Annotated in this window: 54 protein-coding genes and 3 pseudogenes (1 of these 57 only partly in view); 21 read left to right on the top strand and 36 right to left on the bottom strand. The window is 69.2% G+C overall.

The window, feature by feature from the left end:
* Positions 1–194 precede the first annotated feature (194 nt).
* From AB0436_RS17420 to AB0436_RS17450, 7 genes and pseudogenes are all read right to left on the bottom strand, one after another.
* Positions 195–545, bottom strand: a pseudogene (locus AB0436_RS17420) (acyl-CoA dehydrogenase family protein); the annotation flags it as partial.
* A gap of 115 nt (positions 546–660) precedes the next feature.
* Positions 661–1,245, bottom strand: coding sequence for a hypothetical protein (locus tag AB0436_RS17425; protein WP_366468748.1), 585 nt, complete (start codon positions 1,243–1,245; stop codon positions 661–663).
* Positions 1,242–2,381, bottom strand: coding sequence for an ROK family glucokinase (locus AB0436_RS17430; RefSeq protein ID WP_366468749.1), 1,140 nt, complete (start codon positions 2,379–2,381; stop codon positions 1,242–1,244). Before AB0436_RS17430 ends, AB0436_RS17425 begins: the two co-directional genes overlap by 4 nt.
* Before the next feature lie 25 nt (positions 2,382–2,406).
* Positions 2,407–3,276: an ATP-binding cassette domain-containing protein gene (locus tag AB0436_RS17435; protein WP_366468750.1), complete on the bottom strand. Its 870-nt coding sequence runs from the start codon at positions 3,274–3,276 to the stop codon at positions 2,407–2,409.
* Positions 3,273–4,310 (bottom strand): ABC transporter permease, encoded by a 1,038-nt coding sequence (locus AB0436_RS17440; protein ID WP_366468751.1) that lies wholly within the window; start codon positions 4,308–4,310, stop codon positions 3,273–3,275. Before AB0436_RS17440 ends, AB0436_RS17435 begins: the two co-directional genes overlap by 4 nt.
* Complete coding sequence (locus AB0436_RS17445) at positions 4,307–5,311, bottom strand: sugar ABC transporter substrate-binding protein (RefSeq protein ID WP_366468752.1); 1,005 nt, start codon at positions 5,309–5,311, stop codon at positions 4,307–4,309. The genes AB0436_RS17440 and AB0436_RS17445 overlap by 4 nt, the downstream gene beginning before the upstream one ends.
* 151 nt (positions 5,312–5,462) lie before the next feature.
* The gene (locus tag AB0436_RS17450) at positions 5,463–6,455 is read right to left on the bottom strand and encodes a sugar ABC transporter substrate-binding protein (protein ID WP_366468753.1); all 993 of its coding nucleotides are present in this window, start codon (positions 6,453–6,455) and stop codon (positions 5,463–5,465) included.
* Positions 6,456–6,625: 170 nt separating this feature from the next.
* On the opposite strand from AB0436_RS17450, the gene AB0436_RS17455 reads away from it, so the two are divergent.
* On the top strand, positions 6,626–7,630 hold the full coding sequence (locus AB0436_RS17455) for a Gfo/Idh/MocA family oxidoreductase (RefSeq protein WP_366468754.1): 1,005 nt from the start codon (positions 6,626–6,628) through the stop codon (positions 7,628–7,630).
* A gap of 25 nt (positions 7,631–7,655) precedes the next feature.
* Here the strand turns inward: AB0436_RS17455 and AB0436_RS17460 are convergent, their stop codons facing one another.
* The 5 genes and pseudogenes from AB0436_RS17460 to AB0436_RS17480 form a co-directional block, all read right to left on the bottom strand.
* The gene (locus AB0436_RS17460; protein ID WP_366468755.1) at positions 7,656–8,840 is read right to left on the bottom strand and encodes a cytochrome P450; all 1,185 of its coding nucleotides are present in this window, start codon (positions 8,838–8,840) and stop codon (positions 7,656–7,658) included.
* 4 nt (positions 8,841–8,844) lie between these two features.
* Positions 8,845–9,373, bottom strand: a pseudogene (locus AB0436_RS17465) (response regulator transcription factor).
* Positions 9,370–10,584 (bottom strand): histidine kinase, encoded by a 1,215-nt coding sequence (locus AB0436_RS17470; RefSeq protein WP_366468756.1) that lies wholly within the window; start codon positions 10,582–10,584, stop codon positions 9,370–9,372. Before AB0436_RS17470 ends, AB0436_RS17465 begins: the two are co-directional and overlap by 4 nt.
* A 117-nt stretch (positions 10,585–10,701) precedes the next feature.
* Positions 10,702–11,640, bottom strand: coding sequence for a DMT family transporter (locus AB0436_RS17475; RefSeq protein ID WP_366468757.1), 939 nt, complete (start codon positions 11,638–11,640; stop codon positions 10,702–10,704).
* 135 nt (positions 11,641–11,775) lie between these two features.
* Positions 11,776–12,600: an AIM24 family protein gene (locus AB0436_RS17480; RefSeq protein ID WP_365851060.1), complete on the bottom strand. Its 825-nt coding sequence runs from the start codon at positions 12,598–12,600 to the stop codon at positions 11,776–11,778.
* Positions 12,601–12,714: 114 nt separating this feature from the next.
* Between AB0436_RS17480 and AB0436_RS17485 the strand changes: the two genes are divergently transcribed.
* Positions 12,715–13,497 (top strand): SDR family oxidoreductase, encoded by a 783-nt coding sequence (locus tag AB0436_RS17485; RefSeq protein ID WP_366468758.1) that lies wholly within the window; start codon positions 12,715–12,717, stop codon positions 13,495–13,497.
* 146 nt (positions 13,498–13,643) lie between these two features.
* Here AB0436_RS17485 and allB read toward each other — a convergent pair whose 3' ends face one another.
* The gene (gene allB, locus AB0436_RS17490; RefSeq protein WP_366468759.1) at positions 13,644–14,981 is read right to left on the bottom strand and encodes an allantoinase AllB; all 1,338 of its coding nucleotides are present in this window, start codon (positions 14,979–14,981) and stop codon (positions 13,644–13,646) included.
* 332 nt (positions 14,982–15,313) lie between these two features.
* Between allB and AB0436_RS17495 the strand changes: the two genes are divergently transcribed.
* Positions 15,314–16,117 carry an IclR family transcriptional regulator gene (locus AB0436_RS17495; protein WP_366468760.1) on the top strand — a complete coding sequence of 268 codons (804 nt, stop codon included), beginning with the start codon at positions 15,314–15,316 and terminating at the stop codon, positions 16,115–16,117.
* Positions 16,118–16,159: 42 nt separating this feature from the next.
* Here the strand turns inward: AB0436_RS17495 and AB0436_RS17500 are convergent, their stop codons facing one another.
* A complete protein-coding gene (locus tag AB0436_RS17500) occupies positions 16,160–16,852 on the bottom strand; it encodes an ABC transporter ATP-binding protein (RefSeq protein WP_366468761.1) in 693 nt (230 codons plus the stop codon).
* The gene (locus AB0436_RS17505) at positions 16,849–17,889 is read right to left on the bottom strand and encodes an FtsX-like permease family protein (protein ID WP_366468762.1); all 1,041 of its coding nucleotides are present in this window, start codon (positions 17,887–17,889) and stop codon (positions 16,849–16,851) included. Before AB0436_RS17505 ends, AB0436_RS17500 begins: the two co-directional genes overlap by 4 nt.
* Before the next feature lie 134 nt (positions 17,890–18,023).
* Here AB0436_RS17505 and AB0436_RS17510 point away from each other — a divergent pair, with 134 nt between their 5' ends.
* On the top strand, positions 18,024–19,208 hold the full coding sequence (locus AB0436_RS17510; RefSeq protein ID WP_366468763.1) for a sensor histidine kinase: 1,185 nt from the start codon (positions 18,024–18,026) through the stop codon (positions 19,206–19,208).
* A complete protein-coding gene (locus AB0436_RS17515) occupies positions 19,205–19,849 on the top strand; it encodes a response regulator transcription factor (RefSeq protein WP_366468764.1) in 645 nt (214 codons plus the stop codon). The genes AB0436_RS17510 and AB0436_RS17515 overlap by 4 nt, the downstream gene beginning before the upstream one ends.
* On the opposite strand, the gene AB0436_RS17520 is transcribed toward AB0436_RS17515, so the two are convergent.
* Both AB0436_RS17520 and AB0436_RS17525 read right to left on the bottom strand, forming a co-directional pair.
* Positions 19,818–20,174 (bottom strand): VOC family protein, encoded by a 357-nt coding sequence (locus AB0436_RS17520; RefSeq protein ID WP_366468765.1) that lies wholly within the window; start codon positions 20,172–20,174, stop codon positions 19,818–19,820. The two genes, AB0436_RS17515 and AB0436_RS17520, sit on opposite strands and share 32 nt — an antisense overlap.
* Positions 20,171–20,482, bottom strand: coding sequence for a DUF5955 family protein (locus AB0436_RS17525; RefSeq protein WP_366468766.1), 312 nt, complete (start codon positions 20,480–20,482; stop codon positions 20,171–20,173). Before AB0436_RS17525 ends, AB0436_RS17520 begins: the two co-directional genes overlap by 4 nt.
* 257 nt (positions 20,483–20,739) lie before the next feature.
* Here AB0436_RS17525 and AB0436_RS17530 point away from each other — a divergent pair, with 257 nt between their 5' ends.
* Positions 20,740–21,309, top strand: coding sequence for a nucleotidyltransferase family protein (locus tag AB0436_RS17530; RefSeq protein WP_366469105.1), 570 nt, complete (start codon positions 20,740–20,742; stop codon positions 21,307–21,309).
* Positions 21,310–21,524: 215 nt separating this feature from the next.
* Positions 21,525–23,147: a malate synthase A gene (gene aceB / locus AB0436_RS17535; protein ID WP_366468767.1), complete on the top strand. Its 1,623-nt coding sequence runs from the start codon at positions 21,525–21,527 to the stop codon at positions 23,145–23,147.
* Between the two features lie 47 nt (positions 23,148–23,194).
* Here the strand turns inward: aceB and AB0436_RS17540 are convergent, their stop codons facing one another.
* The 3 genes from AB0436_RS17540 to AB0436_RS17550 form a co-directional block, all read right to left on the bottom strand.
* Complete coding sequence (locus AB0436_RS17540) at positions 23,195–23,986, bottom strand: maleylpyruvate isomerase family mycothiol-dependent enzyme (RefSeq protein ID WP_366468768.1); 792 nt, start codon at positions 23,984–23,986, stop codon at positions 23,195–23,197.
* Between the two features lie 34 nt (positions 23,987–24,020).
* Positions 24,021–24,398, bottom strand: coding sequence for a hypothetical protein (locus tag AB0436_RS17545; RefSeq protein WP_366468769.1), 378 nt, complete (start codon positions 24,396–24,398; stop codon positions 24,021–24,023).
* A 115-nt stretch (positions 24,399–24,513) separates the two neighbouring features.
* Entirely contained in the window at positions 24,514–25,104 is a 591-nt protein-coding gene (locus AB0436_RS17550; protein WP_366468770.1) for a thioredoxin domain-containing protein, read from the bottom strand.
* Between the two features lie 132 nt (positions 25,105–25,236).
* Between AB0436_RS17550 and AB0436_RS17555 the strand changes: the two genes are divergently transcribed.
* Complete coding sequence (locus AB0436_RS17555) at positions 25,237–25,872, top strand: TIGR03086 family metal-binding protein (RefSeq protein ID WP_366468771.1); 636 nt, start codon at positions 25,237–25,239, stop codon at positions 25,870–25,872.
* An 84-nt stretch (positions 25,873–25,956) separates the two neighbouring features.
* Here AB0436_RS17555 and AB0436_RS17560 read toward each other — a convergent pair whose 3' ends face one another.
* The gene (locus tag AB0436_RS17560; protein WP_366468772.1) at positions 25,957–26,640 is read right to left on the bottom strand and encodes an alpha/beta hydrolase; all 684 of its coding nucleotides are present in this window, start codon (positions 26,638–26,640) and stop codon (positions 25,957–25,959) included.
* A gap of 212 nt (positions 26,641–26,852) precedes the next feature.
* Between AB0436_RS17560 and AB0436_RS17565 the strand changes: the two genes are divergently transcribed.
* A complete protein-coding gene (locus tag AB0436_RS17565; protein WP_366468773.1) occupies positions 26,853–27,713 on the top strand; it encodes a chitosanase in 861 nt (286 codons plus the stop codon).
* Between the two features lie 77 nt (positions 27,714–27,790).
* Here the strand turns inward: AB0436_RS17565 and AB0436_RS17570 are convergent, their stop codons facing one another.
* The 7 genes from AB0436_RS17570 to AB0436_RS17600 form a co-directional block, all read right to left on the bottom strand.
* The gene (locus AB0436_RS17570) at positions 27,791–29,254 is read right to left on the bottom strand and encodes a nucleobase:cation symporter-2 family protein (protein ID WP_366468774.1); all 1,464 of its coding nucleotides are present in this window, start codon (positions 29,252–29,254) and stop codon (positions 27,791–27,793) included.
* Between the two features lie 234 nt (positions 29,255–29,488).
* The gene (locus AB0436_RS17575) at positions 29,489–30,874 is read right to left on the bottom strand and encodes an 8-oxoguanine deaminase (RefSeq protein WP_366468775.1); all 1,386 of its coding nucleotides are present in this window, start codon (positions 30,872–30,874) and stop codon (positions 29,489–29,491) included.
* 180 nt (positions 30,875–31,054) lie between these two features.
* Positions 31,055–31,978 carry a factor-independent urate hydroxylase gene (gene pucL / locus AB0436_RS17580; RefSeq protein WP_366468776.1) on the bottom strand — a complete coding sequence of 308 codons (924 nt, stop codon included), beginning with the start codon at positions 31,976–31,978 and terminating at the stop codon, positions 31,055–31,057.
* A gap of 7 nt (positions 31,979–31,985) precedes the next feature.
* Entirely contained in the window at positions 31,986–32,375 is a 390-nt protein-coding gene (gene uraH / locus AB0436_RS17585) for a hydroxyisourate hydrolase (protein WP_366468777.1), read from the bottom strand.
* Positions 32,372–32,902 carry a 2-oxo-4-hydroxy-4-carboxy-5-ureidoimidazoline decarboxylase gene (gene uraD / locus AB0436_RS17590; RefSeq protein ID WP_366468778.1) on the bottom strand — a complete coding sequence of 177 codons (531 nt, stop codon included), beginning with the start codon at positions 32,900–32,902 and terminating at the stop codon, positions 32,372–32,374. The genes uraH and uraD overlap by 4 nt, the downstream gene beginning before the upstream one ends.
* A gap of 156 nt (positions 32,903–33,058) precedes the next feature.
* Positions 33,059–33,436, bottom strand: coding sequence for a helix-turn-helix domain-containing protein (locus AB0436_RS17595; RefSeq protein ID WP_366468779.1), 378 nt, complete (start codon positions 33,434–33,436; stop codon positions 33,059–33,061).
* The gene (locus tag AB0436_RS17600; protein WP_366468780.1) at positions 33,433–33,729 is read right to left on the bottom strand and encodes a hypothetical protein; all 297 of its coding nucleotides are present in this window, start codon (positions 33,727–33,729) and stop codon (positions 33,433–33,435) included. The genes AB0436_RS17595 and AB0436_RS17600 overlap by 4 nt, the downstream gene beginning before the upstream one ends.
* A 122-nt stretch (positions 33,730–33,851) precedes the next feature.
* Between AB0436_RS17600 and AB0436_RS17605 the strand changes: the two genes are divergently transcribed.
* From AB0436_RS17605 to AB0436_RS17620, 4 genes and pseudogenes are all read left to right on the top strand, one after another.
* Positions 33,852–34,673, top strand: a complete 822-nt coding sequence (locus AB0436_RS17605) for a TIM barrel protein (protein ID WP_366468781.1) — start codon at positions 33,852–33,854, stop codon at positions 34,671–34,673.
* Between the two features lie 34 nt (positions 34,674–34,707).
* Positions 34,708–35,598: a 2-hydroxy-3-oxopropionate reductase gene (locus tag AB0436_RS17610; protein ID WP_366468782.1), complete on the top strand. Its 891-nt coding sequence runs from the start codon at positions 34,708–34,710 to the stop codon at positions 35,596–35,598.
* Positions 35,599–35,784: 186 nt separating this feature from the next.
* Positions 35,785–37,242, top strand: a complete 1,458-nt coding sequence (locus AB0436_RS17615; protein WP_366468784.1) for a catalase — start codon at positions 35,785–35,787, stop codon at positions 37,240–37,242.
* Positions 37,243–37,661: 419 nt separating this feature from the next.
* Positions 37,662–38,127 (top strand): annotated as a pseudogene (locus tag AB0436_RS17620) (hypothetical protein).
* A 56-nt stretch (positions 38,128–38,183) separates the two neighbouring features.
* On the opposite strand, the gene gcl reads toward AB0436_RS17620, so the two are convergent.
* The gene (gene gcl, locus AB0436_RS17625) at positions 38,184–39,968 is read right to left on the bottom strand and encodes a glyoxylate carboligase (RefSeq protein WP_366468785.1); all 1,785 of its coding nucleotides are present in this window, start codon (positions 39,966–39,968) and stop codon (positions 38,184–38,186) included.
* A 234-nt stretch (positions 39,969–40,202) separates the two neighbouring features.
* Between gcl and AB0436_RS17630 the strand changes: the two genes are divergently transcribed.
* A complete protein-coding gene (locus AB0436_RS17630) occupies positions 40,203–40,916 on the top strand; it encodes a hypothetical protein (RefSeq protein WP_366468786.1) in 714 nt (237 codons plus the stop codon).
* Positions 40,917–40,948: 32 nt separating this feature from the next.
* Here AB0436_RS17630 and AB0436_RS17635 read toward each other — a convergent pair whose 3' ends face one another.
* The 3 genes from AB0436_RS17635 to AB0436_RS17645 form a co-directional block, all read right to left on the bottom strand.
* Positions 40,949–41,719 carry a polysaccharide deacetylase family protein gene (locus tag AB0436_RS17635; RefSeq protein WP_366468787.1) on the bottom strand — a complete coding sequence of 257 codons (771 nt, stop codon included), beginning with the start codon at positions 41,717–41,719 and terminating at the stop codon, positions 40,949–40,951.
* Positions 41,720–41,784: 65 nt separating this feature from the next.
* Positions 41,785–43,389, bottom strand: coding sequence for an AMP-binding protein (locus tag AB0436_RS17640; protein ID WP_366468788.1), 1,605 nt, complete (start codon positions 43,387–43,389; stop codon positions 41,785–41,787).
* Positions 43,386–45,065 carry an AMP-binding protein gene (locus tag AB0436_RS17645; protein WP_366468789.1) on the bottom strand — a complete coding sequence of 560 codons (1,680 nt, stop codon included), beginning with the start codon at positions 45,063–45,065 and terminating at the stop codon, positions 43,386–43,388. Before AB0436_RS17645 ends, AB0436_RS17640 begins: the two co-directional genes overlap by 4 nt.
* A gap of 135 nt (positions 45,066–45,200) precedes the next feature.
* Between AB0436_RS17645 and AB0436_RS17650 the strand changes: the two genes are divergently transcribed.
* Both AB0436_RS17650 and AB0436_RS17655 read left to right on the top strand, forming a co-directional pair.
* Positions 45,201–46,025, top strand: coding sequence for a LuxR C-terminal-related transcriptional regulator (locus tag AB0436_RS17650; protein ID WP_366468790.1), 825 nt, complete (start codon positions 45,201–45,203; stop codon positions 46,023–46,025).
* A gap of 54 nt (positions 46,026–46,079) precedes the next feature.
* Positions 46,080–46,934, top strand: coding sequence for a GNAT family N-acetyltransferase (locus AB0436_RS17655; protein WP_366468791.1), 855 nt, complete (start codon positions 46,080–46,082; stop codon positions 46,932–46,934).
* 33 nt (positions 46,935–46,967) lie between these two features.
* Here AB0436_RS17655 and AB0436_RS17660 read toward each other — a convergent pair whose 3' ends face one another.
* Positions 46,968–48,062, bottom strand: a complete 1,095-nt coding sequence (locus tag AB0436_RS17660) for a winged helix DNA-binding domain-containing protein (RefSeq protein WP_366468793.1) — start codon at positions 48,060–48,062, stop codon at positions 46,968–46,970.
* 135 nt (positions 48,063–48,197) lie between these two features.
* Here AB0436_RS17660 and AB0436_RS17665 point away from each other — a divergent pair, with 135 nt between their 5' ends.
* The 5 genes from AB0436_RS17665 (at position 48,198) to AB0436_RS17685 (ending at position 54,133) form a co-directional block, all read left to right on the top strand.
* Complete coding sequence (locus tag AB0436_RS17665; RefSeq protein WP_366468794.1) at positions 48,198–49,415, top strand: ROK family transcriptional regulator; 1,218 nt, start codon at positions 48,198–48,200, stop codon at positions 49,413–49,415.
* A 147-nt stretch (positions 49,416–49,562) separates the two neighbouring features.
* Entirely contained in the window at positions 49,563–50,375 is an 813-nt protein-coding gene (locus AB0436_RS17670; RefSeq protein ID WP_366468795.1) for a DeoR/GlpR family DNA-binding transcription regulator, read from the top strand.
* A 490-nt stretch (positions 50,376–50,865) separates the two neighbouring features.
* Positions 50,866–52,212: an extracellular solute-binding protein gene (locus tag AB0436_RS17675; RefSeq protein WP_366468796.1), complete on the top strand. Its 1,347-nt coding sequence runs from the start codon at positions 50,866–50,868 to the stop codon at positions 52,210–52,212.
* Complete coding sequence (locus AB0436_RS17680; RefSeq protein ID WP_366468797.1) at positions 52,212–53,219, top strand: sugar ABC transporter permease; 1,008 nt, start codon at positions 52,212–52,214, stop codon at positions 53,217–53,219. The genes AB0436_RS17675 and AB0436_RS17680 overlap by 1 nt, the downstream gene beginning before the upstream one ends.
* On the top strand, positions 53,216–54,133 hold the full coding sequence (locus AB0436_RS17685; RefSeq protein ID WP_366468798.1) for a carbohydrate ABC transporter permease: 918 nt from the start codon (positions 53,216–53,218) through the stop codon (positions 54,131–54,133). Before AB0436_RS17680 ends, AB0436_RS17685 begins: the two co-directional genes overlap by 4 nt.
* 78 nt (positions 54,134–54,211) lie before the next feature.
* Here AB0436_RS17685 and AB0436_RS17690 read toward each other — a convergent pair whose 3' ends face one another.
* The 3 genes in view from AB0436_RS17690 to AB0436_RS17700 are tightly spaced (at most 47 nt apart) and all read right to left on the bottom strand, a layout consistent with a single transcriptional unit that may run on beyond the window.
* On the bottom strand, positions 54,212–55,027 hold the full coding sequence (locus AB0436_RS17690; protein WP_366468799.1) for an SAM-dependent methyltransferase: 816 nt from the start codon (positions 55,025–55,027) through the stop codon (positions 54,212–54,214).
* 47 nt (positions 55,028–55,074) lie between these two features.
* Positions 55,075–55,374, bottom strand: a complete 300-nt coding sequence (locus tag AB0436_RS17695; protein ID WP_366468800.1) for a DUF397 domain-containing protein — start codon at positions 55,372–55,374, stop codon at positions 55,075–55,077.
* A protein-coding gene (locus tag AB0436_RS17700; RefSeq protein WP_366468801.1) for a helix-turn-helix transcriptional regulator crosses the window boundary here: on the bottom strand, positions 55,371–56,022 show its 3' portion. Its footprint extends 215 nt past the window's final position; only the last 652 of its 867 coding nucleotides appear in the window; its start codon lies beyond the right edge, outside the window; it ends in the stop codon at positions 55,371–55,373. The genes AB0436_RS17695 and AB0436_RS17700 overlap by 4 nt, the downstream gene beginning before the upstream one ends.

Genomic DNA, 56,022 nt, shown 5'->3' on the forward strand with positions numbered 1-56,022 from the left:
CGAGGAGCACGGCCTGCGGGTCGACGTCATGTCGCCCGAGCCGTCCGTGCACCGGCTGGCCGAGGCACTCGCCGAGTTCGGCGCGCATGGGCAGCTCCGCCCCCCACACCGCTGCTCGCGGCCTGTCCCCGGGTGGCGCGGTACGTGTCCGGAAGGGTGCCGTCTCTCTTCACCTGCCGGGCTACCGCCCGCCCCAGGTTGCGTTCGTGCACGGGAGAGGATCCCTCATAGATGCGCAGTGCCCGCACATCCCGCCACATCCGTGGCACAGGGTGGTCGCCGACGATGCCCTCACCACCGAGCAGTTGGACGCAGCGGTCCGCCACCCGGCTCGCCATCTCGGAACAGAACAGCTTGGCCGCGGCGATACGGTGCCGTGGGACGGTGGCCGAGTCGAACGCCCGCGCCGCCTCCATGGCGAGTGCTCGGCCGGCTTCCAGGTCGGCGAAGCACGCGCCGAGGTCCGCCTGGACCGCGCCGAGGTCGGCGAGCGGTGCCCCGAACTGCCGTCGCCGCAGTAGGTGGCCGGTGGTCTCCTCCAGCATCCGGGGTGGTCCTCATAGGGCCGGTGAGCACATCGGCGCGACGCGCCCTGCCTTCGGTACTGCAGCGTCCTGGTCCACACGCCCGCCACGCCGGCCGGGCCGCCGGCACGGGCATTCAGGGGGTGTCGGTGGAGACCACGTAGACCCTGCGGGCATGCGGCCAGGTGCTGTCCACGGTGATGTTCAGGGTGGGCAGCGGGTCCTTCTGCGAGAAGGTGGTGCCCGACCAGTCCCGGGTCGCGGGGAATTTCCAGCCGACGATCCTGGCATCCCGGCCGCCGACCGTGACCTTGCCGTCCTTGAGGGAGGCCGGGTTCACCCCGACCTCGTTGAGGAATCCGTCCACCCCGGCCTGGTCGGTGGTGAACTGCACGTACAGTCGGCTGACCTTCCAGTTGCTGGTCTGGTAGTACCAGACACCCAGCGCCTGCTCGGGGATCGGCACGTCGAAGGTACGGCGCTGCACCTTGGTGGGCCAGCCGTGGGTCAGGCCGGTCGCCAGGGCCTTCTTCTCGTTGTGGCGGCCGCTCTCGCGGCTCTGCTCGGCGGCGATCACCAGGTATCCGGCCGGGATCCCGATCAGCAGCACGATGATGACCGCCGTCAGCCAGCGGCGGCGGATCATGTGCCGGCGGTCCTCCGCCGACGGCTCGGGACCCTCTTCGGCCGGCGGGGACTGCTGCGACACGGCTGTGGTCATTCCGGAGTTCCCTGGGTGGTGCGGTCGGTGCGGGCGTAGCGCTCGTACCGCTCGACGCGGCGGCGATTGGCCCTGCGGAAGCGCCGGGCGATCAGCCTGGCGAGGTCCGCCGCACCGACCATACCCGCCTCGGGGCCGAGCTGGGCCTTGGCGATGCGCGCCTCGGGGCGGTATCCGCGGCCGGTCAGCTGTCGCTTGAAGGCGTCTCGAGCCGGTCCGATGAGCAGGTCGTCGGCGGCGCTGACACCTCCTCCGACGACGAAGCAGGACGGGTCGAGCGCGGCGGCGAGGTTGGCGATGCCGACGCCGAGCCACTGGCCGATGTCCTGGAAGAGTTCGACGCACATCGCGTCGCCCTCGCGGGCGAGTTCGGTGATGAGCGGTCCGGTGATGTCGGGAATGTTGCCCTTGACCCGCTCGATGATGTTGTAGGCGACCGGTGAGTCGGCCGCAGCCAGTTCCTTGGCTTCCCGGACGAGTGCGTTGCCCGAGCTGTACTGCTCCCAGCAGCCGCGGTTTCCGCATGGGCAGCGGTGGCCGCCGGGAACCACCTGCATATGACCGAACTCACCCGCGACGCCGTATTTGCCCCGCTTGACCTGGCCGTCCTGCAGGATCGCGCCGCCGATCCCGGTGCCGAGTGTGATCATCACCAGGTGGTCCTCGCCGCGTCCCGCGCCGAAGCGCCACTCGGCCCAGGCCGCGGTGTTGGCGTCGTTGTCGACCATGACGGGGACGGCGAGACGGCCCTGCAGCGCGTCCCGCAGCGGTTCGTCACGCCAGGCGAGGTGGGGGGCGAAGAGCACCCGGGACCGGTCGGCGTCGACCCAGCCGGCCGCACCGATGCCCACCGCGTGCACGTCGTGGCGGTCGGAGAGATCGAGGACCAGCTCGACGATGGTGTCCTCGACGACCTTGGCGCTCTTCGACTTGTCGGGCGTCTCGGTCTTCATCTTCTCGAGGATGACGCCATCCGCGTCGACGACGCCGGCCATCACCTTCGTACCGCCGATGTCGATGCCGACGGTCGGGACGCGGGGCGCTGTGAGGTGCGAGCGCCGCTCGCGGGTCCCGACGGTCCGCAGGACCGTGGCGCGGGCGGAGCCGCGGTGCGCGAAGTCACGGTACGTACTCATCGGGCAGATTCTGCCACCCGTGCCGTCACGAGGCGTCCCCGGCGGGGGGACCGACCGGATGCGCGGGTGACGGGGCGCGCTGGAGTTCGTGGCTGAGCTCCTCCAGTTCGCTGCCGCCGGCCATCTGCCGGGTGAGCTCGTCCAGCGTGATGTCGTCCTTGGTGTGACTGCCGAACATGGTGCCGCGCTTCAGCAGGACGAAGCGGTCCCCGACCAGGTAGGCGTGGTGCGGGTTGTGCGTGATGAGGACCACGCCGAGGCCCGCGTCACGGGCGGCCGCGACGTATTTCAGGACCACGCCGGACTGCTTGACCCCCAGCGCGGCGGTGGGCTCGTCGAGCACCAGCACCTTCGCGCCAAAGTACACGGCGCGGGCGATCGCCACGCACTGCCGCTCGCCGCCGGACAACGTGCCGATCGGCTGGTCGACGTCGCGCAGGTCGATGCCCATCCGGAGCAGTTCGGCGCGGGTCGTCTCACGCATCGTGCGGACGTCGAGGCGCTTGACGGGGCCGGCCCCCTTCGTCGGCTCGGAGCCGAGGAAGAAGTTGCGCCAGACCGGCATCAGCGGGACCACGGCGAGGTCCTGGTAGACCGTGGCGATGCCCCGGTCCAGGGCTTCCCTCGGTTTGCCGAGGGAGGTCTCCTCGCCCTCGATGAGGAAGCGCCCGGCGTCGTGCCGGTGCAGCCCTGAGATGATCTTGATGAGGGTCGACTTGCCGGCGCCGTTGTCCCCGAGCACGCAGGAGATCTCACCCGCGCGCACGACCAGCGACACGCCTTCGAGTGCCTTGACGTTGCCGTAGAACTTGCTGACGCCGTCGAGCTCGACCAGCGGGGCGGATCGCTGGGCGGCGGCCGCCGGCTTCGTGTCATCGGTGGGCTGCTCGGTCATCGCGATGCCTCCGCTCGCTTGCGTACCCAGGCGTTGAGCAGCGCGGCCAGCAGCAGCATCGCCCCCAGGAAGAACTTGAACCAGTCCGGGTTCCACTCCGCGTACACGATGCCCTTGCTGGTCATGCCGAAGATGAAGGCACCGACCGCGGAGCCGATCGCCGAGCCGTAGCCGCCGGTGATCAGACAGCCGCCGATGACGGCAGCGATGATGTAGATCAGTTCGTTGCCGACCCCCTCGCCCGACTGCACGACGTCGTAGCTGAAGAGCAGATGCTGGCCGGAGATCCAGGCACCGAAGGCCACGCCCATGTAAAGGCCGATCCTGGTCTTCACGACCGGGACACCGACCGCGCGGGCCGCGTCGTCGTTGCCGCCGACCGCGAAGATCCAGTTGCCCGCGCGGGTGCGCAGCAGGATCCAGGTGGCCACCGCGACGAGGACGAGCCACCACAGAATGGTGACCTTCAGGTCGACGTCACCGATGGAGAGCTGCGAGGCGAAGAGCTTCCTGGCCGACGAGAATCCCTCCATGTCGCCGATCGACTTGGTGGAGACGGTGCCGCTGATCAGCTTGGTGAAGCCGAGGTTGAGACCGGTCAGCATCAGGAAGGTGCCCAGCGTGATGATGAAGCTGGGCAGTTTCGTGCGGGTCAGCATGAAGCCGTTGAACGCCCCGATGGCCAGCGTGACCAGCAGCGAGACCAGGACACCGACCCAGACGTTCGCCGTCATCTGGTAGCTGAACATCGAGGACATCAGCGCCGAGCTGGTCACCAGCACACCGGCCGACAGATCGAACTCGCCACCGATCATCAGCAGCGCCACCGGCACCGCCATGATCCCGATGGTCGATGCCGCGTAGAGAACGGTGGAGAGACTGGAGGGGCGCAGGAAACTGCTCGCGACGATCGAGAAGAAGACGAAGACGGCGACTGCGCCGACGACCGAGCCGAGCTCTGGGCGGCCGAGCAGCCTGCGCAGCAGCGAGGGCCGCAGCAGCCGTTCGTCCTGCACTTCCAGGGTCGCGGTCATCGGGTCCCCCGCTGGGTGTAGGCGGCCAGGGCGCTTGCGTCCTGTTTGGTGATGACCTGCGGACCGGTGAGCACCGGCAGCCCGCCACCGAGGACGTTGCGGTTGTACTTGTAGAGCCAGAGCAGGTCGACGGCCTCATAGCCCTGGAGATACGGCTGCTGGTCGACGGCGAAGCCGAGCGTGCCCTTCTGCAGGGCGGCGGCGACCTTGGCGTTGAGGTCGAAGGTGTCGACTTCCGCCTTGCTGCCCGCGGTGTTCTTCGCCTGGACCGCCGCGTCGGCGAAGGGTGCGCCGAGGGTGACCACGGAGTCGATGGAGTGGTCGGCCTGCAGCTTCGCCTCGATGGACGACTGCACGTCGGGCATGTTGGTGCCGTCCACGTAGATGTTCTGCATCGTTCCGTGGAAGGTCTTTTTGGCGCCCGCGCAGCGCTGCTCGTGGCCGACGTTGCCCTGCTCGTGCAGGACACAGAGGGCCTTCTTGCGGCCGCGCTTGTTCAGCTCGTTGCCGACCGCCTCGCCGGCGATGGTCTCGTCCTGGCCGATGTGACTGAGCGCGCCGAATTTCTTGGACTCCGCGGATCCCGAGTTCACCGTGATCACCGGGATGCCGGCCTTCTCGGCCTTCGCCACGACGGCCTTCATGGAGTCGGGCTTGGCGAGGGTGACGATCAGCCCGTCGACCTTCTGGTCGATCGCGGTCTGCACCAGCTGGGCCTGCTGCTGCCCCTCCTCGCTGTGCGAGTAGAGGAATTTGATGTTGTCCTTGGCGGCTGCCTGCTGGGAACCCTTCTGCACGATGTCCCAGAAGGTGTCGCCGTCGCCCGAGTGGGTCACCATGGCGAACTTCCACCGGGGGGTGTTCACGGCCGCCTTGCCGACGGCGGCCGCCCGGGCCGCCCGCTCCTCGGCCCGCTTGCCGCCGGTGCTGCTGCATCCCGCCAGGGACAGCCCGACCACAGCCGCCAGCGCCCCACTGACCCAGCTTCGTACCCTTGCCACGAGGTGGTGCCCTTCTTGCTGAACGTGCACTTCTTGCCGTGCCTGTACTTCTTGCCGTGCGGTACGTCTTCGCGTACCTGCCGGTGCGGCCGGGGGACGTCCCCGTCCGGCCCGGCGGCCCAAGTATGGGTCACGGCTGATCGGCGGCCACTCATCGGGTACCGCGTGCGGTGTACTTCTCCAGGGCGGGCACATCCTTCCCGGTGACGATCGCCGGACCGGTGAGGACCGGCTTTCCGCCGCCCAGGACGTTCAGGTTGGTCTTGTGGAGCCAGAGTTCGTCGATCGCGAGATAGCCCTGGAGATAGGGCTGCTGGTCCACCGCGAATCCGATGTCCTTGGCCTTGAGGCTCTTCACCACTGCGGCGTTGAGGTCGAAGGTGTCGATCTCCGCCGTGCTGTCGGCGTCCTTCTTGGCCTTGACCGCGGCGTCCGCGATGGGCGCACCGAGCGTGACCACCGCGTCGATGTCCTTTCCCGCCTGTAGCTTGGCCTCGATCGACGAGGTGGTCGCGGGGGTGTTGGTGCCGTCGACGTTGAGGTTCTCGACGGCCCCCTTGAAGGTCTTCTTCACGCCCGCACAGCGGTCCTCGAGCGAGACGTTGCCCTGTTCGTGGATGACGCAGACGGCCTTCTTCCTGCCCCGTGCGTTCAGCTCGTCGCCGACCGCTTCGCCGGCCACCGATTCGTCCTGGCCGATGTGCCCGAGGGCGCCGACCTCCTTGCTGTACTGGCCGCCGGAGTTGATGGTGATGACCGGAATGCCCGCCCTGACGGCCTTCTTCACCACCGCCTTCACCGCGTCCGGCTTGGCCAGGGTCACCACGATCCCGTCGACCTTCTGGTCGATGGCGGCCTGCACGAGCTGCGCCTGCTCGTTGCCCTGCTCACTGGCGGAGTACAGGAACTGGACGTTGTCCTTGGCCGCCGCCTGTTTCGCCCCGCTCTGCACGATGTCCCAGAAGGTGTCGCCCTGGCCCGAGTGCGACACCATGGCGATCTTGAGCCGCGGCGTCGTGACGCCCTTGCCGCTGCCCGAGCCGGCCGGTTCGTCCTCCGACTTCTTGCCGCCCGATGTGCTGCAGCCGGCGACGGCGAGTGCGAGTACGGCGAGGAGCGCTGCTGCTGTACGTGTCGTACGCATGGGGGTCCGCCTTCCCTCCCGGCCGCCCGGTTGCGGCAAGGGAGTTCTAACGGCGAGCGCGATGCCCCGTCAAGAGTTTGTCCGAACATTCTTACGAACATCACGGAACTGAGGTTCTTTTGTCAGGACAAAGACTTGACAGCGGGTGGCACGGCGACCACTTTGGGGCCATGCGTATCGGACTGATCGGGACGGGGCGTATCGGCTCCTTCCACGCGGGCGTGCTCAGTGATCACCGTGATGTGGGTGCCCTGGTGGTCGCGGACACCGAGGGCCAACGGGCCACCGAAGTGGCCCAGCGGATCGGCGCCACCGCGGCGCCCTCGGTGGACGAAGTCTTCACCTGGGGGGTGGACGCCGTGGTCATCGCTTCGGCGACGGCCTCGCACGCCGATCTGATCGGCCGGGCCGCGCGCGCCGGACTACCGGTCTTCTGTGAGAAGCCGATCGCCCTGGACCTGCCGCGCACGCTGGCCGCCCTGCGGGAGGTCGAGACGGCCGGCAGCATTCTGCAGCTCGGCTTCATGCGCCGCTTCGACGCGGGGTACACCGCGGCCCGTGAGCTCGTGCGCTCCGGGGCGCTGGGCCGGCTGCACACCCTACGGGCGATCACCTCCGACCCGGCGCCGCCGCCCGCCGCATATCTGCCGCTCTCCGGCGGGCTCTACCGGGACTGCCTGGTGCACGACTTCGACATGGTGCGCTGGGTGACGGGGTGCGAGGTGGTGGAGGTGTACGCGACCGGGTCCGACACCGGGCCCGCGATGTTCCGCGAGGCTGGCGACGTCGACACGGCCGCCGCGGTGCTGACCCTGGACGACGGGACGCTCGCCACCGCCACGGCCACCCGCTGCAACGGCGCGGGCTACGACGTACGGCTGGAACTGGCCGGTGAGCTCGACCAGATCTCGGTCGGCCTCGACGACCGCACCCCCATCACCTCGACCGAGCCGCAGGGCCCGCCGCCCGCCGACGAGCCGTGGCCCGGATTCCTCGAGCGGTTCGCGCCGGCCTACGAGGCCGAGCTGGACGCGTTCCTGCGGGTCGCGCGGGGCGAGCTGGACAATCCGTGTGACGGCTGGGAGGCACTGCAGGCGCTGCGGATCGCCGAGGCCTGCGAGCTGTCGCGGCGCGAGCACCGTCCGGTCGGACTGGACGAACTGCCCGCGGGCTGAGCCGACGCAGGCCGATCGGCTGCCGCTACCAGCGCACCGGCAGCTTGCGCACCCCCCGGATCAGCAGCCCGGGGATCCAGTCGTACCCGCCGCCCTGCCGGTCGAGCGCCAGCTCCGGGCAGCGTTCGAGGAGGGTACGGACAGCTGTGCGGCCCTCTATCCGGGCGAGCGGGGCACCGAGACAGAAGTGGATGCCGTGCCCGAACGCGAGATGTCCCTGCGAGCGGCGGCGGATGTCGAACCGGTCGGCGTCCGGGTAGCGGCCCGGGTCCCGGTCGGCCGATGACAGGGAGACCAGCACGTCCTGCCCGGCCGGGATCTCGGTGCCGCCGATCGTGATCGCCTCCCGGGTATGCCGGTAGGTGGCGGTCTGCACCGGACCTTCGTAGCGCAGCATCTCTTCCACTGCACCGTCGAGCAGACTCATGTCGGCGCGCAGTGCCGCGAGTTGCTCCGGGTGCGAGAGCAGCGCCCGCATGCCGTTGGAGATCAGATTGACCGTGGTCTCGTGCCCGGCGACCAGCAGCAGGAAGGCCATGCCGACGAGTTCACGCGAGGACAACTGATCGCCGTCCTCGTGGCGGGCCCGGATCAGCGCGCTCATCAGGTCGTCGCCGGGCCCGGTGCAGCGTTTGTCCTCGATGAGTTCGACGAGATACTCGCTCATCGCCATGACCGCGGCGCTCTCCTGCTCGGGGCCGGTCGGAGCCACCATTTCGTTCGACCACAGCCGGAATCGCGCCCGGTCCAGGTCGGGCACGCCCAGCAGTTCACAGATGACGGTCATGGGCAGCGGGAAGGCGAGCGAGTCCACCAGATCGGCCCGGCGGTCGGGCGCTTCGAGCATCGCGCTCGCATAGCCGTCGGTGATCTGCTGCACCCGCGGGCGCAGCGCCTCGACGCGGCGTGCGGTGAATTCCCTGGCCACAAGCTTGCGCAGCCTGGTGTGGTGCGGCGGATCGGTGTCCAGCATGTTGGAGAACAGGCCCGGTGACTCGTCCTGCCAGTTGCCCGTGATGCGCGGGTCCTTGCCGAGCCGGTCGTCCGCGAGCGCGGCTCTGGCCTCGTCGTACCCCACGATCAGCCAGACGCCGTCGGCCTCGGGGGTGCGGATGCGGTGCACCGGTCCCGCGGCGCGCATCTTCTCGTAGTACGGATAGGGATGGGAATTGAAGTCCTCGGCATGCTCCCGCAGGTCGATCTCCGTCATCCGGTCAGCCTACGTCGCCGTCCCCGTCGAGGAAGCCCGCGTCGTGCACCAGCAGCGCGATCTGGACACGGTTGTTGAGCCCGAGGCGAGCCAGGATGCGCGAGACATGCGCCTTGACCGTGGGCACGCTCATGTACAGCTCCGCGCCGATCCTCGCGTTGGAGCCGCCGCGTCCGACGGCGATCGCCACTTCCCGTTCCCGCTCGGCCAGTTGAGCCATTGAGTACGAAGCCGGCGGCCCCGGCACGCAGCGCCCGCACCACCTGCTCGTCGGCGTGGAAGGTGGTGAGGACGATGACTTCCGGGGCGCCGGGCACGGCCCTCAGCTGTTCGGTTGCGGTCAGCCCGTCCACGCCGGGCATTCTGATGTCCATCAGCACTACATCGGCGTGCCCGGCCGCCACCGCCGCGGCAACCTCGGAGCCGTCCGTGGCCTCGCCCACGATCTCGATGTCGTCCGCGCCGCCGAGCATCAGGGCGAGTCCGGCACGTACGAGCGGGTCGTCGTCGACGATGAGCAGCCTGATGGTCATGCAGGCCACGGTAGCCAGGCTTCCACCCGGAAACCGCCGTCCCCGCTCGCCCCGTGGTCGAGCCGTCCGCCTGCCAGGGTGGCCCGCTCGGTCAGACCGATCAGTCCCTGGCCGGAACCGGGAACCTTCGGCACGTCTCCCGTCGGGCGGGGGTTGCGCACCGCGATGGTGATGCCCTCCCCCGGGCTCCCGCCCAGCTTGACGGTGACCTCGGCTCCCGGTGCGTGCTTACGTGCGTTGGTCAGCGCCTCCTGAGCGATCCGGTAGGCGGTACGGCCGGTGGCCGCGGGCACCGCTTCCGGATCGGCGACCCGGTTGACCAGAGTGACCTTCATGCCGGCCTGCCGGGACTCGGCAACCAGATCCTCCAGGGTGACGAGGGTGGGCTGCGGGCGGTTCTCCTCGCCCTCGCCCGGTGTCCGGAGCACCCCGATGATCTCGCGCAGATCCTGCAGCGCCTCGTGGGCACTGTCCCGGATGACCCCGGCGGCCCGCGCCACCTCGCGCACCGGTGCGTCGGGACGGAACTCCAGAGCACCGGCGTGGACGCTCAACAGGGTGAGCCGGTGCGCCAGTACGTCGTGCATCTCCCGGGCGATGGCCTCGCGGGCGAGCCGCTGCGCCTGCTCGGCCCGCAGTTCGGCCTCGGCCTCGGCGCGGTGGGCACGCTCCCGCAGCACCACGACGATCTGCCGGCGGGAGCGTACGACCATCCCCCAGGCGATCACCAGCAGCACGAGCACCGTACCGAAGAGCACCGAAGTCATCCAGGAGGTCGACGGATCGGGGCGCAGCCAGGGCTGCACCACCCCACTGCCCACCGCGGCGGCACCGACGACGGCGACCGGTTTGAACGGGCGGTGCACGGCCAGGCTGAACAGCGCCACCAGCAGCGCCCCGGAGGCGAGCGGAGCGAAGGTGCTGAGGACGACGAGGGCCACCGCGAGATCCACCGGCCGGCGCCTGCGGATCCACAGCGCACAGCAGGCGAGACCGCCCGCGGCCACGTCGGCGGCCAGCTCGAGGGAGCTCTCGCGGGACCCGGACGTGAGCGCGTCCAGCGTCAGCACGGCGATGACCACGGCGATCAGAAACGCTGCGACGTCCACGACCCAGTCGCGCAGCGTGCGGCGCGGCCGGTCCCCCTCGGCCGGCAGCTCGGGGTCGGCGAGGGCCGACGGCAGCAGCCAGGGGTAATCGGAACGCGTCATATCGACAAAGTTACGCAGCCCGGCGGTCCGCCGCGGTCGCTGCGGCCGGAGCGGAGACCAAAGTCGGGCAGGCACAGACTTTCGGCCGGCCCGGCCCGCCCCCGCCCGGCCGGGTCCTCAGCTGCTCACCGCAGCCGCCGCCCGGTCCGCCGAGCGGCGGCCCCAGGTGGTCCCCGCCAGCACCAGCAGCCCGCCGCACAGTCCGAGGGCACCGAGGTGCTCGCCACCGATCGCGATACCGACCGCTGCCGCCCAGAGCGGCTCGGTGCCCAGCAGCAGGCTGAGCCGTGACGGCGAGGTCCGGCGGACCGCCCACATCTGCACGAGGAAGGCGAAGAGCGTGCAGAAGACCGACAGGAAGAGCAGTCCCGCCCACGCCCGCACGCCGAAGCCGGCCGCCACGGCCCAGGGGGCCGCACCGGTGCCGGGCACCGCTGCGAGGACGGCGAACACCGCGACGGCAGATCCCAGCTGGACGGTGGTCAGCGACAGCGAGTCGGCCCCGCGGATCGCCCTGATCCGCGACATCGCCAGGACATGCACGGTCCGGGCGAGCGCGGCCAGCAGCATGAGCAGGTCGCCGGCCGAGGGAGCGGTGAATCCGCCGCCCTGGGTCAGCAGCACCACCCCGAGAACGGAGAGCCCGGCGGCCGCCAGGAACCCGCGGCGCGGCACGGTCCTGGTCATCACCGCCTCGGCGAGCGGTGTGAAGATCATGGTGAGGCTGATGATGAGCCCGGCGTTGGTGGCCGAGGTGTGCACGATCCCGTACGTCTCCAGCAGGAAGATCCCGCTGAGCACCACCCCCAGGGTTCCCGCTCCGCGCCACTGGGCCGCGGACAGCCCCCGGAGCCTGCGCTGCCCGGCCGCGGCGAGAACCGGCAGTACGATCGCGAACCGCAGCGCCAGTACGGCCACCACCGTTCCCGGAGTGGTGATGTCCTTGGCCGCGAGATAACTCGCGCCCCACACCCCGGCCACCAGCAGGACCGGCAGATCGGTCAGCCAGGCACGGCGCGGGGCGAGGGCGGGGACGGGCACGGCGATCGACGACAACGGGAGCTCCCCTGTCCGCAGTGGGTGGAGACTCCGTCGGCTCTCACAAGGTTGATCACCGTAACCGCCCGAAGCGACCGGACGCCATGGCCGAAGGCGCTCGGGGGCGCGGTCCCTCCGGTCGGAGGGCCGCGTCTATCCGGCGTTCGTCGAGAACAGTCCGCCGGTCGGCCCCTGCTTGTCGCCGCCCTGGGCCTTCTTCAGTGCGTTGGCCAGGCCCTCGATGGTGAGTGACTGCAGGATCACCCGTCCGTTGCCCTCCAGCGTGGCCAGGGACAGACCCTCGCCGCCGAAGACGGCGTTCATCATGCCCTGGCGGTTCAGGCCGCCGATCCGCTGCACTCCGTACTCGATGCCTTCCTCGAAGGCGACGATGCAGCCGGTGTCGACCTCGATCCGGCCGCCGAAGTCGGCGGGGTTGAGGTCGATGAAGTTGCCCGCACCGCAGATGATCACCGTGCCGTGGCCGGTGAACTTCTCCAGGATGAAACCCTCACCGCCGCTGCGGCCCGTGCGGCCGCCCTGCCAGGCGATTCCGAAGTCGACGGTGGACTCGGCGGCGACGAAGGCGTCCTTCTCGGCGAACCACGCCCGGTTACCGGTCAGCTCCAGCGCCCGCATCTCGCCGGGCAGCACCCCGGCGAAGCCGACCGTGCCCTCACCGCCGGAGCAGGTGAAGTACTGGAAGGCGAGCGACTCACCGGCCAGTGCCCGCTGGCCGACCTGCATGGCGGTGCCCATGGCCTGCCTGAGCAGGCCGCCCATCCCGCCGGCCTGCCCCGGCTGCCCGCCCTGCGGCTGCCCGCCTCCGCCGCCGGGCCCGGAGAGGCGGGTCTCCATGGTCACGTTCGCGGTCTTGAAGAGGAACTTCCCGGCCTCGCAGTAGACGGTCTGGCCGGGCTGAAGGCTGACCACTGCCATCTGCATGGCGTTGCCGACGATCTCTTGCTGCAGGGTCACAGCCGGTTCTCCTGACGATCTCGGGGTCCGTTTCCCGCCGGTGCCGGGCGGCGGCCGCCGCTTTGCTGGGATGCGAACACCGAGGCGCGAACACTACTGATGAAGGGTTACCACATGTCTTCGCTGGACGGCAGCACGGCAGCGGTCGGGACCGCGCGGACCGGGAGGGCGCAGACCGGGACGGCACGGACCAGGGCCGCACTGGTCACCGGGGGCAGCAGGGGGATCGGGGCGGCCATCGCGCTGCGGCTGGCCCGGGAAGGGGCCGACGTCGCGGTCACCTACGCCCGCGACGAGGCCGCGGCCCACAAGGTCGTCGCAGAGATCGAATCGACCGGCCGACGGGCACTGGCCCTGCGGGCGGACGCGGCGACGGCGGTCACCAGGACCGCCGACGCGTTCGGCGGTCTGGACATCCTGGTCAGCAACGCGGGGATCGGTGTGCTCGCCCCGATCGGTGACCTCTCGGCCGACGATCTCGATCGCACGCTCGCGGTCAATGTGCGGGAAGTCTTCCTCGGAGCGCAGTCGGCGGCGGTCACGCTGCGACCCGGCGGCCGGATCATCTCGATCGGTTCCTCGCTGGCCGGGTACGTGGGCGGTCCTGGCGGCACCCTGTATGCGATGAGCAAGTCCGCGCTCACCGGGCTGACCAAGGCGCTGGCCAGGGAGCTGGGCGGCCGCGGCATCACGGTCAACGCGGTGCACCCCGGCCCGATCGACACCGACATGAACCCGGCGGACGGACCGTACGCGGAGCCGCAGCGGGCGGGCACGGCGCTGGGCCGCTTCGGGAGCCGCGATGAAGTCGCCTCGCTGGTGGCGTATCTGGTGAGTGAGGAGGCGGCTTACGTGACCGGGGCAGAGCTGGTGGTGGACGGCGGCCACGCGGCGTAACGGATCCGGATCGCCGGATACGGCCGCCGGCAGCGCGCCGTGAGCGATGGGTGCCGGTGGCCGAGGTGGCCGGCAGGAAGCGCCGGTCCGTGTCCGATCGGAGGCGGGTCCGCGGGAGGGCCCGCCTCCTTCCCGGCAGCCAGGGGTCAGTTCGTTCGTTCGAGCAGGCGGCCCGTGGGGTCGGCGAGCGTGCCGTCCGAGGCGATCCGTACGCCTCGGAGCCAGGTCGACTTGACGACACCGTGCAAGGTCTTCCCGGCGTAGGCGGTGACCTGGTTGCGGTGGTGCAGGGCGGCCGGGTCCACGGTGAAGGTCTCGTCGGGCGCCAGTACCGCGAAGTCCGCGTCGCGGCCCGGCGCGATGGCGCCCTTCTGGGCCAGTCCCACCAGACCGGCCGGGGCGGTGGACATCCAGCGCACCACGTCCTCCAGTGACCGTCCGCGCCGACGCGCCTCGGTCCAGATCGCGGGCAGGCTGAGCTGCAGCGAGGAGATGCCGCCCCAGGCGGTGGCGAAGTCGGCGGTCTTGAGGTCGGCGGTGGACGGCGAGTGGTCCGTGACGATGCAGTCGATGGTGCCGTCCGCCAGCGCCTCCCAGAGCAGATCCTGGTTGGCGGCCTCCCTGATCGGCGGGCAGCACTTGAACTCGCTGGCGCCGTCCGGGACTTCCTCGGCGGTGAGGGTGAGGTAGTGCGGGCAGGTCTCGACGGTCAGCCGGACACCGGCCGCCTTCGCCGCGGCGACCAGCGGCAGCGCGTCGGACGAGGACAGATGCAGGATGTGAACGCGGGCGCCGATCCGTCCGGCGACCGCGATCAGCCCCTCGATCGCGGCGTTCTCGGAGACACGCGGGCGGGTGGCCAGGTAGTCGGCGTACTTGGGACCGCTCAGATGCGGCGCCACTTCCAGCTCGTGCGGGTCCTCGGCGTGCACGATCAGCAGACCGCCGAACCCGGCGATCTCGGTCATCGCTGCGGACAGCTGTTCCCGGTTCAGCTCGGGGAACTCCTCCACGCCCGAGGGCGAGAGGAAGCACTTGAAGCCGAAGACTCCGGCGTCGTGCAGCGGACGCAGATCCTTGACGTTGTCGGGCAGCGCGCCGCCCCAGAAGCCGACGTCGACATGGGCCTTGCTGCGCGCCACTTCCTGCTTGGTGCGCAGACCGGCCACCGTGGTGGTCGGCGGCAGCGAGTTGAGCGGCATGTCCACGAGCGTGGTGATCCCGCCGGCGGCCGCCGCGCGGGTGGCGGTCCAGAACCCCTCCCACTCGGTGCGACCGGGGTCGTTCACATGGACGTGGGTGTCGACGAGGCCGGGGAGCAGCACGTCGTCACCGAAGTCGTGCAGGCTCGCTCCGGCCGGCACCGCCGCGTCGTGGGGCAGTACCGCCGTGATCCTGCCGTCGGTGACGGCGACCGACGCGGCGCGTGTCCCCTCCGGGGTGATGACGCGTGTCGAGCGCAGTACCAGTTCGGTGTCGGACACCCGAGCCCCGCTTCCTCTTCAAATTCCCCTGTGCGAAATTCAACGTTCTGTTGAAGAAGTCTTCACTCCGAGCCGCAGGCCGTCAAGAGGTCCCCGGACTGCGACGGAACTCCGTCCGGACATCTGGAGGTTTCCACAAAGTGGAAGTAGAATTTCGATGCCCGGAACGTATGTTCTGCGCCGTCACCGGCAGCGGAGCGCTTGTGTTCAGGCCGCCTACCCGGACAAAGCATGCCTGACCGGCCAGAACATCGACGTCGCCGCCGGGGTGCCACGGAGTACCTCCCGGTAAGCTGACGCCTCGCCCCGCCCGCCTCGAAAGGACCGCCGCCGTGCCGCAGTCCCACACCAGCGCAGCCGACTCCAAGCCCGCCGCTTCGAGCGGTGGCGTGCAGTCCCTGGAGCGCGCCTTCGACATGCTGGAGCGGATGGCCGACGCGGGGGGCGAGGTCGGCCTGAGTGAGCTCTCATCCAGCAGCGGCCTGCCGTTGCCGACGATCCACCGTCTGATGCGCACCCTGGTCGCCTGCGGTTATGTACGCCAGCAGCCCAACCGTCGGTACGCACTGGGTCCGCGCCTGATCCGGCTCGGCGAGTCGTCCGCCCGCCTGCTCGGCACCTGGGCCCGCCCCTACCTGACCCGCCTGGTCGAGGAGACCGGCGAGACCGCGAACATGGCGCTGCTCGACGGCGACGAGATCGTGTATGTCGCCCAGGTACCCTCCAAGCACTCGATGCGGATGTTCACCGAGGTGGGACGACGGGTGCTCCCGCACTCCACCGGTGTCGGCAAGGCGCTGCTCGCGTACACCCCGCCCGCCGAGGTCAGAGCGCTGCTCGCCCGGACCGGGATGCCGGCCGCCACCGACAAGACGATCACCACACCCGAGGTCTTCCTGGAGGCCCTGGAAGCGGTACGCCGGGCGGGGTACGCGGTCGACGACAACGAGCAGGAGATAGGGGTCCGGTGCCTGGCGGTCTCGGTCCCCAACTCCCCCACCGCAGCGGCGATCTCCATCTCGGGCCCGGCCGGCCGGGTGACCGAGGAGGCCACGGAGAAAATCGTGCCGATCCTTCAGGGCATCGCCCAGGAGCTCTCCGCGACGCTCGCCAGCGCCGGCCCGCAGAACGGCTGAGCGGACAGCCGGGGCCGGCGACGGCACGGCGATGCGGGTGAGTCAGCCGGTCACCTCCTCGGTGACCGGCATGGTGAGCCGCCCGTCGGCCATCGACGCCGTGCGGTCCATCCGGTCCAGAAGCGTACGGTCGTGGGTGACCAGCACCGTCGCGGTGCTCCACTGCCTGGTCAGTGTGACGAGCAGATCGAGCACCCCGGCGCCCCGCTCGTGGTCGAGGGCGCTGGTCGGCTCGTCGACCAGCAGCACCGCCGGCTCGTTCATCAGGGCGCGGGCGATGTTCACCCGCTGGCGCTGTCCCCCGGACAGCTGGTGCGGGCGGCGGTCCGCCTGCTCGGTCAGGCCCACCGCCGCCAGCAGCTCCCGTACCCGGTCGCGGGTCCGGGCCGGCGACCGACCCGACAGGTGCGCCATCACCTGCAACTGCTCCGCCGCCGTCAGCGCGGGCAGCAGGTTGGGCTGCTGGAAGACGATGCCGACGCGCTCGCGCCGCAGCGCCGCTTTCTCGGCCCGGCTCAGCGAAGCCGTATCCACGCCGTCGACGAGCACCTGGCCGTGCTCCGGCGTCACCAGGGTCGCCGCCACCGCCAGCAGACTCGACTTGCCGGACCCCGAAGGCCCGACCACGGCGGTCAGGGATCCGGCCGGTACGTCGAGCCGCACCGAGTCCAGCGCGGTCACCCGCCCCTCGCCGTCGGGGTAGGTCAGCGTCACCTCGTGCAGTGTCAGAGTCATCGGGCGCTCCCGAGCGCGGTGAGGGGGTCGACGGCGGTGATCCGCCGGATGGAGAGGGCCGCGCCGAGCACACCGAGGGCGACTATCACCGCGGCGGGGGTCAGCGTGGTGAGCGGATCGAGTACGAAGGGCACGTCGGCGGGGACGACCGCACCGGCCCCGGCAGCGAGAGCCGTGCCCAGCAGACTCCCGGCCAGCAGCATCAGCACCGCCTGCCCGAGCGCGTCGCGCAGCAGATACGGGGTGGAGGCACCGAGTGCCTTCAGTACCGCGATGTCACCGCTGCGCTGGATCGTCCAGACCGTGAAGAACGCCCCTATCACCAGGGCCGAGATGACGAAGAGGAAACCGCGCATCAGCTGCAGCGAGCCGTTCTCCGCCTGGTAGGAGGGCAGTGCGCTCAGTGAGCCGTCCAGGGTGAGCGTCCGGGTGCCGGCCGCCCGGTCGCCCGCCGCCAGGTCCGCCCCATCGGTGGTGAGCGCCACCACCGTCGCATCGGCGTCCGCCGGGAGCGCGGTCCAGACGACGGGCGTGTGGCTGTACGAGTCGTGCCCGGCGACCGCGGTGACCTTCAGCCGCTTCCCGGCCACCTCGACGGTGTTCCCGGCCGCTGCGCCCAGACTCTTCGCCGCCCCCGCCGACAGCACCACGCTGCCGCTGCTCACCGCCACCGGCGCCAGACCGGAGCCGGGGCGTACCGCGAACTCCGAGACCGCCGCGGTACGGCTGTCCGCCGCCGCGTTCCGGGTGTCGATGGCGACCGGCTGCGCGCTCCGCACCCCCGGCTGAGCCGCCCAGGTCCGGGCGGCACCACTCGGCAGCTGCGACCCGGTGAAGGAAGCCGACTGCCCGGAGGGCGGCGCGGCGAAGGCCAGGTGGTCGGCGGACAGCCCCGTGACGGCGGACGTGTTGTCCCTGGCCAGCCCGGCGGTCAGACCGGACAGCAAACCGACGAGCAGGGTGATGAGCACGATCACGGTGCCCATCAGGGCGAACCTGCCCCGGGCGAATCTCAGATCTCTCCATGCGACGAACATGAGCTCCACCCTGCTGGCCACGGGGCGCGGCGGCATCGCGCCACGGATGGCTTCCGCCGGATCAAAAGACGGAGCCCGCAATCAAACTTTCGATTGAGGGCGAGCCAGGACGATCCGCCTACCCTGGCAGGATCATGGATCCCCGTGCGATGACCCCTGCGCTGCTCGTGCTGCGGCTCTGTCTGCATCTGCTGATGGCCGGTCTGCTGGCGCTCGCCGCGGTGCGGGCCCTCACCGGTGACGCGGCGAACGCCCCGGTGGTGGTCGCGGCAGCGGTGGTGATGGGTGCGATCTACGCGGTGGGCGCGCTGTGGCCTTCCGTACGGACCTCGCGTGGAGCGGCCGCTCTCTGGCTCGGTGTGCTCTGCGCGGCCTGGCTGGTCCTGCTCGCCTTGTCCCCCGACGGCCTCTGGGCCGCCTTCCCGCTGTACTTCCTGCAGTTGCATCTGCTGCCGGTCCGCTGGTCCCTGCCCGCCGTGGCCGCCACCGCCGGCGCGGCGATCCTGTCGTACCTGCACCATGGGGAACCGCTGAACCCCGGTGCCTTCATCGGTCCGCTGCTGGGTGCGGCGGTAGCCGTGGCCACCGTCCTCGGCTACCAGGTGCTCTACCGGGAGAGCGAGGGCCGCCGCCGGCTCATCGACGAACTGATCGCCACCCGCGCCGAGCTGGCCGGCGTGGAGCGTGCCGCGGGCACGCTCGCCGAGCGGGAACGGCTGGCCAGGGAGATCCACGACACGCTCGCGCAGGGGCTTTCGTCCATCCAGCTGCTGCTGCGTGCCGCTCAGCGCACGCTGCCGGCCGGCGCCCCGGCAGCCGCCCATATCGAACAAGCCCGGCAGGCGGCCCAGGACAATCTCGCCGAGGCCCGCCGTTTCGTACGGGAACTGTCGCCGCCCGCGCTGCAGCACGGTTCGCTCGCCGCCGCGCTGGAGCGGCTCTGTTCCGGGGGCCCGGATCCGCGGGTCAGGTTCTCGACCAGCGGTACTCCGGTCGCGCTGCCGACGCCGTACGAGGTGGCACTGTTGCGTATCGCGCAGTCGGCGCTGGCCAACACCCTGCGGCACGCCGAAGCGACCCGGGCCGAGATCACCCTGAGCTTCCTGGGGACCGCGGTCGCGCTGGACGTCGTCGACGACGGTGCCGGCTTCGATCCCGGACACGCCAGGGCCGACGACGACGGTGGTTTCGGTCTGCCGGCGATGCGCTCGCGCGCCGAGTCGCTCGGCGGCACCCTCACCGTGGAGTCCACACCGGGCCAGGGCACCGCCGTAGCGGTCACCCTGCCGCTACCGCTCACTCAGGGGACGTCCGTATGACCATCCGGCTCCTGCTCGCCGACGACCACCCGGTGGTCCGGGCGGGCCTGCGGGCGGTGCTCGACACCGAGCCCGACTTCGAGGTCGTCGCGGAGGCGGCAACCGCCGAGCGCGCGGTGGAGCTGGCCGCGTCGGAGCGCATCGACGTGGTCCTGATGGACCTGCAGTTCGGGCCCGGCATGCACGGCTCCGAGGCCACCGCCGCCATCACCGCGGCCGAGGGCGCTCCCCGGGTGCTCGTCCTCACGACGTACGACACGGACGCGGACATCCTGGCCGCGGTGGAGGCGGGCGCCGGGGGCTACCTGCTGAAGGACGCGCCCCCGGACGAACTGGCCGCAGCGGTGCGGACTGCCGGGGCGGGCCGGTCGGCCCTGGCCCCGGCGGTCGCGCACCGGCTGATGGACCGGATGCGCACCCCCGCGGAGTCCCTCACCCGGCGGGAACTGGAAGTTCTTCAACTCGTCGCGGACGGCCTGTCCAACCAGCAGATCAGCCAAGACCTCTTCCTCAGCCAGGCCACGGTGAAGTCCCATCTGGTGCACATCTACGCCAAGCTGGGCGTCGACTCGCGCACCTCGGCGGTAGCGGTCGCCTCCGCACGCCGTCTCATCCGTCGCGGCGGTGGCTCACCACATTGACCACCTTGCCGTTGGGATCGCGCACGAAGAACCGGCGCACGCCCCACGCCTCGTCCTGCAAGGGATGCACGATCTGCGCGCCACTGGCGAGCACGGCTGCGTGGACCGCGTCGACATCGTCCACCTCGATGGACAGATCGGGCCGCACGTCCGCGCTCTCGTCATGCGTCATGAAGGTGAGCTGAGCGGTGGGGTTGGCGGGCGAGGCCAGGGTCATCACCCAACCCTGGTTCATGACTTCGCGAAGCCCGATGAGGCGGTAGAAGTCCCGGCTCTCCGCCATCGCGTCCGTCGCCAGGTCGGGCACCACGCGGCGTACGGTCATCGGTGCGGCACTCCGAAGAGTTCGACCGCGTTCCGTACCTCCGAGAGGGCTGCCGCCAGGGCGCTCACCGAGCCGATCGCCCCCGCGACCAGCAGCAACGAGCGGCGCAGCCGCAGGATCTCGGGGACCCCGCTCAGCGCCATCGCGTCCAGCGAGGCCAGTTCGTCCTCGGCAACCGCGCGGTCGGAGAACTCGCCCGGGTGGGCGGCCAGTTCACGGCGGAGCCGGGAGACCGATAAGCGCAGCTCCACCACTCGCGGATCCTCGCTGCTGCCGGTCACACGCCTCTGCCCCACGCTTCGCAACAAAGCTCTCCCCCTCGCACAACGCTGTGCTGGTGTCTTTTTCACCGCGGTTCAGCCACTGTCCGGCGCCGGACGGGCACCGCGGGTCGCGGCCAGTTAACGCCACTACGCACCGTTCCCGCCACTCCACAGACGGAATTCATACGGAAGAACCGGTGTCCTTGCGGTATCCAGGCCTGATGAGCGATTCAGCGCGGGAACCGGAACCGGAAGAACCGCTACCCCGTCCGGCACCCCCCGGAGCGCCGACGGTGGCGGGACTGCTGCTCGCCGCAGGGGGCGGACGGCGGCTGGGCGGGCGGCCGAAGGCACTGCTCGAACACCGCGGTCGCCCGCTGGTCGAACACGCGGTACGGGCATTGCGGGAGGGCGGCTGCGGGCCGGTGCATGTGGTGCTGGGCGCCGCCGCGGCGGAGGTTCGGCAGCGGGCGGATCTGGCCGGCTGTCTCCTGACGGAGAACCCGGCGTGGGCCGAGGGCATGGGCTCTTCACTGCGGGCCGGCCTGGCGTCCCTCGCCGAATCCGGAGCGGACGCCGCACTGGTGCTGCTGGTGGATCAGCCGGGCATCGGCGCGCAGGCGGTGGCCCGGGTGCGCGGCGCGTACCGCTCGTCGTCGAGCCTCGCGGCGGCCTCGTACGGCGGCAAGCGGGGGCACCCGGTCCTCCTCGGCTCGGACCGCTGGGCGGACGTCGCGGCGACCGCGATGGGCGACCGCGGGGCGCGCGCCTATCTCCGGGCGCATGAGGAGTCGATCACACTCGTGGAGTGTTCCGACGTCTCACAGGACTACGACATCGACACCGTCGAAGACCTGATCCACCTGGAGTGATCGTGCTGGCACTCAGCGACAGTTTCTGTCGACGCGGAGAATCTCGATGTCAACACACCGTTGAACTTCCACCATGAGGAAACTAGTATCCACAAGTCAGAAGCGCCATGTACCGACATGGCGCCCGCGACCGCATCTCGGCCCCCATGGCACCGCGTGCCATAGGCGACAGCCCGGCGGCCGTCAGGCACCACCCGCTGAAGGAGTGACAGCTCATGTCCGCACCAGCGCCGGCCCCGCTGGCCATCGTCAATGCCGAGCCCCTGCCCCGGCAGGAGGAGGTCCTCACCGATGAGGCCCTCGCCTTTGTGGCCGAGCTGCACCGGCTGTTCACGCCCCGCCGTGACGAGCTGCTCGTCCGCCGCGGTGAGCGCCGCGCCGAGATCGCCCGCACCTCGTCGCTCGGGTTCCTCCCGGAGACCGCGCGCATCCGCGAGGACGACAGCTGGAAGGTCGCACCGGCCCCGGCCGCGCTCAACGACCGCCGCGTGGAGATCACCGGCCCGACCGACCGCAAGATGACCATCAACGCGCTCAATTCGGGCGCCAAGGTCTGGCTCGCCGACTTCGAGGACGCGTCCGCACCGACGTGGGAGAACGTTGTCCTCGGCCAGCTCAATCTCACCGATGCCTACGAGCGCCGGATCGACTTCACCGACCCGAAGTCCGGCAAGTCGTACGCCCTGAACCCGGCGGACGAGCTGGCGACCGTGGTGATGCGCCCGCGCGGCTGGCACCTCGACGAGCGCCACCTCCAGCTGGACGGCCGTCCGGTCCCCGGCGCCCTGGTCGACTTCGGGCTCTACTTCTTCCACAACGCCAAGCGCCTCATCGACCTCGGCAAGGGCCCGTACTTCTACCTCCCGAAGACCGAGTCCCACCTGGAGGCGCGCCTCTGGAACGACATCTTCGTCTTCGCGCAGGACTACGTCGGCATCCCGCAGGGCACCGTCCGCGCGACCGTCCTGATCGAGACGATCACCGCCGCCTACGAGATGGAGGAGATTCTCTACGAGCTGCGCGACCATGCCTCCGGGCTGAACGCGGGCCGCTGGGACTATCTCTTCTCGATCGTCAAGAACTTCCGTGACGGCGGCGCCAAGTTCGTCCTCCCGGACCGCAACCTCGTGACCATGACCGCCCCGTTCATGCGGGCGTACACCGAACTCCTGGTGCGTACGTGCCACAAGCGCGGAGCGCACGCCATCGGCGGCATGGCGGCCTTCATCCCGTCCCGCCGCGACGCCGAGGTCAACAAGGTGGCCTTCGAGAAGGTCAAGGCCGACAAGGACCGCGAGGCCGGCGACGGTTTCGACGGCTCCTGGGTCGCCCACCCCGACCTGGTGCCGATCGCGATGGCCTCGTTCGACGCGGTGCTCGGCGACCGGCCCAACCAGAAGGAACGGCTGCGCGAGGACGTGTCGGTCGCCCCCGGCGACCTGATCGCCATCGACTCGCTGGACGCCAGGCCGACATACGAAGGCCTGGTCAACGCGGTCCAGGTCGGCCTGCGTTACATCGAGGCCTGGCTGCGCGGCATGGGCGCGGTCGCCATCTTCAACCTGATGGAGGACGCCGCCACCGCCGAGATCTCCCGTTCGCAGATCTGGCAGTGGATCAACGCCGACGTGGTCTTCGACAACGGCGAACGCGCCACGGCGGACCTGGCCCGCAAGGTCGCCGCCGACGAACTCACCGCGATCCGCACCGAGGTCGGCGACGAGGTCTTCGCGGCCGGCAAGTGGCAGCAGGCCCACGACCTGCTGCTGCAGGTCTCGCTCGACCAGGACTACGCGGACTTCCTGACGCTGCCGGCGTACGAGCAGTTGCGGGGCTGACACCGCACTCCGCGCCTTCCCCGCGCCCCGGTACGGCACGGAGCGGGTCACCCGAAGCTGACCCGCTCCAGCCAGAAGTCGAGCAGCGGCGCATCGCCCAGGATCTCGACGTCCGCGCTGGTGGCGGGGGACCGCTTGTAGATGAGCAGCAGCAGCTCGGTCAGCGGACCCCGTACCGCGACCGCGGCCTTCTCGTGCGCACGGCGCCAGTCGATGGAGTCGCCGGTGAGGTCGACCACCCACTCCGCTGCCAGCTCGGGTGCGGTGTCGGTGGCGTGCAGATGGAGGGTGCGTCCCGGGCCGGGCAACTCGCGCATCCAGGGGTGGACCTCGAAGTGCATCGGCAGCGAACCGAGCTCCATCCACTCGTCGACGGCGTCCACAGCGACAGCCTCGTCCACGGTGAACTCCGCCCCCAGGGCGAGGGTCGCGTCAGCCCGGTGCATCAGCGTCTCATGCAGGAAGCGGCGCCCGTAGAAGGCGGTCGTCCCCGCCGGCACCGGGGTCCACAGCCGCACATCGGGTCCGGCGCCGCGCAGGGTGTCCGCCAGCTGCGCGGCGCCCTCGCGCAGCCAGGGTCCGATCACGGCGGGGTCCTCGTGGGTGTATGCCGAGAGGTCGCGGAAGTGGTCGTCGGCCTGCGGCTGCGCCGCGCGGGTCCGTACCACCTCTTCGGCCCAGCGCTGGCCGCCGCCCAGGTGCCGCAGCAACTGCCCGACGTTCCAGCCCGGACAGGACGGCACGGGCGCGGTCAGGTCCGCCCCGGAGATGCAGGAACTCAGCAGCTCGGTCTGCACGACGATCTCGGCGCACTGGCGTTCGTAGCTCAGGAGAGACATGGCCGCACGCTACAGCGTGCCGTGCGGAGTCCGCTCACACCTGGTCCTCGAGGCGGATGGCCTTGCGCAGATCTTCCACGGCCTTGCCGCCCTTGCCGTTCCTGCTCTCGTAGTCCTCCAGCAACGCCGCCGCGATCGCGTCGAGTTTACGCTGGATGGCATGCTCGGCGCGCAACTCGGAGTTCTTCAGCAGCGCCAGCAGCAGCAGTGTCAGGCACGTCATGACGCCCGCGGCGAGCAGTTCCAGTTCCACCGATGGTTGCACCACGTGTATGGCCACGAAGTTGCCGACCAGCAGCAAGCACACCACCAGGAACGCCGGTGAACTGGTGAAGTTCGACGCGTTCTCGGCCAGTCTCTCGAAAAGTCCGCGTCGGTCGCCGCCGCGCTGGACGGGATGCTGAATCGTCACCCGCAGCCGGTACCCCCGCGCGGGCGCCGCTATGTGCCCCGACGGCGGGAACCGGTCGAATGGCCCACCACCGGGAGGGACGAACGCCGGTGCGCCGGATCTCAATGGCGGGAGCTCAAGGGCGGGGCGGGTCGGGGAGCTGCGCGAGGAAGGCCTCCGTCGTGATCGGGTAGCCCGCCGGGTTGATGACCGGAATGGGGGTCACGTCGATGAGCACGGTCGGGGTGCCGGGGACGGTGCTGGTCTCGAAGGCGGCGCCGACGCGCTGCGCCCAGGGCAGGTAGGCGCCCTCCCGGACCTTCTTCCGGAAACCCTCGGTGCGCAGCGCCTCGACCTCGCCGGAGAGCGCTAGGAGACGGTCCCGGTCGGCGAACGCGTCGTCGCTCTCATCGGGCTGTTCGGCGTACAGCTCGTGCAGGTAGCGCATGAACGGTTTCTGTCCCTCATCGGCCGCTGCCCCCAGCGCGGCCAGCGCCTCGAGGGAGCCGGTGCCGCCGACTCCGTCGTCGATGAGGGCGGCGAACTGGTACTCGATGGTGAAACGGCCCGCGTCGGCGGCCTGCTCCATGACCACTCCGAGGCCGTTCTCCATGCGCTTGCAGTAGGGACAGCGCAGGTCGGCGTAGACGCTCAGTACGTGCGCGGGGTCCGGGTCCCCGTACCGGACGATCGTGTTGCCGGGGCCCGTGGTGTTCGCCGGAATCATGTTCTCAGGTTGCGGAGCGGGGAAGGATCCCGCAACGGGAGAGCGAGCCGTGCGGTCACCCGGCCGGCCGGGGAATCGGGCCGGGTTCTCCACCGACCGATGAGTTCCCGGCACAGCTCGGGTCTCAACGACATGGACACAGAGAACACGGACACCGAGACCCTGGATACGGAAGCGTCCCCGGACGCCGCCGCCTCACTGCCCGACTTCGAGTCGGCCGCCCGCCATGTCGCCGAGCTGCTCGACGGCATCGGCGACCAGCAGCTCAAGGACCCCACGCCCTGTCCGGACTATGCGGTGCGGGAGCTGATCGCCCACCTCGTGGGCTTGACCGCCGGCTTCCGCGACGCGGCGGGGAAGGTCCCCGGCCCGAACACCGACACGACCCCGGACGCGGCCCGGCCCGAGCTGATCCCCGACTGGCGCACGGTGCTCCCCCGGCAACTGGACGAGCTGGTCGCCGCCTGGCACGCCCCGGAGGCGTGGGAGGGCATCACCCGGGTGGGCGGCGTGACCCTGCCCGGAGGAGTCGCCGGCCGGGTGGGACTCAACGAACTGGTCATTCACGGCTGGGACCTGGCCCGGTCCACCGGGCAGGACTATGCCGCCGATCCGGCGAGTCTGGGGGTGTCGTACGGCCTGCTGGAGCCCGCGGACGCTTTGGGGCGCGGCACCATCTTCGGCCCGCCGGTCGCTGTGCCGGACGACGCGCCGTTCCTTGACCGGGTGATCGGGCTCAGTGGCCGCGACCCGCAGTGGACACCGTAACGATCGGGCGGGGCGTGCTCCCGGTGCGTCCCGCCCGGGAGCAGCAGGGCGGGAGCCCGGCCGGATCACCGGCCCAGGCGTCCGTCAGCTCGTGAAGAACTCGGTGACCACGGCGGAGAACTGACCCGGCTCCAGCGCGTGCACGTTGTGGCCGACCGGAATGGTGGCCATCCGGGAGTCAGGAATCCGCGCGACCATGTCGGGAATTTGGTCCTGCGGCATGGAGCTGTCGGGGCCGCCGGTCACCAGCAGCGTCGGGGCGACGATTTCCCCCAGGCGCTCGGCCCACTCCGGGTCCGGCGCCCATACCTGCTGCTTGATGGCGGGCACCACGTTCCAGTCGTAGTCGATCGGACCGTCGGGAGGCACCAACTCCGCCGGCTCGCGGGGGAACGGCGGCGGGGTCTCCTCCAGGACGAGACGCTCGACGCGCTCCGGATGCTCCTGGGCGAGCAGATAAGCGACGACGCCGCCCATGGAATGCCCCACGATGCCGACCCGGTCCAGGTCGAGCTCGTTGAGAAAGCCGAAGACGTCGTCCCGCATCAGCTCGAACGAGTATTCGTCCGGCCAGTCGCTCTCTCCGTGCCCGCGCAGGTCGATGGCGTGGACCCGCCATTCCTCGCCGAGCGCCTGCCCGGTCTCCTCCCAGGTCGCCGAGGAGCCGCCGAGGCCGTGCAGCAGCACGACCGGTGCTCCGAACGGGTCGCCCCAGGTCCGGTAGGCCAGCCGCACGTCGCCGACATCGACTACAGAGTGATCGTCCATACCGCAGACGCTACCGCGCCCATGGGGCCCGCTCCGCCGACGCGTTCCGCGTCGCTTCCGGTCGCCGACCGCTCCAAGGTCGGTCAGGATCGATCTCCCCAGGACAGAAATCGCTCAACTCCTTTCTCCCCAGGGGTGTACGGCCTCAGGTACAGCTGATAGGAAAGCTTCCTAACAGAACGCCTGAACGAGGAATTCCCCTTGGAGGTCTGGTGAACGTCCCCCACCGCAGCACCACGGCACACCGCAAGAGGATCATCACGCGCACCGTACTCGGGCTAGCCTTGGTGGCCCTGCCCGCCACCGCGTACGCGGCCGACTCCCCGGAGCAGACAACGACTCAGCATCGGATGGCCGCCGAGGCGACCGGTCTCGACAATCCGGCGAAGAAGGAAATAGCCATGGAGCTCGTCTCCAGCGCGGAGAACTCCTCGCTGGACTGGAAGGGGCAGTACAAGTACATCGAGGACATAGGCGACGGCCGCGGCTACACCGCCGGCATCATCGGTTTCTGCTCGGGCACCGGAGACATGCTGGATCTGGTGCAGCGGTACACCGACCGGGTGCCGGACAATACGCTCGCCGGGTACCTTCCCGCGCTGCGCAGGGTGAACGGCACCGACTCGCACTCCGGCCTCGGCTCGGGCTTCGTGAGCGCCTGGAAGTCCGCGGCGAAGGACCCGGCCTTCCAGACCGCGCAGAACGACGAACGCGACCGGGTGTACTTCGACCCGGCGGTGTCACAGGGCAAGAAGGACGGTGTCGGCGTGCTCGGCCAGTTCGCGTACTACGACGCCATCGTCATGCACGGCGACGGCGACGACAACACCAGCTTCGGCGCGATACGCAAGCGGGCCCTGGCGAAGGCGAAGCCGCCGGCCCAGGGCGGTGACGAGGTGAAGTACCTCAACGCCTTCCTGGACGCACGCGTCTGGGCGATGAAGCAGGAGGAGGCGCACAGTGACACCAGCCGGGTGGACACCGAGCAGCGCGTCTTCCTCAACAAGAAGAACCTGAATCTGAGCCCGCCGCTGGACTGGAAGGTCTACGGCGACCCGTACCACATCGGCTGACCCCCGGGCCGACCCACAAACGGTACGGCGCGTACGGCACCAGCGGTGCGGTACGCGCCGTACCTGTCATGCCACGGTCAGTGTGCGGCCGCGGCCTCGGCGAGCGCCTGCTCCTCCAGGGCCTCCGGAGCCGGCTTCCTCCCCAGATGGTTGAAGGCCAGATTGAGCACGATGGCCACCACGCAACCGGTCGAGATACCCGAGTCGAGGACGACCAGCACGTCCTTCGGGAAGGCGTGGTAGAAGTCCGGCGCGGCGATCGGGATCAGCCCGATGCCGAGCGCGGTGGCGACGATCAGCGCGTTCTCACCCTTTTCCATGGCGGCGCTCGCAAGCGTCTGCACGCCGCTCGCGGCCACCGAGCCGAAGAGCACGACCCCGGCCCCACCCAGCACCGGCAGCGGTACCAGCGCGATCACCGATGCGGCCATCGGGCAGAGCCCGAGCACGATCAGAATGCCGCCGCCGACCGCGACCACGAACCGGCTGCGCACCTTGGTCATCGCCACCAGGCCGATGTTCTGCGCGAAGGCACTCGCCATGAAACCGTTGAAGAGCGGGCTGAGCGCGCTGCCGAGAGTGTCGGCCCGCAGTCCGCCCTCGATGGTCCGCTCGTCGGCGGGACGGCCGACGACCTTGCCCAGCGCCAGCATGTCGGCGGTCGACTCGGTCAGGCAGACCAACATGACGATGCACATCGAGATGATGGCGGATATCTCGAACTGCGGTGCGCCGAAGTGGAAGGGCGTCGGGAAGCCGATCGCGTCGGCGCTGGTGACCGCGTCGAAGCTGGTCATTCCCATCGGGATGGCTATGACGGTACCGATCACCAGACCGAGCAGGATCGCGATCTGCTGGAGGAAGCCGCGCAGCAGCTTCCGCAGGGCGAGCACGATGACCAGAGTCAGGGCTGCCAGGCCGATGTTCTTCATCGAGCCGTAGCCCGCCGCTCCTTCGGTGCCCTGCGCCCAGCCGAAGGCGACCGGGAGCAGCGAGACACCGATCAGGGTGATGACGGTGCCGGTCACGACGGGTGGGAAGAAGCGGAGCAACTTGCTGAAATACGGGGCGATGACGAAACCGATCACACTCGCCACGATGATCGCGCCGAAGATGACGGCGATACCGTCATGCCCCCGGCCCTTGCCTATCGCGATCATCGGGGTGACGCCGGCGAAGGAGACACCGTTGACGAACGGCAGCCGGGCGCCGATCCGCCAGACGCCGAGCGTCTGTAGCAGGGTGGCCAGGCCGGCGGTGAAGAGGCTCGCCCCCACCAGGAACGCCGTCTCCTTCGCGCTGAGGCCGACGGCAGGGCCGACGATCATGGGCGGGGCGACAACACCCGCGTACATGGCGGCCACATGCTGCAGGCCGCTGGTGAACATCTTGAAGGGCGGCAGGACCTCGTCGACGGGGTGCTTCGCGCCATCGGTGGGACCGGCGGGGCGTGCGGCATCGAGGGGTGATGCGCTATCGAGGGGCCGTGCGCTGTCGGGGGCTACATCTGCATCATTGCGAAACCTGGGCTGGGCGGCCACGTCGGCTCCTCCGGTCGGTTACGCGTCAGCGGTGACGCGGGTATCAGGGAGGTGGTGCGAACATGCGTTGTGCAGGTGCGGCTGCAGTGGTGGAACGGATCCGGGTACGTCACCGTCCCGGAGGACGTGTGCACTCTGGGCACACGTCCTCCGGTCACGGCTGCCGCACACCCCGCTCGGGTGCACGGCCGCCGGCCGGGGACCGTCCTCCCCGACCGGAGCTTCATGGGCGGCTCAGCCCTGCGCGGCGATGCGGGCGAGACGCTGCGCCTCGTCCCGGGTGGAGCGGGCGATGGCGTCCTCGTCCACCGTGGTCAGGTGGTTGTCCTCGACGACGGTTCTGCCGTTCACCAGGGAGAGGGTCACCGGCGCCGCGGCGCCGAAGACCAGCGCGGTCACCGGGTCGGCGATCGAGGCATGGGCCAGGGTGTCCATCTTCCACAGCACCAGGTCGGCGAGCTTCCCCGGTTCCAGGGAGCCGATCTCTGCCGCACGGCCGAGCACCTGTGCGCCTCCGTACGTACCGAGGCGCAGCGCCTGCCGGGCGTTGAGCGCGGCCTCGCGATGGGCGCCGAGGCGGTTGATGAGCAGCGCGTTGCGCAGCTCGGTGTGCAGCTCGCCGGACTCGTTGGACGCGGTGCCGTCGACGCCGAGACCGACCGGAACGCCGGCTTTCAGCATGTCGGGGACCCTGGCGATACCCGCGGCGAGCCGGGCGTTGGAGGACGGGCAGTGGGCGACGCCGGTGCCCGTGCGGGCGAAAGCGGCGATGTCCGAGTCGTTCATGTGGACGCAGTGCGCCATCCAGACGTCGTCGCCGAGCCAGCCGGTCGACTCGAAGTAGTCGGTCGGGCCCATGCCGAACAGTTCCTTGCAGAACTGTTCCTCCTCGACGGTCTCACTGCCGTGGGTGTGCAGCCTGACACCCTTGCGGCGCGCCAACTCGGCGCCCTGCTTGAGCAGTTCGGTGGAGACGGAGAAAGGCGAACAGGGTGCGGCGGCGATCCGGGTCATCGCATCGAAGGACGCATCGTGGTGCTGGTCGATGGTGGCTTCGGTGGCGGCGAGCGCGTCATCGAGGGTCTCGACGGCGAAGTCGGGGGGCAGGCCGCCGTCCTTCTCGCTGCGGTCCATGGAACCGCGGGCCAGGGTGAAGCGCACGCCCATCTCGGAGGCTGCTCCGATGATCGCGCTCGACAGGTCGCCGGAGCCCTGCGGGAAGACGTAGTGGTGGTCCATGGCGGTGGTGACCCCGCCCCTGGCCATCATCGCGAGGGAGCCCTGCGCGGCCGCGCGCACCATCTGCTCGTCGATGCGTGCCCAGGTCGGATACAGCGTGACCAGCCAGTTGAAGAGGTTGTGGTCGGTGGCGATTCCCCGGGTGATCCACTGGTAGAAGTGGTGATGGGTGTTGACCAGTCCGGGGGTCACCAGATGTCCGGTGCCGTCGATCCGCCGTACCACATCGGTGAGCCCCGCGGGCGCCTTCCCGCCGCCCACCGACTCGATGCGGTTGCCGGCGACGACCACATGGCCCGATGCGTACTCGGTGTCCTGGGCATCGACCGTGGCGATGGCGACGTTCTCGATGACGATCCGCTCGGCTGCCGTTGCTGCCATGGTGCTTCTCCTTTTCTCGCAGTGGCGTGGGCACGGCAGGACCCCGGGAGGATTTGAGTGCCGCAGCCGTGAGGCTCCGGGTGCCGAAGTAGAAGTATCCGGTGAGGGTGGAGTGGTGGTCCGGTCCGGCGCACCACCGCCGGCGGCTGCTTCAGCCGGCGGTGGTGTGCCCGGCCGCTCTCAGAGGTTGGTCAGGTCGACCGGGATCTGAGCCTCGACGCCGTCCCGCAGGATGGTGCCCTCGATGAGCCCGTAGGGGCGGTCCGCTGCGAAGTAGACCTCGTTGTCGTTCTTGAGCCCGAAGGGCTCCATGTCCACCAGGAAGTGGTGGTTGTTCGGCAGCGAGAAGCGGACCTCGTCGATCTCGCTGCGGTGGTTGATGACCCGCGAGCCCATCTGGTACATGGTCTGCTGCAGAGACAGGCTGTAGGTCTCGGCGAAGGCCTGCAGGATGTGCTTCTTGGCCTGCTCGTAGGACTTCTCCCAGTTGGGCATACGGTCCGCGTCGCTGGTCCAGTTGTACCGCCACCGGGCGGACACATCGGTCGCGAGGACGCGGTCGTAGGCCTCCTTGAGCGTCGTGTACTTGTCCTTGGCGTAGCCCCAGAACTCCGAGTTGGTGGAGTTGAGCACCGTCAGGTCCTTGAGACCGGAGATGACCTGCCACTTCTCACCGTCGAAGGTGATCTGCGAGGTGCGCATCTCCTGGCCCTGGCGGACGAAGGAGTGCCTGACCTCGTCGGCCCCGATGAACTGCGAGCTGGCGTCCGAGGTGGCGATCCGGTTCCAGGAGTACTCCTCGATCCGGATCCGGGCGATGTGGATCTGCTCCTGGCTGGTGACGAAGTGCCGGGCCAGGTGGATGCCGAACTGCTCGGCGGACTCGATTCCGTGCTCCTTGGCGAACGCGAACACCGTGTTCTTGGTGGTGTCGGTCGGCAGGACGTTCGCGTTGGAGCCGGAGTAGTGGACCTCCTGCATCTCGCCGGAGAGGGCGACGGAGACGTTGAGGTCCTTGATGTGGTGGGTGTCGCCGTCCCGCGTGATCTTGACTACGCGGTTCTCTGCTTTGCCGTACTGGTTCTGGCCGAGAATCGTGGGCATGTCGGTGCTAGCTCCCTCGGTATACGGAGTAGCCGAACGGGTTGAGCAGCAGCGGTACGTGGAAGTGCTCACCCGGTACGACGGCGAACGTGATCGCCACCTCCGGGAAGAAAGCGCCGCTGTCCCTTACGCGGGGGGCGTCCTGCTGTGCCTCGGCTTGTTTCTTGGTGAAGTACTGCTCGGTTTCGAAGTCGAGCCGTACGTGAGTGGTTCCTTCCGGCAGAGCCGGCAGGTCTTTGCAGCGCCCGTCCGGGTCGGTGGCCGATCCGCCCAGTGCCACCCACTGCGCGTCGGCGCCGGTGCGGGCCGCGAGCGAAATGGTGACTCCGTCGGCGGGGCGGCCGATGCTGGTGTCCAGGATGTGTGTGGACACCGAAGCGGTGCTCTGCGTGCTCAAGACTCTCCCTCTCCTTCTGCTGCGACTTTTTCCACGACGAGGGCCAGCCGGATGCGGTTGATCTTCCCGAGTTCGGTGCGCACATGTCCGCGCTCCTGCTCGGGCGTGTTGCCGATCCGGGCCTTCATGGCGTCGCGCATCTGCTCGCCGGTGGCGCCGGTCGCGCAGATCAGGAAGACATGTCCGAACTTCTCCTGGTAGGCCAGGTTCAGTTCCAGCATCTCGGTCTTGAGTTCCTCGGAGGCTCCGGCCATCCCCCGCTGTTCGCGGGAGGACGTCGGATCTCCGGGCTTCGGGCGGCCGATCGGCGGGTGCCCTGCCATCGCTTCGGCCAGATCCTCCACGGTCAGCTCGGCCGTTGCGGCGTCACTGGCGAGGAAGAGGGCTTCTGCGGTGGCGTACGGGCGCTGGGCCAGCAGTTTGCCGCCCCATGCCGAACTGGCACACACCTCATGGAGCGCGGCTCGCGCCGCGCTGTCCTGCAGGGTGTTGAACCGGGCGAGGCCCGGTGTCGTACTCGAAGTCACGGGGACCTCCGTGGCCGCTTGTGCGGCCTTGTGCTGGACGGGCTGCGGATAGCTAACGCCCTCGGAAACACCACGTCAACACTTTGTTGAAAACTTGGTGCGAAGAAAAGCCGCCGTCCGCTATCCGGACGACGGCTTTCCACGGGGCGCGCTCGCTCACTCGCTCTTGGTCGAGTTGTCCCTGTTCAGGTAGTTGTAGACGGTGAAACGGCTGACCCCGAGGGCCCCCGCCACGGTCTCCACGCCATGTCGCACGGAAAAGGCGCCACGCGCCTCCAGTATCCGTACGACCGACTGCTTCGCCTTCCGGTCCAGCTCCGACAGCGGCATTCCGTGCCGGCGCTCCAGCGCCAGCAGGATGTGGTCGAGGGAGTCGGAGAGCTGCGGCAGCCGTACGGCCAGGACGTCCCGGCCCTCCCAGGCGAGGACCACATCTTCCTCGGTGGCCTGATCCGGCACCAGCATCTCGGCGCCCATGGCATCGACCAGCGGTTTCACCGCGGCGACGAGCGGGTGGTCTCCGGACTCGGTCACTTCTCGCCCTCTCCCTCGGGTCCGTTTCGGTCGCCCTGCGGGTCCGCGGCATCCGACCCGATCACGTTCACCTGGAGCGAGACCCGGGTGGCGCCCGCACCGAGCGCCCGGCGGAGCAGCGCATCGACCGCGGTCAGTACGGCGTCCGACGCACCCTCCGCCGTGTTGCCGAACGGGCCGACGTCCACGGCGTCCAGCTCAGCCGCCTGGATGACCTCCCGGGCCACCACGGCATGCGCGGGCGCCTCGTCCAGGTCGAAGGGCTCGGTCGTGAACTCCACTCTCAATCGCACCTGCTCAACCTACTGCGCCGGTCAGGAAAAACGAGAGGCGTACTTGACAGCCCTCCCGAGGAACAGGCAACCTTCCATCAAGCAGAAAATAACTTCCGCAATACGGAAGGAGCGCACTTTCAATGGCCTTCACGGACCAGCGCTTCGATGTGAACCTCTCGATCCTCTTCACGGAACTCCCGCTTCTGGAGCGTCCCGCGGCCGCCGCCGCGGCCGGTTTCAGCGCGGTCGAGCTGTGGTGGCCCTGGATCGAGACCCCCACCCCGCCGCAGGCCGAGCTCGACGCGCTGAAGAAGGCTCTCGATGATGCCGGTACACAGCTGGTGGGGCTGAACTTCTACGCCGGCCGGCTGCCCGGCCCGGACCGTGGTGCGCTCTCCGTTCCCGGCGAGGAGTCGGATCGCTTCCGCGCGAATATCGACGTCGCGGCCGACTTCGCGGCCTCGGTCGGCTGCAAGGCGCTCAACGCGCTCTACGGCAACCGGGTCGACGGCGTGGACCCGGCCGTCCAGGACTCGCTGGCCCTGGACAACCTCGTACTGGCGGCCCGCGCGGCCGACCGGGTGGGCGCGACCCTGCTCGTCGAGGCTCTCAACAAGCCGGAGTCGCCGCTGTACCCGCTGGTGAGCGCCCCGGCGGCGATCGAGGTCGTCGACAAGGTCAACGAACTCAGCGGGCTGGGGAACGCCACGTTCCTGCTCGACCTCTATCACCTGGCGATGAACGGCGAGGACCTCAACGAGGTCATCGACCTCTACGCGGCCAAGACCGGCCACGTACAGATCGCCGACAACCCGGGGCGCGGCGCCCCCGGCACCGGCTCCCTGCCGTTGGCCGACCTGCTCGACCGGCTGGCGAAGGCCGGCTACGAGGGCTGGGTCGGCCTGGAGTACAAGCCGGGCGACGGCCCGAGCGCCGAAGCCTTCGGCTGGCGCACCAACTGACCATCTTTACCTGCGTGTTGAAAGAGGCACCCTCATGAGCAGTCTCCCCAAGATCGCGTGGATCGGTCTCGGCATCATGGGCTCCCCCATGTCCGAGAACCTGATCAAGGCCGGCTACTCGGTGACCGGCTTCACGCTGGAGCAGGACAAGCTGGACCGCCTGGCGGCCGCCGGCGGCACCGCAGCCGCCTCCATCGCCGACGCGGTGCGGGACGCCGATGTGGTGATCACCATGGTGCCCGCATCGCCGCAGGTCGAGGCCATCGCCTACGGTGCCGACGGCATCCTGGAGAACGTCAGGCCGGGCACGCTGCTGATCGACATGTCGTCGATCACCCCGCAGACCTCGGTCGACCTGGGCAAGGCGGGCGCCGCCAAGGGCCTGCGCGTGCTGGACGCCCCGGTGTCGGGCGGCGAGGCCGGTGCCATCGAGGCCGTGCTGTCCATCATGGTCGGCGGCGAGCAGGCGGACTTCGACGCCGCCAAGCCGATCCTGGACGCCCTGGGCAAGACCATCGTGCTCTGCGGCCCGCACGGCTCCGGCCAGACGGTGAAGGCCGCCAACCAGCTGATCGTCGCCGTCAACATCCAGGCGTGCGCGGAGGCCGTGGTCTTCCTGGAGAAGTCCGGCGTGAACCTCACCGCGGCACTCGACGTGCTCAACGGCGGCCTGGCCGGCTCGACCGTACTGACCCGCAAGAAGGACAACTTCCTGAACCGGGACTTCAAGCCCGGCTTCCGGATCGACCTGCACCACAAGGACATGGGCATCGTCACCGACGCCGCCCGCAATGTCGGCGCCGCCCTGCCCGTCGGCGCGGTGGTCGCCCAGCTGGTCGCCTCACTGCGCGCCCAGGGCGACGGCGGCCTCGACCACTCGGCGCTGCTCCGCTCGGTCGAGCGGCTGTCGGGCCAGCAGGTCTGAGGCACCACCCGAGGGCATCGCCCTCCCCTGAACTCCGGGCTGCGGCAGCGCTGACACCTGTCCTGTCGCGCCCAGGCGCTGCCGCCGCCCGGACCCACTCCTAAAATTCAACAAACTGTTGACGTGACATTCTCCGCGAATCTACGCTCCTGGAACCGTCAGCAGCTCCAGTACGGAAGGTCCACGATGTCGAAGCGCGTGCTTACGACCGAGTCAGGCGCCCCGGTCGCCGACAATCAGAACTCTGCCACCGCCGGCGTCGGCGGCCCGATCCTGCTCCAGGACCAGCATCTGCTGGAGAAGTTGGCGCGGTTCAACCGCGAGCGCATCCCGGAGCGCGTGGTCCACGCCCGCGGCTCCGGCGCCCACGGCTACTTCGAGGTGACCGACGATGTCACCGCGTACACCCGCGCCGACTTCCTGTCCGCCGTCGGCAAGCGCACCGAGACGTTCGCCCGCTTCTCCACCGTGGCCGACTCGCTGGGCGGTGCGGACGCGGTCCGTGACCCCCGCGGCTTCGCGCTGAAGTTCTACACCGACGAGGGCAACTACGACCTGGTCGGCAACAACACCCCGGTGTTCTTCATCAAGGACCCGATCAAGTTCCCCGACTTCATCCACTCGCAGAAGCGCGACCCGTTCACCGGTCGGCAGGAGCAGGACAACGTCTGGGACTTCTGGGCGCACTCCCCCGAGGCCACCCACCAGGTGACCTGGGTGATGGGCGACCGCGGGATCCCGGCGTCCTACCGGCACATGAACGGTTACGGTTCGCACACCTACCAGTGGACCAACGCCGCAGGCGAGGCCTTCTTCGTCAAGTACCACTTCAAGACGAACCAGGGTGTGCGCAGCCTCTCCGCCGAGCAGGCCGCCGAACTGGTCGGCAAGGACGCGAACAGCCACCAGACGGATCTGCTCCAGGCCATCGAGCGGGGCGTCAACCCGTCCTGGACGCTGCACGTGCAGATCATGCCGGCCGCCGAGGCCGCGGAGTACCGCTTCAACCCCTTCGACGTGACGAAGGTGTGGCCGCACAGCGACTATCCGCTGCAGCGGGTCGGGCGTCTGGTCCTGGACCGCAACCCGGACAACATCTTCGCCGAGGTCGAGCAGGCCGCGTTCTCCCCGAACAACTTCGTTCCCGGCATCGGCCCCTCGCCCGACAAGATGCTCCAGGGCCGCCTGTTCGCCTACGCCGACGCGCAGCGCTACCGGGTGGGCATCAACCACACCCAGCTCCCGGTCAACGCGCCGCGCAACGCCACCGCCGACAACTACGGCCGTGACGGCTCCATGGCCACCCGGTACGGCTCCCGTCAGGACAAGAACTACGAGCCCAACTCGTATGCGGGCCCGGCCCAGTCGGACGCGGCCCTGGCCGCCCCGCTCGCCGTCGCCGGCTGGACCGGCACGCACGCCGCCCCGGCGCACGTCAAGGACGACGACTTCTTCCAGGCCGGCGAGCTGTACCGGGTCATGACGGACGACGAGAAGTCCCGTCTGATCTCCAACATCGCCGGCGGCCTCTCGCAGGTCACCCGCGACGACGTGATCGAGAAGAACCTCGCCCACTTCCACGCCGCGGACCCGGAGTACGGCAAGCGCGTCGAGGAAGCGGTGCGCGCCCTGCGCGAGGACTGAGTCCGCGCGCCAGAAACCGCGCAGTGGACCTGACGGGAGGTCAGGACCACTTCGCAGTCGGTGCCGTCGACCCGAATGAGGGGTGGCCGACGGCACGGACGCACCCGAGGACCGCGACGGAGTCGCGATGCCAGTGCGGTGGTCAAGTCCACCGGCACGTTGTTCTGACCTGAAGAACGAAGTGCCGGTGGCCAATCGCCTCCGCCGCGGTCCCCGGTTTCTCGAGGCCACCCCCGCACCGACACCACAAGCCCCGCCCGGCGACGCGAACGTCCTGTCGCGCCCAGCCTCGTGCCGCCGGGCGGTACCAGACTTCGGGCCCGGAAAACTCCATGCCGGAGCGCGGAACAAGGATACGGTCCCTTGTTCCGCGCTCCTTTTTGCGTGCGGTTTCCGGCCGACCCTGGAAGGACTGTGGCATGACCGAGCTCCACCCGCCCATCGACCCGTACGAGCAGGGCATGCTCGACACCGGTGACGGCAACCTCCTGTACTGGGAGACGTGCGGCAACCCGGCGGGCAAGCCGGCCCTCGTGGCGCACGGCGGCCCCGGCTCCGGCTCTTCCCCGCACGCCAGTGACCCGGCCACCGACCTGTCCCGCAACACCACACCCCGGCTCATCGGCGACATGGCGCAGCTGCGGGAGCACCTGGGGCGCGCTGTTGCGGGACGCGTACCGGCTGAAGGGCATCCCGGGTGCTCTCTTCCACGGCCGGCATGATCTGAGCGGCCCTTACACCACCGCCTGGGAACTCGCACAGGCCTGGCCCGACGCGCAGTTGACCGTCATCGAGGACGCCGGGCACAAGGGCAGCGCCACCATGCGGGACGCCGGACTCCGGGTCCTCGACCGGTTCGGATCGTCGGGTAGCCGGCCAGTATGAGCACGCCGAAGGGGCGGGCCACCCGGCATCGGTGGCCCGCCCCTTCGTGCTGCTGGTCAGGAAGTGATCAGCGGGAGGATCGCGGTCGGGGCGTGGCCCGGCTCCGTGGCGATGTCCTCGAACTCGTTGACGCCGGCGATGTCGCCGCCGCTCATCGAGATGTTGGTGACCCGCTCCAGGATCGCCTCGACGACGACCGGCACCCGGTACTCGGCGGCCAGCTTCTTGGCCTCCTCGAAGGCGGGCAGCAGCTGGTCCGGCTCGGTGACCCGGATCGCCTTGCAGCCCAGCCCCTCGGCGACCTTGACGTGGTCCACGCCGTAGACACCGATCTCGGGGGTGTTGATGTTCTCGAACTCGAGATTGACCTGGAAGTCGATGTCGAAGTTCCGCTGCGCCTGGCGGATCAGACCCAGGTAGGCGTTGTTCACCAGGACATGGACGTACGGGATGTTGTGCTGCGCGCCGACCGCCAGCTCTTCGAGCATGAACTGGAAGTCGTAGTCGCCGGAGAGCGCGACGACCGTCGTCTCCGGGTCGGCGGTGGCGACGCCCAGCGCGGCCGGGATCGTCCAGCCCAGCGGGCCCGCCTGGCCGCAGTTGATCCAGTGACGCGGCTTGTAGACGTGCAGCATCTGCGCACCGGCGATCTGCGAGAGACCGATGGTGGAGACGTAACGGGTGTCCGGGCCGAAGGCGCGGTTCATCTCCTCGTAGACCCGCTGCGGCTTGATCGGCACGTTGTCGAAGTGGGTGCGGCGCTGCAGCCTGGCCTTGCGGTCCTGGGCCGATGCGGCCCACTCCGTACGGTCCGGGAGCCGGCCGGCGGCCTTCAGCTCGCGCGCCACCTCGACGAAGAGCTCCAGCGCCACCTTGGCGTCCGAGGCGATTCCGAAGTCCGGGGCGAAGATCTTGCCGAGCTGAGTCGGCTCGATGTCCACATGCACGAACTTGCGGCCCTTGGTGTACGTGTCCAGCTTGCCGGTGTGGCGGTTGGCCCAGCGGTTGCCGATGCCGAGGACGAAGTCGGACTCCAGGAACGTCGCGTTGCCGTAGCGGTGCGAGGTCTGCAGACCCACCATGCCGGCGTTCAGCGCGTGGTCGTCGGCGAGGATGCCCCAGCCCATCAGGGTCGGGACGACCGGGATACCGGTCAGCTCGGCGAACTCCACCAGCAGGTCGGACGCGTCGGCGTTGATGATGCCGCCGCCCGCCACGATCAGCGGCCGCTGCGACTCGTTGAGCAGCGCGATCGCCTTCTCGATCTGCGCGCGGCTCGCGACCGGCTTGTAGACCGGCAGCGGCGTGTAGGTCTCCGGGTCGAACTCGATCTCGGTCATCTGGACGTCGATCGGCAGGTCGATCAGGACCGGTCCCGGACGCCCCGAGCGCATCAGGTGGAAGGCCTGCTGGACGACGCCGGGCACCTGCGCCGCCTCCACGACCGTGGTCGCGGCCTTGGTCACCGGCTTGGCGATCGAGGCGATGTCGACGGCCTGGAACGCCTCCTTCTGCATCTCCGCGGTCGCCACCTGGCCGGTGATGCAGAGGATCGGGATCGAGTCGCCGATCGCCGAGTAGAGCCCGGTGATCATGTCGGTGCCCGCCGGACCCGACGTACCGAGGCAGACGCCGATGTTGCCGGGGTGGGTACGGGTGTATCCCTCAGCCATGTGCGAGGCACCCTCGACATGGCGCGCGAGCGTGTGCTGCACACCGCCTGCGGCCTTGAGCGCCGCATAGAACGGGTTGATCGCCGCACCCGGCACCCCGAACGCGTGCGTGACGCCCTCGCGCTTGAGGATCTCAACTGCCGCTCGGGCAGCGGTCATACGTGGCATTGAGTACTCCTGCTCGGCCAGTCGGAGTGGGCCTCCTGTCGCGCCAACCTGAGATCGCCCATTTCCGCATTACGGAATTCTATTTCTGCTATACGGAAGCAATGTAAGAGCTGTTCCGGTCCGCCGTCAAGGGAGCGTGTTCGCCGGGCCGCGCACCGCGGCCGAAGGCCCTCGCGGGGGCGCCAATGTCCGAAGTCCCTCCCCCGGGCCGCGCTCTTGGTGGACGATGAGCCCATGGGAACGGGCAGTGGAGAGGCCACGGGGACCGCACGGGTGCGCTGCCCGGACTGCCTCCGGGAGCATGCGTACGTCGCCGCGGTCCTGCCGTGCGCCTGCGGAGCGCCGCTGGCGCCACCGCTGCTGGAAGGCGCTCCCCCGGAGCCGATCACTCATCGGACCTGGTCCGAGGACTGGGTCATGGTGCGCTGCGAGGCCTGCGGACGGCGCGACGAGTGGCCGCAGCCGGAGCTCGGCTGCTCCTGCGGCGCGGTCCTGCGGATTCCGGTACGGCCGGTGAGCGTGTCACCGCCCGCGGCGCCGGCGGCCGGGGCGGGCCGGGCCGCTGCCCGTCCGGCGTTCCGGCCGGTGACGATCCGTACCGCCGGCGACGCGGTGTCCGCGGCCGCCCGCTACCTGGACTGGCTGGGCTTCCGTAACGTCCGGCAGCCGGGCAGACGGCCTGCGTCCGGTATCGACCTACGGGGCCCCGACCTGGTCGCCGGCGTGCAGACGGCCCCCCGGCCCGCCGTACTGCGGGACATCGAGTGCCTGTGGCTGAACGGTCTGAGCGCGTCGGCGGTCAGCGTCTGTTTCTCCCTCGCTGGGTACGCCGACGAGGCACGCGCCCGGGCCGACGAACTCGCCGTCCCGCTCTTCGTGATGGATCCGACCGGCGCCCCGCAGCCGGTCAACGCCCCGGCCACCGAACTGGTGCAGACGGGCGCGTGACACCGCGGCACTCGAGCTGCCGCGGACAGGAATTACGGCCGGTAGATCGCGCCCGGCTTCAGCTGGGCGGGGGCGATCAGCTGCGGCACGGTGACAAAGGTGTAGCCGCGCTTGCGCAGGGTGTCGATGATGCCGGAGACGGCCGGCACCGTGCCCGGGTAGATGTCGTGCAGCAGGATGATGCCGTCGGGCTTGGCCTGCTCGAGTGTCCGCTTCTCGATGAGCGCGGTGTCGTTGGTGGAGAAGTCCTTGGCGGTGGTGCTCCACAGCACCTGGGAGACGCCGAGCTCCTTGCATATCTTGGAGACGCTGTCGTTGGTCCTGCCCTGCGGCGGACGCATCACCCGGGGCCGGGTGCCGGTGATCTTCTCCACCGCGACCTCGGTCTTCTCTATCTCCTGACGGGCCACATCCGCGCTCTGCTTCGTGAGGATCTTGTGGGTCCAGGTGTGGTTGCCGACCTCGTGCCCCTCGGCCGCCTCACGCTTGACGACGTCGGGGTACTTCATCACGTGGTTCTTGCCGAGCAGGAAGAAGGTCGCATGGACCTTCTTCTCCTTCAGGACGTCCAGCAGATGCGGGGTGTTCGGTCCCGGCCCGGCGTCGAAGGTCAGCGCTATGCACTTGGCCCTGCGGCAGTCGCCGGGGCCGAAATCCGCCGGGTGCTTGCCGTCCGCGTGTTTCCGCGCCGTGGACGGCGAGGTGGTGTCCATCGAACAGCCGCTCAGCACCACGGACATGAGCGCGGCCAGGGCAGCGGCGGATCCGATCCGCGCCGCTGCCTTCTTTCTCAGCAATGACATGGCTCGGACTATACACACGCTGTATAGACCGAGTGTATAGCGGGGGTTCCTCAACCCCCGCACGGTTAGTGATGGCCGAAACGCTCCCGGAGTTCCACCTTCCTGACCTTTCCGCTGACCGTCATGGGGAAGTCCTCCAGGAGTTGCAGGGCACGTGGGATCTTGTAGTGGGCCAGCTGACCGCGGCAGTACGCGGCGATCTCCTCCAGCGTGGGCGGATCGGCCTGATCACGCGGGATGACACAGGCCAGGATCTCCTCGCCGTACCTCTCGTCCGGCACCCCGACCACCTGCACGTCGAGGATCTTCGGGTGGCCGTAGAGGAACTCCTCGATCTCGCGCGGGTAGACGTTCTCACCGCCACGGATGATCACGTCCTTGATCCGGCCGACGATCTGCACGTACCCGTCCTCACGGAGGACCGCCAGATCACCGGTGTGCATCCAGCGGCCCGCGTCTATCACTCCGGCCGTCTGCTGCGGCTCCTCCCAGTAGCCGAGCATCACGCTGTAGCCGCGGGTGCACAGCTCGCCCGCCTCGCCACGCGGCACCGTCACTCCCGTCGCCGGATCGACGACCTTCACCTCGATGTGCGGCAGGGCCCGGCCGACCGTCCCGGTGCGGCGTTCCAGGTCGTCGTCGCGGCGCGTCTGGGTGGAGACCGGAGAGGTCTCCGTCATGCCGTAGCAGATGGACACCTCGGCCATGTGCATCTCGGCGACGACCCGCTTCATCACCTCGGCCGGGCAGGAGGAGCCCGCCATGATGCCGGTGCGGAGCGAGGAGAGGTCGTAATCGGCGAATCCGGGAAGGTTCAGCTCGGCGATGAACATGGTCGGCACCCCGTAGAGCGAGGTGCACCGCTCCTGCTCGACGGCGCGCAGCGTGGCCGCCGGGTCGAACGAGGGAGCCGGGATGACGATGCACGCGCCGTGCGAGGTAGCGGCGAGGTTGCCCATCACCATCCCGAAGCAGTGGTAGAAGGGGACCGGCAGACAGATCCGGTCCTGCTCCGAGTAGCCGACCAACTCACCGACGAAATAGCCGTTGTTGAGGATGTTGTGGTGAGAGAGGGTGGCCCCCTTCGGGAAGCCGGTGGTGCCGGAGGTGTACTGGATGTTGATCGGGTCGTCGCAGGAGAGCGCGGTGTCGAGCGACTCCGGTCCGGCCGCTGCGAGCAGTGCGTCCCAGGACGGATCGCCGATGTAGTGGACGGCCCGCAACGCGGGGCAGTCGCCGCGTACCTCCTCGACCAGCGCCCGGTAGTCGCTTCCCTTGTGCTCGGTGGAGGCGATCAGCACCGCGATGCCGGCCTGCTTCAGCACGAACTCCACTTCGTGTGCCCGGTAGGCCGGATTGATGTTCACCATGATCGCGCCGAGCCGCGCGGTGGCGTACTGCACCAGCACCCACTCCGGGCAGTTGACCGCCCAGATCCCCACCCGGTCGCCCTTGCGGACCCCGATTCCGCTGAAGCCGCGGGCCAGTTCGTCCACCGCCGTACCGAACCGGGCATACGTCCAGCGGCGCCCCGACGCCACGTCCACCAGCGCCTCGCGCGCCGGGAAGGCGGCGATCGCCCGGTCCAGGCTGCTGCCGATGGTGTCGCCGAGCAGTGCGGTCGTGCCGGTGCCATGCACGTACGAGAGCGATTCCCATGACGTGGTCACCGCAGTGTCTCCTCGTCGTACTCGGAGGGGGAACCGGCCGCCGTCGCCTCACGCAGCTCGATCCGCCGGATCTTCCCGGAGACCGTCTTGGGCAGTTCCCCGAACTCGATCCGCCTGATCCGCTTGTACGGAGCCAGCACCTCCCGCGAATGCTCGAAGATCACCTTCGCCGCGTCAGGACCCGGCTCCCAGCCCTCCGCGAGAACCACGTACGCCTTCGGCACGGCCAGCCGCACCGGATCGGGTGCCGGGACGACCGCGGCCTCGGCGACCGCCTCGTGCTCCAGCAGGGCGCTCTCCAGCTCGAACGGCGAAATCTTGTAGTCGGACGCCTTGAACACGTCGTCCGACCGGCCGATGTAGGTGATGTAGCCGTCGGCGTCCCGCGAGCCGATGTCTCCGGTGCGGTAGTAACCGCCGGCCATCGCCGCGGCCGTGCGTTCCGGATCGCCGTGATAGCAGACCATCAGACCGACGGGTTCCGCCGAGAGGTCGAGGGCGATCTCCCCCTCGCTCACTCCCGGCTGACCGCTGACCGGGTCCAGCAGTTCGACCTTGTATCCGGGCGTCGGGCGGCCCATCGAGCCCGCCTTGAGCACCTGCCCCGGGGTGTTGGCCACCTGGACGGCGGTCTCGGTCTGCCCGAAGCCGTCCCGGATCGTCACTCCCCACTTCCGCCGCACGGTCTCGATGACCTCCGGGTTCAGTGGCTCGCCGGCCGCGGCGACCTCGCGCGGGGGCGTTCGCAACTGGCCGAGGTCGGCCTGGATCAGCATCCGCCACACGGTGGGCGGCGCACAGAACGACGTCACACCGACCCGGTCCATCTCGGCCATCAGCCGAGCCGGATCGAAGCGCGTGTAGTTGTGGATGAAGACCGTCGCCTCCGCGTTCCACGGTGCGAAGAGGTTCGACCAGGCGTGCTTGGCCCAGCCGGGTGAGGAGATGTTGAGGTGCACGTCGCCGGGGCGCAGCCCGATCCAGTACATCGTCGCCAAGTGGCCGATCGGGTAGGACGCGTGCGTGTGCTCGACCAGTTTGGGCCGGGCCGTCGTCCCGGAGGTGAAGTAGAGCATCAGCGAGTCGTCCGCAGCGGTGGGGCCGGCCGGCTCGAAGTCGGCGGACGCTGCCTCAGCGTCGTGGTAGGCCAGCCAGCCCTCCGGCGTGTCCGGGCCCACCGCGATCCGGGTGTAGTCGCCCGGCACGTCGGCGAACTTCGCGGTGTCCTCGCTCCGGACCAGGACATGGCGGGCGCGGCCGCGGGTGATCCTGTCCCGCAGATCGGCGGGGCCGAGCAGCGGGGTGGCGGGGATGACGACGGCCCGCAGCTTCATCGCGGCCAGCGCCGTCTCCCACAGCTCCTGCTGGTTGCCGAGCATGACCAGGATGCGGTCGCCCGGCCGTACGCCCCGGTCGCGCAGCCAGTTGGCCGCCCGGTCGGACCGTACGGCCATCTCGGCGAACGACACCCTGGTCTCGGTGCCGTCCTCCTCCACGATGTGCAGCGCGGTCCTGTCGTTGTCCTGGGCGATGACGTCGAACCACTCCAGCGCCCAGTTGAAGTGCTCCGGCCGCGGCCAGCGGAAACCCTCGTAGGCCGTGGCGTACTCCGCACGGTGCTGGAGCAGGAAATCCCGTGCGGCCCGGAATGTCTCCGTCGCGTTCTCTGGCGCCATGTGTCCTCCTCATTGCGGGACCGGTCCTCAGCATCGTGTAATCAGTGCCCCAGGTCTCACTACCCCCGAACGGGGGCGAAGGCTGTGTCTCCCCCCAGGAGACACCCCCGGTCCCCGGAGAGAAAGGAAGCGCGCGTGCCGGAGCCGGTCGAGGCAGTGGAGATGCGAGCGGCGCTGCAGCGGCTGCGCCGCGCCACCGGGCTGCCGGTTGCCTTCGGCGGCCTGCTGACCGCCGGCAGACAACTGCGCATCGCCGAGCTGAGCGGCACCGCGACACCCGCGCTGCGCGGACTGGCCGTGTCCGCGGGCAACGGCCTCGGCGGCAAATCGATCGCGCTGTCCCGTCCCTGCGCGGTGACCGACTACCGGTCATCGCTGCACATCAGCCACGAGTACGACACCGCGGTGGGCGCGGAAGGGCTGCACGCGGTCCTCGCGGTGCCGGTGGTCGTGCGACGCAGGGTGCGCGGTGTGCTGTACGGCGCGGTGCGCGAGCCGCTGGCCTTCGGCGACCGCACGTACAACGCGGCCGTCGAAGCGGCACGGGATGTCGAGCAGTCGCTGGTCGTACGGGACGAGGTGCAGCAGTTGCTGGCCGCGGCGCGGGAACCGGTGGCCGGCCCGGGCGCCTGGGAACAGGTCCGGGAGGCCCACAGCGAACTGCGCGCGCTGGCGCCGCGCATCGTGGACCCGTGGCTGCGCGAGGAACTGCTGGCGGTCTGCGGGCGGCTGGCGGGCGGCGGTCGGCCGCCGGGGGAACGGCGGATCTCGCTGGCCACCCGCGAGGTGGATGTGCTGGCCTGGGTGGCGACCGGCGCCACCAACGCCGTGACCGGCGAGCGGCTGGGACTGAAGCCGGAGACCGTGAAAGGCTATCTGCGGTCAGCCATGCGGAAGCTCGGGGCGCACACCCGGCTGGAAGCGGTGGTGGCGGCCCGGCGCGCGGGGCTGCTGCCGTGAGCTCAGCGCCGGCCCGGGGTTCCGGGGGCCAGGGATCGCGGAGGGAGAGCAGTCATGACGTACGGAGCCGCCGAGCGGCTTGAGGTCTCACGGGCCACGCGGGACGACTGGCCGGTGATCAGCGGTTGGGCGCACGACGAGGGCTGGAACCCGGGGCTGCGCGACGAGGAGAGCTTCTTCGCCCAGGACCCGGCAGGCTTCTTTCTCGGCCGCCTGGACGGCGACCCGGTCTCCGCGATCTCGCTGGTCAACTACGGTGACGGCTACGCCTTTCTCGGCTGCTATCTGGTCCGCCCCGATCAGCGCGGGCACGGCTACGGATTGACCACCTGGCGGGCGGGACTCGCGCACGCGGGGGCCAGGACCATCGGTCTCGACGGCGTGGTCGCTCAGCAGGACAACTACCGCCGGTCCGGCTTCTCCCCGGCCCATCGCACGGTGCGCCACGTCGGCCGGATCGGTACCGACGAGCAGCCCGCGCACGTCCGCCGGATCACCGCTGCGGACCGGCAATCCGTCGCGGTGTACGACAGTGCGTGCTGGCCGGCCGACCGCCCGCGCTTCCTGGACCGCTGGCTGACCACGGAGGGCCACCGGGCGCTGGCCCGGGTCGTCGACGGCCGGCTGACCGGCTTCGCGGTGATCCGTCCGGCGCGCGAAACGCTGCGCATCGGCCCGCTGTACGCCGACTCGCCGTCCGATGCGCGGGCGTTGTACGCGGCGCTGGCCGCCGAGGCGGGTCCGGCGCAGGTCGCGGTGGATGTCCCCGATGCGAATCCGGCCGGTATCGCACTGGCGCAGTCACTCGGTCTGACGCCGGCCTTCGAAACGGCCCGGATGTACACCGGCCCGATCCGGCCGCTCGCCGAGGACCGTGTCTACGGGGTCACCACCTTGGAACTCGGCTGAACCGGCACCGTGCGCGCCGCTGCCGGTCGGCGCTCAGTCGAGGAACGCGCCGAAACTGACGTCGCGCGCGGCGACACCGCTCATTTCCCGGACCATGCGCTCGCCCTCCGCCACCAGCGCGGCCCGGTCGGCGCGACCCAGCCGGGCGAACGGGTCGATCTGCAGGGTGACGGCTCCCCGGTACTCTTTCTGCCGCCAGATACCGGCCAGGAATCCGTCGACGAGGAAGCTGCCGAACGCCTGATTCCCCCTGCCGTTGCGGCCCCGGTACTCCGCCGGGATCACCCGGGTGCGATCGGCGTGAGCCAGCAGCAGGTTGTCGTACTCGGGCAGGAAACGAGGCGGTGCGGGGGTGTGCTGATCCGGACGCGACGCCTCCGGAAGGTCGAAGAGCTCGACGCCGTCGGCGTCCTGAAAGGTCATCAGCTGCGGCCGCAGCCGCTCGAACACCTCCCCCAATCTGGTCAGTCCCGCCCACTTCTGCATGTCCATCACCGACGCGGGGCCGAAAGCACGCAGATAACGCAGCACGGTGGCGTCGGGAGCGGGGACGGCCTCGGGCTTGCGGTCCAGCCACCGTTCGACGGTGGTGAGCGCGACCTGACCGCTCCGGCCCCACAGCCCGCGCGGGGTGACCTGCACCAGAGGCAGCCGGCACCGGGCCGCGATGGAGAGAGCCGACGGATCGGCATTCGGCCACCGGGTCAGCAGCTCTTCCCGGATCTCCTTCATCGTGCGCGGCTGGTCCTCGACCAGGGCGCGCGCGAGTTCGGCCAGCCGATCGAGGTCGACGCCCACCAGGTCCTTGCGGAACGCCACCAGTTCACGGTCCCGGGCGGCCTGGACGAGCGGGCGCAGCGTCAGCGCATCGTCCGCGGTGTGCAGGTGGATGGTGGAACGCATGGTCACGATACGGACGGCCTCACGCGTCTGCAGCAGACCGGACAGCTCCTGCGGGTCGAATCCTTCGAGACGGGACCAGAGCTGGTAATACGGCGGCTTGGTGTTCTGAGCCTGCAGGCCCAGCAGGTGCGCTACGGCGTCCTTGGCCGGCATCACCTCGCGGCGCAGCAGAAGTTGGCGGTCCAGGGTGGCGCGGTTGAGTGCGCGCGTACTCATCAAGGCCATACGCGGAACGCTACCGGGCGTGCTCCCGCCGGCTCGGTGGCCCACCGCGGCCGTCCGCGCGGCACCGCTCTCCCCCACCGTGCGTTCGTCAAGACTCTTGACACACTTTCGGAGCGCCCGGGTAACCTCTCCCCCATGAGTCGGCAGCCCGGAGGATCGCTGCGCAGTCTGCGCCGTACCAATGAGGAGCAGTTGCTCGGTCTGCTGTTGGCCCAGGGGCCGCTGCATCGGGCCGGGCTGGCACGCCGGGCGGGAGTCTCGCGCACCACGGTGTCGACGATTGTGAGCGACCTGATGGCGCGGGGGCTGGTGGTCCAGTCCGAGGAGGAGCCGGACGACGGTCACGACGGACGGGCCCGGGATCTGCTGTCGGTCAGTCCGCGGGCGGCCGCGGTGGCCGGGATGAACCACACCTTCGACGGTGTGTGGGTACACGTCAGCGACCTGTCCGGGCAGGAGATCGCCGGCTCCGGTGTCGTGCTCGACCCGGCCCGGTGCCCCGCCGAGCGCATCGCGGCAGGCGCGCGGATCCTCGAACAACTGCTGGGCGAGGCCGGTTTGCGCCAGGATCAGGTCATCGGGGTCGGCATGGGGGTGCCGGGGCCGATCCACCGGGACACGGGCATCGTGGGCGTATCCCTCCCCGGCCAGCCCTGGTCGCATGTGCACGCCGCCGAGGAGTTCGAGCGTGCGCTGGGCCTGCCGGTCGTGGTGGAGAACAACACGCGCCTCGAGGCCGTCGCGGAGGCCCGTTGGGGGGCCGGGCGCGGGGTCCGGAACCTTCTCTACTTCGGGCTGTCCAGCGGCATCGGTTCCGGGCTGCTCCTGGACGGCCGGCTCTACCGGGGAGCGGTCGGCGCCGCCGGGGAACTGGGGCACATGTCGGTCAGCGCGGACGGGCCGGCCTGCCGGTGCGGAAACCGTGGCTGCCTGGTGCTGCAGGCCGGAATCCCGGCCGTGGTCGCCGCCCTGCGGCCGGTCTTCGGCGAGGACGTCGGCCTCGAGGAGATGCTGGCGCGAACGGCGGCCGGGGACCGGGCAGGCGAAGGGGTGTTCGCGGATGTGGGCACCGTGGTCGGTCAGGTGCTGGCGAACCTCTGCAATCTGCTGAACCCCGAACGCATCGTCGTCGGAGGTGAGTTGTCCCGGGCCGGCGAGGTACTCCTGGCGCCCATGCGTACGGCGATCCGCCGGTACGCGCTCTCGCTGGTGCGGGAGGTGGACGTGGTGTCGGCGGAGTTGGAGCTCGGATCGCGAGTCGGCGCACTCGGCGGCGCCGCGCTCGTCCTCAGTGAGACGCCGGACCTGGCCGCCGTACTCAACCGGGCCACGGTGAACGGGGCAACCGCATGAGCGATCGGGGCACCGGACCCACTGCGGATGTGCGCGAATGTGAGCGCTTTCTCAGCTGTTCTTCTGTGATTGCTTCTGTTCTATAGTGCGGGGCGACGGAGACACGCAACCCCTTCAGCAGTGTCCGGCCGACAGGAGTGGATACACATGGCGGATCAGGGAGGCCTGCTCGCCCAGCAGCGTCGCGCGCTGATCCTGGAGTCGGTGCGCCGGGACGGAGCGGTCCGGGTCACCCAGCTCGTCGGACAGCTCGGGGTCTCGGACATGACCATCCGCCGGGACCTGGACGCCCTGTCGAGCGCCGGGTTCCTGGAGAAGGTGCACGGCGGGGCCGTTTCGGTCAGTACGAGCCTCTACGAGCCCGGTTTCGAGGCGAAGTCCACCCGCGAGTCGGCGGCGAAGGCCGCGATCGCGGACACGGCGGCGGCGCGGGTCGAGCCGGGCAGCGTGGTCGCCATCGGAGCCGGCACGACGGCGCACGCGGTGGCCACCCGGCTGGTGGACGTCCCGAGCCTGACCGTGGTGACCAATTCGCTGCCGGTCGCCGAGGTCTTCCAGGCCGCGGCCCGGGAGGGCGGCGGGGCGACCGCTGCGACGCTGCTGCTCACCGGCGGTTCCCCGACCCCGTCCGCGGCGCTGGTCGGACCGCTGGCCGACCTGGTCATCGGCTCGCTCCATGTGGACCTGTTGATACTGGGCACCCACGGCGCGTCCGAGGCGGCCGGGCTGACCAGCCCCAACCTCGCCGAGGCCCGGACCAACCGGGCGCTGGTCGCCGCCGCCCGGCGGGTCGTGGTGGTGGCGGACCACACCAAATGGGGGGTCGTCGGCCTCAGTGGCTTCTGCCCGCTGGCCGACATCAACTGGTTCATCACGGACGACCGGCTGCCGGCCCAGGCATCCGCCCTGCTCGCGGAGACGGTGGGCGAACTGACCATCGCCGGCGCGCAGGGCAACTGATCCGGCAGCGGGCAGCCGAAAGTCAACATACTCCAACGCCGCCGCCGGCCCCCGGCCCGAGCACCGGACCGGGGAAGCCGACGCGGGCCGCGCCCAGCGAGCCGTCCGCACCGGCAACCGCGGATGTCCCACTCCCTTGTGAGCTGCGGGAAGTTGGCGTTCCTTGTGACAACTCGTCCGAGCTCGGCCCGGGCGTCCGCGGCACGCCGGATCGGTCGAGAGCACCGATCACGGCCATCGCGGGGACGAAGCGGACAACTGGCGGCCAACCCACCACCTCGTTCGACATCACGGTCCGGCAACGCATCCTCTGTAGAGCGTTGACGGTCCCAACCATCTGGCGTAGAACTACCCCAGCGGTCGAGATACGTTTCATCTTGGTGACTTCTGTTGGAAATCGATAGTTGCTACAGGGCCCCTCCAGGAACTTCCACGCCGTTGTCGCTCCACCTCTCGTCCTCTAGAACGCCCACACACACATGGAGGCACCATGTCGGACGTCGATTCGTCGGGATCCAGCCGAGACGTCGGGACGTCACCGACTCGCAGGAACGTACTGAGGGGCATCGCCGGCGCGGCCGGCCTGGCTGTCGTCTCCGGCGGCCTGCTCACCGCCTGTGACAGCTCGTCCTCGCCGAAGAGTTCCAACAACGGCAAGAAGGGCGGACCGATCACCTTCGGTTCGAACTACTCGGACCCGGCGGCGAAGACCGCTTTCGCCGCGCTGTGCACGGCGGCAACCGCGTCGACCAAGTCGAAGATCACGATCAACACGGTCGACCACAACTCCTTCCAGGAGAACATCACCAGCTATCTGCAGGGCACGCCGAACGACCTCTTCACCTGGTTCGCCGGCTACCGCATGCAGTACTTCGCCGCGCAGGGCCTCGCCCAGCCGCTGGACGACGTGTGGGACAAGATCGGCAGCAACTTCGGACCGGCCGCCAAGAAGCTCTCCACCGGGCTGGACGGCCACCAGTATTTCGTTCCGCTGTACAACTACCCGTGGGTGGTCCACTACAACAAGAGCCACTTCGCCGCCAAGGGCTACCAGGTCCCGACCACCTGGGACGAGTACAAGGCGCTGTGCAAGAAGATGAAGAGCGACGGGATCATACCCATCGCCTTCGCCGACAAGGACGGCTGGCCCGCGCTGGGGACGTTCGACATCCTCAACATGCGCATCAACGGCTACGACTACCACGCGAAGCTGATGAAGCACGAGATCCCGTGGACGGACAAGGGCGTCACCACGGTGTTCGAGCACTGGGCCGAGATCCTGCCCTACATGCAGTCCGGCGCCAACGGCCGCATCTGGCAGGACGCGGCCAAGACCCTGGAGTCCAAGAAGGCCGGGATGATGTTCCAGGGCACCAACCAGGTCGCGGCGCAGTACGTCACGGACAAGGCGAACCTCGACGACCTGGACTTCTTCACCTTCCCGGCGATCAACCCGACGTACGGCCAGGACTACATGGACGCGCCCACCGACGGGTTCATGCTGAGCAAGAAGGCGAAGAACACCGTCGCCGCCAAGGCCGTTCTGGAGTACATCGGTACGGGTGCGGCGGAGGCCACCTACCTGAAGACCGACCAGTGGGACGTGGGTCTGGCCACCGGGCTGCAGGTGCCGAGCTACAACGCCATCCAGAAGAAGTCGGTCACCGAGATCGCCAAGTGCAAGGCGGTCGGTCAGTTCATGGACCGCGACGCCGACCCGGCGATGGCCACAGCGATGATCTCGATCATCCAGAAGTTCATCGGCGACCCGAGCACCAGCAACATCGCCAAGCTGCAGAAGAGCGCCGAATCGCAGGCAAAGGCGATCTACAGCTGATGAGTTCGCAGACTCGCGTGCCCGCTCCGGCGGCGCCGGCCACGACCGAAGCACCGGTCCGCCGTCGCCGCCGGGGCGTGCGCAGAATGTCCCGACGCGACCGCATTGTGGTCGCCCTGCTGCTCGGCATCCCGCTGTTGATCGACATCGCGTTCGTCTGGGTCCCGGCCCTGGGCACCGTACTGCTGTCGTTCTTCAAGTGGAACGGCGTGGGAGGTCTGAGCACCAAGACCTGTCAGCCCAACCTTCCGTCCATCCTCAACAACGGGTGCATGGACGGAATTCAGAATTTCCACCAGGCGGCCACGAACTATCCGTCCTTCTGGCCGGCCGTCTGGCACAACCTGATCTGGCTCGGCGTCTTCGTCTTCATCGCGACACCGCTCGGCATGCTGTTCGCGGTCGTCATCGACCGCGGCATCAAGGGCAGCCGGATGTATCAGAGCATCCTGTTCCTGCCGGTCATGCTGTCTCTGGCGCTGGTCGGCATCATCTGGGAGTTCATGTACTCGCAGAACCTCGGGCTGATCAACACCGTCATCGGACGCAACGGCAGCAACAACGCCATCGACTGGCTCGGCGACCCGCACCTCAACCTGTGGGCCGTGCTGGTCGAAGCGACCTGGCGGCAGTCCGGCTATGTGATGGTGCTCTATCTGGCCGGTCTCAAGGCGGTCGACCCCACGCTCCGGGAGGCCGCCCGGGTCGACGGGGCCAATGCCTGGGACACCTTCTGGCGCGTGATCTTCCCCGTGATGCGGCCGATCAACATCGTCATCATGGTCGTCACCGTCATCGAGTCGCTGCGCGCCTTCGACCTGGTGTACATCACCAACAAGGGAATCAACGGCCTGGAACTGCTCTCGGTACTGGTCACATCGAACATCGTCGGCGAGACCCAACGCGTGGGCTTCGGCTCCGCGCTCGGCGTGGTGCTGCTGGTGATCTCGCTGGTGCCGATCTGCATCTTCCTGTACCAGACGTTCCGCCGTGAGGAAACGCGATGACCACCGACACCCTGCCGCCCCCGCTTCAGGCTCAGCCGGCCGCTCAGGGCCGCAAGAAGACGCGGCCCTGGGGCCAGATCGCGTCCCAGCTGTTCCTGATCAGCGCCTCGGTCATGTGGCTGCTGCCGATCGCCTTCGCCCTGTACGTCGCGATCCGGCCGTACCAGGACACCACGAAGTACGGCTATGTCTCGCTGCCCCACCATCTGACGCTGAAGAACTTCAGCGATGCGTGGGTGCAGTCGGACATGCTGCACTTCTTCCTGAACTCGGTGCTGATCACTCTCCCGGCCGTCGTCATCGTGCTGGCGCTGGCCTCGGGGGTGGCCTTCGTGCTGACCCGTGTCAACGTCAAGATCAACGTGGCGCTGCTGATCGTTTTCACGGCCGGGAACCTGCTGCCCCAGCAGGTGATCATCACTCCGCTGTACCGCATCTTCCTGAAGCTGCCGCTGCCGTCGTTCCTCAGCGGCAGCGGGCTGATGTACAACTCGATCACCGGACTGATCGTCATCAACGTGGCGTTCCAGCTGGGCTTCTGCGTCTTCGTGCTGAGCAACTACATGAAGTCGGTCCCGGAGGAGATGTACGAGGCGGCCATGGTGGACGGAGCGAGCCTGTGGGTCCGCTTCTGGAAGCTGACCCTGCCGTTGTGCCGGCCGGCCCTGGCCGCGCTGGCCACCCTGCTGACCACGTGGATCTACAACGACTTCTTCTGGGCCATCACGTTGATGTCGTCCGGCGACAAACGCCCGGTCACCTCGGCACTGGCCAACCTGCAGGGCCAGTTCGTGAGCAATCAGAACCTGATCGCGGCGGCCGCGATGATCGCAGCCGTGCCCACTCTGATCGTTTACATCCTGCTGCAGAAGCAGTTCATCGCGGGCCTCTCGCTCGGGTCCAGCAAGGGCTGACGACCCGGATGGTCGTCCTCCGCGCCGACGTCCCTGCTACGGGGCCGCCCACACCCGGGGTGGCCCCGTACGGCGTTGTCACCTCTTGCGGGCCACACCCGCGTAGAGGGAGACGGCGGCGTCGGTCGCACCGGACAGGGTCTCGCCGTCCGGCTGCCAGCGGTGGGGGACTTCGAGTCCCGGTTCGACGAATTCGAGACCGTCGAAGAAGCCGAGTACTTCTTTGCGGGACCGGACCTGGATCTCGATGCCGCCGGATCGGTAGACCTCGAGGATCTTCTCCCAGGCCTCCGGGTCGAAGTCGGGAGTGCAGTGGGACATCATCAGATAGCTGCCCGGGGCAAGGGCGTCAACAAGGTGCTGCACGATCTCGTACGGCCGGCGCTCGTCGGGGACGAAGTGGAGCAGAGCGTTGAGGGACAGGGCGACCGGCCGGCTCATGTCGAGCGTCTGGTGGAGCAGTTCGGCCGAGGTGATCGTCTCCGGCTCCCGCACGTCCGCCTGGATGTAGGCCGTACGGCCTTCCGGCTTGCTCCGCATCAGCGCCTGGGCGTGCCGCAGTACCACGGGGTCGTAGTCGACGTAGACGACCCGGGACTCCGGGTGGGTCCCTTGCGCGATCTGGTGCAGGTTCGGCTGGGTGGGGATGCCGGTTCCCACGTCGAGGAACTGCCGCACGTCGGTATGGGCGGTGATCCAGCGGGTCGCCCGGTGCATGAACTGCCGGTTGGTCCTGGCGCAGATCTTGATCGAGGGAAAGACGGCCAGTACCTGGGCCGCGGCCTCCTGATCAACCTCGTAATGGTCCTTGCCGTCGAGGTAGTAGTCATACATACGGGCACTGTGCGGTTTCGTGGTGTCGATCGGATCGGCGTCGTGACCGATATCGGCCATGCCAGGTCTCCAGTTCCTCGTGGGGGTCGGGACGGCTTCGGGAGGGCTCAGGCGTCCAGCAGGTAGTCCGCCTGACCGGCCTTGGCACCTGCGATGAACGCGGCGAGCTCGTCGCGCGTGTAGATCAGCGCCGCGCCCGAGGGATCGGTGGACTGCCGGATGGCGATCATGCCGCCGGGCAGCCGCTTGGCCTCCACGCAGTTGCCGCCGTTCGTCCCGCTCCAGGGCTTCTCCCAGCCGTCGATCCCGAGCGACGTGGCGGAAATTCCATTGACCGGAACGGCGTCGGTGTGGGCGGTGTTGGTGGGGACGGTGTTGGCCGACAGGGTGTTGTGCGAGTGGTTCATGTGCGGTCCTTGCATGCGTCTTCCAGAATTTTGCGGGTTTCTTCGACGGTCCTCGCCTGGGTGGACAAGCGGTCCAGCGCCTCCAGATGTGCGGAGACATAGGGACGCTGGTCCTGGTAGGCGGCGCCGCTCAGGGACTCCGTGTAGACGATGTCCGGCAGTTCGGGCATCTCGAAGCGGAACAGAGTGAAGGGGCCGAACGCTCCGATGTGCGGTCCTATTTCGAACGGCAGGATCTGCAGGGTGACGTTGAACAGTCTCGTCGCCCGGAACAGCCGCTCGATCTGGCCGCGCATCACCTCCCGGCCGCCGACCGGCCGATGGAGCACGGCTTCTTCGAACAGAACCCACAGTGCAGGGGCGTTCGGCTGCTCCAGCAGCTCCTGACGTTTGAGACGGAGAGCGACGCGCCGCTCCAGCTCGCCGTCGGAGTCACGTCCCACGCCCGCGCCGAGTACCGCCCGGGCATAATCCTCGGTCTGCAGGAGGCCCGGCACATAGTGCGGTTCATAGGTTCGGATGAGGGTGGCTTCGTCCTCCAGGCTGACGTAGACGCTGAACCAGTCGGGCAGAGCGTCGCGGTAGTCGTGCCACCAGCCGGGCTTGTTGGCGTCCCGGGCCAGTGAGATGAACTCCTCGATTTCCTTG

This window comes from Streptomyces sp. NPDC051322 (genome assembly GCF_040689485.1).
In the GTDB taxonomy this organism is placed as follows: Bacteria; Actinomycetota; Actinomycetes; order Streptomycetales; family Streptomycetaceae; genus Streptomyces.

Coding starts and splice junctions, on each gene's coding strand:
- AB0436_RS17425 (WP_366468748.1), bottom strand. CDS start 1,245: ATGACCACAGCCGTGTCGCAGCAGTCCCCGCCGGCCGAAGAGGGTCCC.
- AB0436_RS17430 (WP_366468749.1), bottom strand. CDS start 2,381: ATGAGTACGTACCGTGACTTCGCGCACCGCGGCTCCGCCCGCGCCACG.
- AB0436_RS17435 (WP_366468750.1), bottom strand. CDS start 3,276: ATGACCGAGCAGCCCACCGATGACACGAAGCCGGCGGCCGCCGCCCAG.
- AB0436_RS17440 (WP_366468751.1), bottom strand. CDS start 4,310: ATGACCGCGACCCTGGAAGTGCAGGACGAACGGCTGCTGCGGCCCTCG.
- AB0436_RS17450 (WP_366468753.1), bottom strand. CDS start 6,455: ATGCGTACGACACGTACAGCAGCAGCGCTCCTCGCCGTACTCGCACTC.
- AB0436_RS17455 (WP_366468754.1), top strand. CDS start 6,626: ATGCGTATCGGACTGATCGGGACGGGGCGTATCGGCTCCTTCCACGCG.
- AB0436_RS17460 (WP_366468755.1), bottom strand. CDS start 8,840: ATGACGGAGATCGACCTGCGGGAGCATGCCGAGGACTTCAATTCCCAT.
- AB0436_RS17470 (WP_366468756.1), bottom strand. CDS start 10,584: ATGACGCGTTCCGATTACCCCTGGCTGCTGCCGTCGGCCCTCGCCGAC.
- AB0436_RS17485 (WP_366468758.1), top strand. CDS start 12,715: ATGTCTTCGCTGGACGGCAGCACGGCAGCGGTCGGGACCGCGCGGACC.
- AB0436_RS17500 (WP_366468761.1), bottom strand. CDS start 16,852: ATGACTCTGACACTGCACGAGGTGACGCTGACCTACCCCGACGGCGAG.
- AB0436_RS17505 (WP_366468762.1), bottom strand. CDS start 17,889: ATGTTCGTCGCATGGAGAGATCTGAGATTCGCCCGGGGCAGGTTCGCC.
- AB0436_RS17510 (WP_366468763.1), top strand. CDS start 18,024: ATGGATCCCCGTGCGATGACCCCTGCGCTGCTCGTGCTGCGGCTCTGT.
- AB0436_RS17515 (WP_366468764.1), top strand. CDS start 19,205: ATGACCATCCGGCTCCTGCTCGCCGACGACCACCCGGTGGTCCGGGCG.
- AB0436_RS17520 (WP_366468765.1), bottom strand. CDS start 20,174: ATGACCGTACGCCGCGTGGTGCCCGACCTGGCGACGGACGCGATGGCG.
- aceB (WP_366468767.1), top strand. CDS start 21,525: ATGTCCGCACCAGCGCCGGCCCCGCTGGCCATCGTCAATGCCGAGCCC.
- AB0436_RS17540 (WP_366468768.1), bottom strand. CDS start 23,986: ATGTCTCTCCTGAGCTACGAACGCCAGTGCGCCGAGATCGTCGTGCAG.
- AB0436_RS17550 (WP_366468770.1), bottom strand. CDS start 25,104: ATGATTCCGGCGAACACCACGGGCCCCGGCAACACGATCGTCCGGTAC.
- AB0436_RS17555 (WP_366468771.1), top strand. CDS start 25,237: ATGGACACAGAGAACACGGACACCGAGACCCTGGATACGGAAGCGTCC.
- AB0436_RS17560 (WP_366468772.1), bottom strand. CDS start 26,640: ATGGACGATCACTCTGTAGTCGATGTCGGCGACGTGCGGCTGGCCTAC.
- AB0436_RS17575 (WP_366468775.1), bottom strand. CDS start 30,874: ATGGCAGCAACGGCAGCCGAGCGGATCGTCATCGAGAACGTCGCCATC.
- pucL (WP_366468776.1), bottom strand. CDS start 31,978: ATGCCCACGATTCTCGGCCAGAACCAGTACGGCAAAGCAGAGAACCGC.
- AB0436_RS17605 (WP_366468781.1), top strand. CDS start 33,852: ATGGCCTTCACGGACCAGCGCTTCGATGTGAACCTCTCGATCCTCTTC.
- AB0436_RS17610 (WP_366468782.1), top strand. CDS start 34,708: ATGAGCAGTCTCCCCAAGATCGCGTGGATCGGTCTCGGCATCATGGGC.
- AB0436_RS17615 (WP_366468784.1), top strand. CDS start 35,785: ATGTCGAAGCGCGTGCTTACGACCGAGTCAGGCGCCCCGGTCGCCGAC.
- gcl (WP_366468785.1), bottom strand. CDS start 39,968: ATGCCACGTATGACCGCTGCCCGAGCGGCAGTTGAGATCCTCAAGCGC.
- AB0436_RS17630 (WP_366468786.1), top strand. CDS start 40,203: ATGGGAACGGGCAGTGGAGAGGCCACGGGGACCGCACGGGTGCGCTGC.
- AB0436_RS17635 (WP_366468787.1), bottom strand. CDS start 41,719: ATGTCATTGCTGAGAAAGAAGGCAGCGGCGCGGATCGGATCCGCCGCT.
- AB0436_RS17645 (WP_366468789.1), bottom strand. CDS start 45,065: ATGGCGCCAGAGAACGCGACGGAGACATTCCGGGCCGCACGGGATTTC.
- AB0436_RS17655 (WP_366468791.1), top strand. CDS start 46,080: ATGACGTACGGAGCCGCCGAGCGGCTTGAGGTCTCACGGGCCACGCGG.
- AB0436_RS17660 (WP_366468793.1), bottom strand. CDS start 48,062: ATGGCCTTGATGAGTACGCGCGCACTCAACCGCGCCACCCTGGACCGC.
- AB0436_RS17665 (WP_366468794.1), top strand. CDS start 48,198: ATGAGTCGGCAGCCCGGAGGATCGCTGCGCAGTCTGCGCCGTACCAAT.
- AB0436_RS17670 (WP_366468795.1), top strand. CDS start 49,563: ATGGCGGATCAGGGAGGCCTGCTCGCCCAGCAGCGTCGCGCGCTGATC.
- AB0436_RS17675 (WP_366468796.1), top strand. CDS start 50,866: ATGTCGGACGTCGATTCGTCGGGATCCAGCCGAGACGTCGGGACGTCA.
- AB0436_RS17680 (WP_366468797.1), top strand. CDS start 52,212: ATGAGTTCGCAGACTCGCGTGCCCGCTCCGGCGGCGCCGGCCACGACC.
- AB0436_RS17685 (WP_366468798.1), top strand. CDS start 53,216: ATGACCACCGACACCCTGCCGCCCCCGCTTCAGGCTCAGCCGGCCGCT.
- AB0436_RS17690 (WP_366468799.1), bottom strand. CDS start 55,027: ATGGCCGATATCGGTCACGACGCCGATCCGATCGACACCACGAAACCG.
- AB0436_RS17695 (WP_366468800.1), bottom strand. CDS start 55,374: ATGAACCACTCGCACAACACCCTGTCGGCCAACACCGTCCCCACCAAC.